Source organism: Streptomyces sp. NPDC085596 (assembly GCF_044541565.1).
Lineage (GTDB): Bacteria > Actinomycetota > Actinomycetes > Streptomycetales > Streptomycetaceae > Streptomyces.
The window spans coordinates 1-57671 of sequence record NZ_JBITTC010000014.1; the positions used below are offsets into that span (position 1 = coordinate 1).

At 74.3% G+C, this 57671-nt stretch carries 33 protein-coding genes (1 of these 33 running past the window's edge); 6 read left to right on the forward strand and 27 right to left on the reverse strand.

Annotated features, from left to right (window positions below):
- The coding region (locus ACIGA3_RS29835; RefSeq protein ID WP_399721524.1) for a hypothetical protein at positions 1 to 620 on the reverse strand (620 nt) is incomplete at its 3' end.
- Between the two features lie 396 nt (positions 621 to 1016).
- On the opposite strand from ACIGA3_RS29835, the gene ACIGA3_RS29840 reads away from it, so the two are divergent.
- A complete protein-coding gene (locus tag ACIGA3_RS29840; RefSeq protein WP_399721526.1) occupies positions 1017 to 1895 on the forward strand; it encodes a PP2C family protein-serine/threonine phosphatase in 879 nt (292 codons plus the stop codon).
- On the opposite strand, the gene ACIGA3_RS29845 is transcribed toward ACIGA3_RS29840, so the two are convergent.
- Genes ACIGA3_RS29845 through ACIGA3_RS29880 form a run of 8 tightly spaced genes read right to left on the reverse strand, consistent with a single transcriptional unit; the run spans position 1888 to position 11579 of the window.
- Positions 1888 to 3246, reverse strand: a complete 1359-nt coding sequence (locus ACIGA3_RS29845; RefSeq protein ID WP_399721528.1) for a hypothetical protein — start codon at positions 3244 to 3246, stop codon at positions 1888 to 1890. The two genes, ACIGA3_RS29840 and ACIGA3_RS29845, sit on opposite strands and share 8 nt — an antisense overlap.
- Entirely contained in the window at positions 3243 to 4463 is a 1221-nt protein-coding gene (locus tag ACIGA3_RS29850) for an ATP-grasp domain-containing protein (protein ID WP_399721529.1), read from the reverse strand. The genes ACIGA3_RS29845 and ACIGA3_RS29850 overlap by 4 nt, the downstream gene beginning before the upstream one ends.
- On the reverse strand, positions 4460 to 5767 hold the full coding sequence (locus ACIGA3_RS29855) for an MFS transporter (protein WP_399721530.1): 1308 nt from the start codon (positions 5765 to 5767) through the stop codon (positions 4460 to 4462). Before ACIGA3_RS29855 ends, ACIGA3_RS29850 begins: the two co-directional genes overlap by 4 nt.
- Positions 5760 to 6230 carry a redoxin domain-containing protein gene (locus ACIGA3_RS29860; RefSeq protein WP_399721532.1) on the reverse strand — a complete coding sequence of 157 codons (471 nt, stop codon included), beginning with the start codon at positions 6228 to 6230 and terminating at the stop codon, positions 5760 to 5762. Before ACIGA3_RS29860 ends, ACIGA3_RS29855 begins: the two co-directional genes overlap by 8 nt.
- Before the next feature lie 43 nt (positions 6231 to 6273).
- Entirely contained in the window at positions 6274 to 7602 is a 1329-nt protein-coding gene (locus tag ACIGA3_RS29865; protein ID WP_399721533.1) for a glutamine synthetase family protein, read from the reverse strand.
- Positions 7602 to 9005: a SidA/IucD/PvdA family monooxygenase gene (locus tag ACIGA3_RS29870; protein WP_399721534.1), complete on the reverse strand. Its 1404-nt coding sequence runs from the start codon at positions 9003 to 9005 to the stop codon at positions 7602 to 7604. The genes ACIGA3_RS29865 and ACIGA3_RS29870 overlap by 1 nt, the downstream gene beginning before the upstream one ends.
- An 8-nt stretch (positions 9006 to 9013) precedes the next feature.
- Positions 9014 to 10249: an NAD(P)/FAD-dependent oxidoreductase gene (locus tag ACIGA3_RS29875; protein WP_399721536.1), complete on the reverse strand. Its 1236-nt coding sequence runs from the start codon at positions 10247 to 10249 to the stop codon at positions 9014 to 9016.
- Between the two features lie 34 nt (positions 10250 to 10283).
- Positions 10284 to 11579: an ATP-grasp domain-containing protein gene (locus ACIGA3_RS29880; RefSeq protein WP_399721538.1), complete on the reverse strand. Its 1296-nt coding sequence runs from the start codon at positions 11577 to 11579 to the stop codon at positions 10284 to 10286.
- A 341-nt stretch (positions 11580 to 11920) separates the two neighbouring features.
- Between ACIGA3_RS29880 and ACIGA3_RS29885 the strand changes: the two genes are divergently transcribed.
- The 5 genes from ACIGA3_RS29885 (at position 11921) to ACIGA3_RS29905 (ending at position 17115) form a co-directional block, all read left to right on the forward strand.
- Complete coding sequence (locus ACIGA3_RS29885; protein WP_399721539.1) at positions 11921 to 12949, forward strand: LuxR C-terminal-related transcriptional regulator; 1029 nt, start codon at positions 11921 to 11923, stop codon at positions 12947 to 12949.
- Between the two features lie 222 nt (positions 12950 to 13171).
- Complete coding sequence (locus ACIGA3_RS29890) at positions 13172 to 15250, forward strand: amino acid adenylation domain-containing protein (RefSeq protein ID WP_399721541.1); 2079 nt, start codon at positions 13172 to 13174, stop codon at positions 15248 to 15250.
- 99 nt (positions 15251 to 15349) lie between these two features.
- Positions 15350 to 15988, forward strand: coding sequence for a hypothetical protein (locus ACIGA3_RS29895; RefSeq protein ID WP_399721543.1), 639 nt, complete (start codon positions 15350 to 15352; stop codon positions 15986 to 15988).
- A 45-nt stretch (positions 15989 to 16033) separates the two neighbouring features.
- A complete protein-coding gene (locus tag ACIGA3_RS29900; protein WP_399721544.1) occupies positions 16034 to 16243 on the forward strand; it encodes a hypothetical protein in 210 nt (69 codons plus the stop codon).
- Positions 16228 to 17115, forward strand: a complete 888-nt coding sequence (locus ACIGA3_RS29905) for an LLM class flavin-dependent oxidoreductase (RefSeq protein ID WP_399721545.1) — start codon at positions 16228 to 16230, stop codon at positions 17113 to 17115. Before ACIGA3_RS29900 ends, ACIGA3_RS29905 begins: the two co-directional genes overlap by 16 nt.
- Here the strand turns inward: ACIGA3_RS29905 and ACIGA3_RS29910 are convergent.
- The 18 genes from ACIGA3_RS29910 to ACIGA3_RS29995 all read right to left on the reverse strand — a co-directional run.
- Entirely contained in the window at positions 17064 to 18365 is a 1302-nt protein-coding gene (locus tag ACIGA3_RS29910) for a condensation domain-containing protein (RefSeq protein ID WP_399721546.1), read from the reverse strand. The two genes, ACIGA3_RS29905 and ACIGA3_RS29910, sit on opposite strands and share 52 nt — an antisense overlap.
- The gene (locus ACIGA3_RS29915) at positions 18362 to 19222 is read right to left on the reverse strand and encodes a metal-dependent hydrolase (protein ID WP_399721547.1); all 861 of its coding nucleotides are present in this window, start codon (positions 19220 to 19222) and stop codon (positions 18362 to 18364) included. The genes ACIGA3_RS29910 and ACIGA3_RS29915 overlap by 4 nt, the downstream gene beginning before the upstream one ends.
- Before the next feature lie 6 nt (positions 19223 to 19228).
- Positions 19229 to 20608, reverse strand: coding sequence for a diaminopimelate decarboxylase (lysA, locus tag ACIGA3_RS29920; protein WP_399721615.1), 1380 nt, complete (start codon positions 20606 to 20608; stop codon positions 19229 to 19231).
- A gap of 5 nt (positions 20609 to 20613) precedes the next feature.
- The gene (gene sbnB / locus ACIGA3_RS29925; RefSeq protein WP_399721549.1) at positions 20614 to 21606 is read right to left on the reverse strand and encodes a 2,3-diaminopropionate biosynthesis protein SbnB; all 993 of its coding nucleotides are present in this window, start codon (positions 21604 to 21606) and stop codon (positions 20614 to 20616) included.
- On the reverse strand, positions 21603 to 22628 hold the full coding sequence (locus tag ACIGA3_RS29930) for a pyridoxal-phosphate dependent enzyme (RefSeq protein ID WP_399721550.1): 1026 nt from the start codon (positions 22626 to 22628) through the stop codon (positions 21603 to 21605). The genes sbnB and ACIGA3_RS29930 overlap by 4 nt, the downstream gene beginning before the upstream one ends.
- Positions 22606 to 28890 (reverse strand): amino acid adenylation domain-containing protein, encoded by a 6285-nt coding sequence (locus ACIGA3_RS29935; RefSeq protein WP_399721552.1) that lies wholly within the window; start codon positions 28888 to 28890, stop codon positions 22606 to 22608. The genes ACIGA3_RS29930 and ACIGA3_RS29935 overlap by 23 nt, the downstream gene beginning before the upstream one ends.
- Positions 28887 to 31856 carry an amino acid adenylation domain-containing protein gene (locus ACIGA3_RS29940; RefSeq protein ID WP_399721554.1) on the reverse strand — a complete coding sequence of 990 codons (2970 nt, stop codon included), beginning with the start codon at positions 31854 to 31856 and terminating at the stop codon, positions 28887 to 28889. Before ACIGA3_RS29940 ends, ACIGA3_RS29935 begins: the two co-directional genes overlap by 4 nt.
- 40 nt (positions 31857 to 31896) lie before the next feature.
- Positions 31897 to 36852, reverse strand: coding sequence for an amino acid adenylation domain-containing protein (locus ACIGA3_RS29945; RefSeq protein ID WP_399721556.1), 4956 nt, complete (start codon positions 36850 to 36852; stop codon positions 31897 to 31899).
- A complete protein-coding gene (locus ACIGA3_RS29950; RefSeq protein ID WP_399721558.1) occupies positions 36849 to 41849 on the reverse strand; it encodes an amino acid adenylation domain-containing protein in 5001 nt (1666 codons plus the stop codon). Before ACIGA3_RS29950 ends, ACIGA3_RS29945 begins: the two co-directional genes overlap by 4 nt.
- Positions 41846 to 42853 (reverse strand): TauD/TfdA family dioxygenase, encoded by a 1008-nt coding sequence (locus ACIGA3_RS29955; protein ID WP_399721560.1) that lies wholly within the window; start codon positions 42851 to 42853, stop codon positions 41846 to 41848. Before ACIGA3_RS29955 ends, ACIGA3_RS29950 begins: the two co-directional genes overlap by 4 nt.
- Positions 42850 to 43854, reverse strand: a complete 1005-nt coding sequence (locus ACIGA3_RS29960) for a TauD/TfdA family dioxygenase (RefSeq protein WP_399721562.1) — start codon at positions 43852 to 43854, stop codon at positions 42850 to 42852. The genes ACIGA3_RS29955 and ACIGA3_RS29960 overlap by 4 nt, the downstream gene beginning before the upstream one ends.
- A gap of 69 nt (positions 43855 to 43923) precedes the next feature.
- The gene (locus ACIGA3_RS29965; protein ID WP_399721564.1) at positions 43924 to 48819 is read right to left on the reverse strand and encodes an amino acid adenylation domain-containing protein; all 4896 of its coding nucleotides are present in this window, start codon (positions 48817 to 48819) and stop codon (positions 43924 to 43926) included.
- Positions 48820 to 48868: 49 nt separating this feature from the next.
- A complete protein-coding gene (locus ACIGA3_RS29970) occupies positions 48869 to 50677 on the reverse strand; it encodes a non-ribosomal peptide synthetase (protein WP_399721566.1) in 1809 nt (602 codons plus the stop codon).
- Positions 50678 to 50722: 45 nt separating this feature from the next.
- Positions 50723 to 51478, reverse strand: coding sequence for a hypothetical protein (locus ACIGA3_RS29975; protein ID WP_399721568.1), 756 nt, complete (start codon positions 51476 to 51478; stop codon positions 50723 to 50725).
- Positions 51471 to 53819: a condensation domain-containing protein gene (locus ACIGA3_RS29980; RefSeq protein WP_399721569.1), complete on the reverse strand. Its 2349-nt coding sequence runs from the start codon at positions 53817 to 53819 to the stop codon at positions 51471 to 51473. Before ACIGA3_RS29980 ends, ACIGA3_RS29975 begins: the two co-directional genes overlap by 8 nt.
- An 8-nt stretch (positions 53820 to 53827) precedes the next feature.
- Positions 53828 to 55135 (reverse strand): hypothetical protein, encoded by a 1308-nt coding sequence (locus ACIGA3_RS29985; RefSeq protein ID WP_399721570.1) that lies wholly within the window; start codon positions 55133 to 55135, stop codon positions 53828 to 53830.
- A complete protein-coding gene (locus tag ACIGA3_RS29990; protein ID WP_399721572.1) occupies positions 55110 to 56852 on the reverse strand; it encodes an ABC transporter ATP-binding protein in 1743 nt (580 codons plus the stop codon). Before ACIGA3_RS29990 ends, ACIGA3_RS29985 begins: the two co-directional genes overlap by 26 nt.
- A protein-coding gene (locus tag ACIGA3_RS29995) for an ABC transporter ATP-binding protein (protein WP_399721574.1) crosses the window boundary here: on the reverse strand, positions 56849 to 57671 show its 3' end. Its footprint extends 899 nt past the window's final position; only the last 823 of its 1722 coding nucleotides appear in the window; the start codon falls outside the window, past its right edge — the gene reads right to left on this strand; the stop codon is at positions 56849 to 56851. The genes ACIGA3_RS29990 and ACIGA3_RS29995 overlap by 4 nt, the downstream gene beginning before the upstream one ends.

The following is a 57671-nucleotide window of genomic DNA, read 5'->3' on the forward strand; positions in this document are numbered from 1 at the left end:
CCCTCAAGAGCGAACCCGACGCTCTTCCCGTCCTTGCCGAACGACGCGAGATCCTCATCCGCAGCCCTCGGCGCGAAACCGACATCCACCGCGTTCGACTTCTCGACCCACCGGTGATCCGTACGTTGCGCTACCGACGTGTCGATCTGCCGCCATTCCCCCTTCGCATCCTTGAAGTTCAAGGGTGACTGGGACACCTTGCGGCTGAACGAGCCGTCCGCGTTGCGGTAATACGTCGAGTGCGCCGTCGACTTGCCATCGACCCGCTTGCTCGTACGGGCGTTGAACCCGTGCAGCGAAGTACTACGGCCCGCTGCACGCCTGCTCTTGTACGGGGTGTACGCCGGCAGTTCACCCTTGCCCCGGCCCTGAGGATGCCCCACACCGCGCCCCGCCCGCGTGGCCGCGGCGGGCACCTGATGACGGCGGCCGGCCGCCGTGCCCGCCCGTTGGCTCGGCACACCACCCCAGCGCGGATCGCCTGCCATCAACGACGTCACGAAGCCACGGAGCCCGGACAGCGACGGGCGCCCGAGGGTGGCGCCTTGCGCCATCGCGTCCTGCGTGGTCAGGGTCAGTGCGAGCGCGGCCAGCACCACGACAGCGGTGGCACGCCGCACGCGCCTTATCAAGGCCCGCCACTTCGGCGCAGGTCTGACGGCTCTCCACTGCATGACTACGAACCCCACAAAATCGACAAAGAAACGAAACGATCTTGACAGTCTCCTTCATGTCCACGCCAGGTCGGTTCGGCCATCATTGTGCAAAGGAGGATCTTGACCAGGGGGCCGTGAGGTCGGTCGATGGGGGCGTCCACGGATGGCTGTCCGCCTCTGGGCGCTACAACTTGCTTACGCAGAGCGGAACTTGACTTCCTCACCTGGGGCGAAGAGACTCGGGTGAGTCTGGTGTGGTGTGCCCGGACGCTCTCTCGCTCGTCCCTTCTCCCCCTCCTTTCCGTCCCGCCGCGGTGGAATACGCCGTCGCCGGATCGGCTCCGCCAGCCAGGAGAACACATGTCTCTGACCCTCCAGTTCACCGTCCGCAGCGACAAGGGTCTTGTCCGGGAAGTCAATGAGGACTCCGTGTACGCGGCGCCGCATCTGCTGGTGGTGGCGGACGGGATGGGCGGGCATGCCGGGGGCGAGGTGGCCAGTTCCGTCGTCATCTCGCACATGGCCGAGCTGGGGCCGGAGCGGACGCGCACGGAGCCCATGGAGGTGTTGCGCGAGGCGATACTGGCCGGGAATCTGGCCATCGCGCAGGCGGTGCGGGCCTCGCCGGAGCTGGACGGGATGGGGACCACCATCACGGCGGTCCTGATGGAGGCGGACAGCGATCAGTTCATCGTGGCCAACGTCGGGGACTCGCGGACGTATCTGATGCGCGCGGGCGAGCTGGTGCTGCTGACCCGCGACGACTCCCTGGTGCAGACCCTGCTGGACGACGGCCGGATCACCGCCGCCGAGGCGCTCGCGCATCCGCAGCGGTCCATGGTGACGAAGGCGCTGGTGGGCGGGGAGTCGCTGAGCCCCGCGCTGTTCCGCCTGGAGACGCTGCCCGGCGACCGTTTCCTGTTGTGCTCGGACGGACTGAGCGATCTGGTGGCCGAGTCCGAGCTGGCCGTGGCGCTCGGCATGCCCGGCCGGGACGAGGCCGCCGACCGCCTGGTCGAGCTGGCGCTCGGCGCGGGCGGCAACGACAACGTCTCCGTCGTGGTCGCGGACGTCGTCCACGGCGACACCTCCGCCCCGGACGCCGCCCCGGTCATCTCGCGCGCGCCCCTCCAGGAGGACACCGCGGCTCCCGAGCGCCGGGGGCGGGCGGGGCGCGGGGTGTTCGTGCTGGCCGCCGTCGTCCTGGCGGCGGCCGTCGCGGTGTACCTGCTCAGCTAGGGGCACCTCTCCGCTGCTGGAAGGCGCAGCCCGCGTGGGCGCCGGCCGCGTACGAGATGACGTCGGCGCGGTCGGCGGGCAGGCCGCGCAGGAATGCGCCCGCGTAGCCGCGGCCGATGAGGAAGGCTCCCCAGTTGAGCACCCAGGGGGCGGGCTCGTCGGCGCCGTCCTCGGGGAAGGGTTCGGGGAGCGGGGTGACCAGTTCCTGCACGATGTGCGGGGTGGCCAGGGCTCGTTCCAGGCTCACGGCCCACCGCGCGTCGTCCACACCGCGGCCCAGTACGGTGCCGGAGCCGCCAAGGCCGTGCGCGGGCTTGAGCACCAGGCGTTCGCGGTGGCGGCGGCAGTACGCGAGCAGGTCGGCCGGCTCGCCGTCGACGCGCGCCGTGCCGGGGCGCAGTTCGTGCGTCCACGGGAGCAGACGGCGTACGAGGTCCCGTTCCCCCGGGTCCAGGGTGTCCTGGCAGCGGTCCTCCCAGAGGAGGGCCAGCGCGCGCTTGTTTCCGTGCATCGACGTGCGCAGCGGGGAGAGTACGGGGACTGCGCAGCGGCTGAACAGGTCGAGCAGGGCCTCGGCTTCCGTCAGCGTGGCCAGGTCGGCGGTCAGCTCGCCCAGGGTGAAGTAGCGGTACACCAGGTCGGCCGGACGTCCGTCGACGAGGAGGCGGCCGGCCGACTCGCGGGCCTGGCCGGTGTGGCAGCCGAACGCCTCGATGCCGTGCGGGGCGAGCAGCCCGGCGAGCGCGGTGATCTCGGGCTCGGTGGCGCGGTAACCGGAGGGGCAGTCCATGAGGGCGACCCGGCAGGTCTCCCCCGTCCGGCCCGCCGCCTCTCGCAGCTGCTCCGCGAGCACGGCGACCGTGTCGGGGAAGCCCAGGTCTTCCGCCGCGACGAACGCGGCCAGCTCCGGGTCGGCCAGGGCGAGCCGGTTCAGTTCCGGGATCTGCAGGCCGCCCAGCGCGCTGCTGATGTTGAACTCCAGCATGCGGAAGCCGGTCCGGTCCCGGTAGAGGTCGGCGCGGCCGATGCGGGCGGGGGCCGGCACGGGGGGCCGCAGGGCGAGCCGGGCCTGTTCGGGGCGCAGCCCGACCGCTGCGGCGAAGGCGTGCGGGTCGCCGTCGAAGAGCCGCTCGGGCAGGGTGAACAGCAGGTCGGTCACGCCGTTGAGGTCGGCTTCGAGCCGTCCGGCCTCGTCCGCCGTGAGGAAGGCCGGACGGGTGAGGAAGCGGTCCTCCAGGGCCCGGCGAACGAGGTCCAGCCGGGCCGGGTCCGGGTCGCGGAGCGCGAGGGGACGGCGTCCGGGGCCTGCCAGATGGCGGGCGGTGAGCGTGGTGGGCGGGGCGGTGGTCATCGGGCCGTCGCCTCCTCGCCCGGTACGGGCCTGGTCGTGACGCGGACCTCGGTGATGGCGGCGCGGGCACGGGCGAGCGCCTCGTCCGGGGTCTCCCCTACCGCGATGACCGAGCCGCAGCGGTCCTCGGAACCTCCCAGTTCGGGCACCGTGTCGCCGGGGGCGGCGTCCGGGTCGGTGTGCACCACGCCGGGGCTCGCCGCGGCCGCCTCCCAGCCGGTCACCTCCGTGACCAGGCCGGGCGGTGCCGTCAGGAACCAGGTGGCGGCCGCGGCGGCGGTGCCGCTCCGCGCGGGCAGCCGTACTCCCGCGACGTGCGCGGCCAGCAGGTCCCGTACATCGGCTCCCGTGACCTCGCGGACGAGGTCGATGATGCCGTCGCCGCCGGGGCGGTTGTGGGACTCGACGACGCGGGGGCCGCGGGAGGTGACGATGATCTCCGTGTGCGCCGGGCCCTCGGTGAGGGCGACCGCGTCCAGGAAGGCGCGGGTGGCGGACACCAGCGCCTCGTGGCGGGCGGTGTCGATACGGGCGGGTACGACATGGCCGATCTCCACCGCGTTGTCACCGGTGAACTTCTCGGTGACGGCCAGCACTTGGTGCTCCCCGGCACGGGAGAAGGACTCCACGCTGTACTCGGGCCCGTCGAGGAACTCCTCGGCGAGGAGCGCGTCCGGCATCGCCGCGACCAGCCGGGCGGCCCGCTCCACGTCCTCGGCACCTCGCAGGATGTGGATGCCCTGGCTGCCGGAGCCGTCGCGCGGCTTGAGCACGACGGGCAGCCCGGCACGGTCGGCGAAGGCGGCCAGGTCACCCGGCGCGTGCATCAGCGCGGCCCGGACGGCGGGCGTGCCCGGCGCGTCCGCGAGGGCTTCGCGCATCAGCGCCTTGTCCTTCAGCAGCAGCACCGTCCGCAGCGGGTCGCCCTGAAGACCGAGGGCGTCGCGGATACGGGCGGCGGTGGTCAGGAAGCGTTCGCGGACGGTGACGACCCGGTCGAAGGGCACCGACTTGTGCAGGGCCAGAGCGCGGTCGAGCCAGGCGTCGCCGTCGTCGCCGGACAGCAGCAGCGCCTCGTCGCAGGCGTCCCGGTGGCCGGGGCCGAACTCGGCGAGCGTGCCGCCGTAGACGACATGACAGCCGTGGGCGCGCAGGGCCCTGGGCAGCCGGGTGCCGCCGCCCAGCACGAGGACGGAGCGGGTGGCGGTGTCGGTCATACGGAGTCCTGGGTGAGCGCCGGGTCCTTGATGACCCGTGGGACGACGGGGGCGGCGGGCACGGGCCGGGCCCGGCGCGCGGTGTACGGGGCGGCCGAGGCGACCAGGGCGACGACGGCGCCCAGCAGCAGCCAGCCGCCCACCGGGCGCCAGTCGGGGCCGGGGGCGAGGAGGAGCGTGGTCAGCGCCAGCGGGGCGACGACTCCGGTGACACCCCGGCCGAGGGAGAAGAAGCCCTGGTACTCGCCGTGCGAGCCGTCGGGGGCGAGTTCGTAGCTGAGGCCGTAGCCGCCGGCGGACTGCCACAGCTCGCCGGCCGTGTGCAGGATCATGCCGAGGAGCAGCAGGCCCAGCGCGGCGAGCGGCGCGGTGACGAAGACGGCGCAGGCGATGGCGGCCCAGCCCGCGAGGAGCACCCAGCCGGAGCGGCGGACCACGCGCGCGGCGGTGTCCACGTCCCCGGTGCCCCGGGAGAACGGCACCTGGAGCAGGACGACCAGCACCGTGTTGGCCAGCACCACGGCGGAGATGGTCCACTCGGGGGCGCTGGTGTGGTCGGCGATCCACAGCGGCAGGGCGAGGGCCAGCACGTCGTAGTGGATGCTGGTGAGCCCGCAGACCAGGGTGACCAGGGCGTAGGGGCGGTCGCGCAGGACGGTGCGGCGGGCGGGCGCCGAAGGACCCGCGGGCGCGGGGCGGATCGGGGGCACCTTGCGCAGGGGCAGCGCGGCCAGGACGTAGGCGCCGGCGTTGAGCAGGACGACGGTCAGATAGGCGGCGCGGGTGTCGGCCGCGAGCGCGAACGCGGCGAGCGCGGTGCCGATGCTGAGGCCCGCGTTGGTGACGGACTTCAGCAGCGCCCGCAGCCGTACCCGGGCCTCTCCGACGCCGACGCTGCTGATGACGGCACCGCGCGCGGCCGCGCCGCCGCGTTCGGCGACGGCGGCGACGCAGGTGACGGCGATGAACCCCCACAGGGAGTGCACCAGCGCGAACGAGGCGGTGGCGAGGGCCTGTCCGGCGAGGGCGGCGGCGTAGGTGCCGCGGGCGCCGAAGCGGTCGGCGATCCGGCCCGCCGGGACGGCCGCCGCCAGGCCGGTCAGCCCGGCCACGGCGAGGCCGACGCCGACCTGGGCGACGGACAGTCCGACCGAGCGGGTGAAGAACAGCGCGCTGACCGGGAGGAGGAGCCCGCTGCCGGTCTGGCCCACGAGGGTGGACAGGGTGAGCGCGCGCGGCGCTCCCCGCTCCGGCAGCAGGGCCCGTATCCGGCCGAGCCCGCGAGCCGGCGGTACGTCAGTCATGCCCGCCCTCACCGGTGAGCCGTGCCAGCTCTTCGAGGACCAGGTCCGCGTGGCGCTCGGGGTCGGGCACGGGGTGGATCAGGGAGCGGACGGCGCCGGTGCGGTCCAGGACGACGCCGGCGCGCTCGAACAGGGCGCGGCCCTCGGCGCGTACCTCGGGTACGCCCAGCGCGCGGCCGAGGGACAGGTCCTGGTCGCCGATCAGGGGGTAGCCGAGGGCGCGTTCGGCGGCGAACCCGGCGAGTTCGCCCGGCGCGTGGGCGCTGACGCCGAGTACGCGCGCGTCGGCGCGGGCGAAGCGGGCGGCCGCGTCGCGGGCGGAGCACAGGCCGGTGGTGCAGCCGCCCAGTTCGGGCACGCGCTCCCCGATGCCGGGCTCGGTGATGAAGAACAGGACGGTCCACTCGTGGTCGGGCGACGGCACGGCGAGGGGGCCTTCGGGCGTGGTGACGGTGCGCTGCATGGGGTTTCTCCGTGGTGGGGTGCGCGGGTGCGACGGGGGATGCTCACACGGAATCCGCGTACCGTTCCACCTCCCACGGGGTGACGACGCGGTGCCAGGCGTTGAAGTCGGCCCGGCAGTGCCGGTCGTGGGCGGTGGCGGCGAGGTCGCCGAGGGCGGCTTGGACGACGGTGTCCTCGGTGAGGGCGCGCAGCGCGGTGGGCAGGTCGGTGGGGAGCGGGGCGATGCCGCGGGCGGCGAGTTCGGCGGCGGCGAGGGTGTCGGCGGGCTCCTCGCAGGCGTCGGGCAGCTTCAGCCCGCGCTCGGCGCCGTCCGCGAACGCGGCGAGGACGGCGGCGAACAGCAGGTGCGGGTTGGCGGCCGGGTCGGGGCTGCGCAGCTCCAGCCGGGTGGAGTCGGGTACGGCGGGGTCGCCCACGGCCTTGAAGGCGGTGGAGCGGTTGTGCCGGGCCCAGCTGACGTGGACCGGGGTGCCGGAGGCGGGGACCATCCGCTTGTAGGAGTTGACGGTGGGGTTGCCGAGCGCGGTGAGCGCGGGGGCGTGGTCCAGGACTCCGGCGAGGCAGGCACGGAAGAGCGCGGACATGCCCTGCGGGTCGTCGGCGTCGTGGAAGAGGGGCCGGTCGTCGGCGGTGCCGCGCAGCGAGACATGGACGTGCAGGGCGTTGCCGTAGAGGTGGGCGAGCGGCTTGGGCATGAAGACGGCCTTCAGCCCCCGGCGGCGGGCCATGGCGCGTGCGGTGTGCTTGAGCAGGAGCAGCCGGTCGGCGGTGGTGAGGGCGTCGCCGTGCAGGAAGACGATCTCGCGCTGGCCGGGGCACACCTCGTGGTGGTGGCCGGTGACGGTCAGGCCCATCCGGTCCAGCGCCTCGCTGATGTCCCGGCAGACCTCGTCGGCCTCCTCGGTCTCGCCGAGGTCCCAGTAGCCGCCCCGGTCGGAGGGGTCGAGGCGGCCGGGGGTCGACTCGCGCAGCAGGTAGAACTCGGCCTCGACGCCGAACACCGGCCGTAGTCCCCGGCGTTCGGACTCCTCGACGGCGCGGCGCAGCACGGCCCTGGGGTCGGCGGCGAAGGGGCGGCCCTGGGCGTCCCGTACGTCGCACAGGACCATGCCGACGGTGCGGCCGGCGGGGGTGGGCCAGGGCCGGACGACGAAGGTGTCCGGGTCGGGGACGAGGCGCAGGTCGCTGTGGTCGGGGTCGCCGAAGCCGAGCAGGACGGAGCCGTCCACGGTCCAGCCGTCGGCGCGTACCGCGTCCCAGCGGGCGGCGGGGATCTCCAGCGACTTCAGCCGTCCGGCGATGTCGGTGAAGAGCAGCTGGACGAAGTCGGTGTCGGCGGGCTCGTGCCCGGCCGGGACGGCGGTGGCCATCACGCTTCTCCTCGGTAGTACGGGGCCGGCATGCTCGTCCGGCCGGTGCCGGCGCAGCTCACCGCGAGGTCCGCCGGGGACCTCGGCGGGACGTGGGCGCGCAGGACCCGGTCGGCGAGCAGGCCGAGGGAGCTGAGGTTGGGGAAGCCGGGGCCCTGGGCGAGGGCCGCCAGGTTGGGCAGGTGGAGCGGGGCGGGCAGGCCGGGCACCGCGAGGGAACGGTCGATGGTGTGTTCCACGGCGGCCCGGGTGAGGGTGCCGCCGACGGCCGCGGTGAGGGCGGCGCGGGCGCGCGGGCCGAGCAGGCCGGTGAACCACATGGGGTCGCCGCCGGTGGCGTCCACCACGAGGTCGGCCTCGATCTCGCCGGGCCGTCCGCCGTACTCGTAGGTGAGCGCGACCGGGGTGCCGGCGCGGGTGCCGGTGGCGCGGCCGGGGCGCCAGTTCACCCGTGCGGTGCGGGCCAGGTCGTGCTGGACGTCGAGGGAGAAGACGGCGCGGTCGGTACGCCGGATGAACTCCCTGCGGTCGCTCTCGGTGAGCGCGGTCCAGCCGGTGGGGTCGCTGTAGTAGCGGTTCTCGAAGGGGCTCTCGCCGCGGCTGTAGAGGGCGGCGCGCGGGGTGACGACGGTGACCTCGCGTTCCTGGGCGACGGCGAGTTCACGGACCACGGTCCCGGCGGTCTCGCCGGAGCCGACGACCACCACGTGCCGTATCCGGCGGGGCAGTCCGGCGACGGCCAGCCGCCAGAAACCGGCGGTGTCCAGCACCCGGTCGTCGTCGGCGGTGAGCGCGGTGCCGGACGGTCCGGGCCCGGACACCAGCAGGCCCCGGCCGCGTACGGTGCCGTGGCCGCCGGGCGCGGCGTAGCCGAGGGTCCAGCCGTCGTCGTCGGTCTCGGCGCCGCGCACCTCGCCGGTGACGACGCGCAGTCCGGCCTCGCGGGCGGCCCAGTCGAGGTAGTCGGCCCATTCGCGGTGGCTGGGCTGCGGGCGGCCCCGGTCCACCCAGCGGGCGTAGCCGCCCCGGCTCATCAGGTGTCCGGCCCAGCCGTAGCCGGTGGTGAGGCGGATGATCTCGGCGACGAGCGGGTCGTGCGGGTCGCCCCAGGCGGTGGCGTCGTAGGGGAAGCCGAGGTCCTTCTCGGGCAGGGTGCCCAGGCTCTGGCGGCCGTTGGTCCAGCCGTGGCCCTCCCGCCAGTGGGCGGCGGTGCGGTCGCGTTCGACGGCGACCACCTCGGGCGCGTCGAGCCCGGCCTCCCGGAGCACCTTGGCCTTGACGGCGAGGGCGATGGCCTTGGGGCCGGCGCCGATCACCAGCAGGGGCGCGTCCGGTCCGGACCCGCCGTGCGCGCGGGCCGGGCCGGCGGGCCGGGTGAGCGGTTGCGGTACGAGGTCCCTCATGGGCGCCCTCACCGGAACCGGGCCGGGTCGAAGGCGGCGGGTATGCCCGCTCCGGCGCCGCCCCCGATGCGCTCGGCGAGCTGGTGGGCGACGACCTGGGAGTAGGGCATGCCATGTCCGCTGAAGGCGGCCATGACCCACAGTCCGGGGCGGCCGGGCAGCGCGCCGACGAGGGGGCAGCGGTCGGGGGTGAAGGCCATGACGCCGCTCCAGGCGCGCACCACCGGCACGCCCGCGGTCTCGGGCAGCAGGGCGGGCAGCGCGGTGGCGAGCCGGTCGGCCAGCTCCGGGGAGAAGGCCGGGGTGTTGTCGTCGGCGGGCAGCTCGATGTTCTCGTCGCGGTTGGGCACGGTGGTGCGCAGGCCGCCGAGGAGCAGGGAGCCGTCCTGGTTCTGGCCGCCGTAGACCAGCCCCCGGTCCAGGCCCCACTGCGGGATGCGGAAGGGTACGGGCGCGGTCTGTACGAGCTGGCCGCGCACCGGGGTGATCAGGGCGTCGAGTTCGGGCAGGAGCCGGCCGGTCCAGGCGTTGAGGGCGACCACGACCTGCTCGGCGACGACCTCACCGGCGTCGGTGGTGACGTGCCAGGCGCCGTCGGGCGTCCGCTCGACGGAGGTCGCGGTGACGCCGAGGCTGAACAGGGCGCCGTGGCGGCGGGCGGCGTCGGCGATGCCGCGCACATAGCCGACCGAGTGGACGGCGTCCTGGTCGGGGCGGTGCAGTCCGCCGAGGACGGTGTCGGGCAGGTCGGTGCCGAACACCCGGCGCGCCTCGGGCAGATCGAGCCACTCGGCGGCGATGCCGTCGGCGCGCAGGGCGTCGGCGGTCCGCTTGAGTTCGAGCGCCTCGTCCTCGCTGTCGGTGAGGTCGAGCTTGGCGGTGGTGGCGCGGTGGGCGTCGATGCCCTCGCGGGCGGTGACCTCGCGCACCAGGTCGCGGTTGACGAGGGTGGCACGGTAGACGGCGAGGGCCTGCTCGTGGCCGAACCGGTCGATGGCGGGCGCGTGTTGGGCGTTGCCGCCCTGGATGACGCGTCCGGCGTTGCGGCCGGAGGAGCCCTCGGCGGGGCTGTCGTTGCGGTCGATCACGAGCGGGGCAAGACCCGCGCGGGCGAGCCAGTAGGCGAGCGTCGAGCCCATGACACCGGCGCCGAGCACGAGGACACCGGCGCGGCCCGGCAGGGGTGTGCTGCCGCCCGTCCAGCGCGGTCCGCTCGCCAGCCAGCAGGAGTCGGGGGATCGCATGGAGTTCCTTGGGTACGAGGGTGTGGCCACCGGCTCAGGTCCAGCACTCGGAGCTGGGCAGCCGCCGCGCGGGCGGCTCGCCGGGGGCGGGCGGGGACGTGACGATGCCGACCAGGGCTGCGGCGCGCTCGGCGCGGGCCACGGCGGTCTCGGTGTCCGGGCCCACCGCGAGGACGTAGCCCAGGCGGTGCAGATTGGTGGTGACGGGTTCGACCACGTCGCCGGGGCGGGTGAGCAGCACCAGCCGCTCCTGGGCCGGGTCCAGCAGCGCGGCGGCCTCGGGCACGCCGTCGACGCGGCGGACGACCCCGGCCGGGGCGGTGAGGAAGCGGATCGCGGCGCCGCCCGTGGTGCGGGCGGTGGTCGGCGCGTCGAGGTCGATGGGCTCGCCGAGGGCGAGGTCGGCGGCGAGGCCGTACACGTCGGTGCCGGTGGTGAGGTGGACGAGGTCGAGGATGCAGTCGCCCGCGGGGCGGGGGTTGACCTCGACGATGCGGGGGCCGTCGGCGGTGAGGATCATCTCGGTGTGCGCGATGCCGTGGTCGAAGCCGACGGCCTTGAGCGCGGCGGTGGCCACCTCGTCGATCCGCTCCGCGAGCCCGGCGGGCAGGCGCGCGGGCACGGCCTGGCCGAGTTCCACGAACGAGTCGTCGCGGGTGGCGAGTTTCTCGGTGCGGGCGAGGACGACGGTGCGGCCGTCGACGGTCAGCGTCTCCACGCTGATCTCGTCGCCGAACAGTTCCTCCTCGGCGAGCAGGGTGCCGCTCTTGGTGAAGGCGGCCGCGTGCGCCCAGGCGTCGTCGGTCTCCTCCGGGCCGGCGACGCGGATCACGCCCCGGCCCGCTGAGGAGTCGGCGGGCTTGAGGATGAGGGGGTGGCGCAGCCCGGCCAGGGCCCGCGTGCGCTCCCGCGCCCCGGTGAGGGAGGCGTCCAGGACGCGGAACTCGGGTCCTGGGACGGAGCATTCGGCGAGGCGGGCGCGGGCCCACGTCTTGTCCGTCAGGTTGCGCAGCGTCTCGGGCCGGCAGCCGGGCAGGCCGAACTCCTCGGCGAGGCGGGCCACCACGGGCAGGGTGGAGTCGAGGAAGCCGATGACGCCCTTGCGGCCGGGTGCGGCGGCCAGCTGGGCGCGGCAGGCTTCGTAGATCTCGTCGGCGGGCCGCTCCGGTGAGAGCGGGACCTGGCGGTCGGCCAGGCGCAGATAGGCGGCGGTGGCGCTCTCGGCGAGCGCCAGATCGAGGTCCGGACGGGCGGTCCAGGAACGCAGGGCCTGCTCGCGCAGGCATCCGACGCGGACGAGCAGCAGAAGGGCGCGTGTGTCCAGTGCCATGTCTTTCCTTGGTGGAGGGTCGGGCTGCTGCGGCGGTCGGTGCCGCAGCTCACCCCCAGCCGGTGTCGGCGGCCGTGACGGCCTGGCCGGCGCCGGATCGGCGTCCACCGTGTGCTGTTCCGGATGGCCGCGCCGCTCGCACCAATGCCGGTGCGGGCTCGGTCGGTTGCGTGACAGGGGTGATCAGCCACCCCGTGGGCGTACTCATGTGCCCGTTCTCTCCCCGTTGTCGGAATCTCGTTGTCCGAAATCCGGATTCGATCCTTGCCATCGAGGGGGTGTCGTCGCCACGTCCGCGACGGATCATGGATAGGCACTGCCGGATGCGGAAGGCTGAATGAATGACAACCAAACATGAGGTAAACGACGAAAGCGGACTCGACGCCGTCATCCACGCGATGCGGTTGCTGTACGCCGTGGCACTCCGGCAAGGTGCCTGCACCCGCGAGGAGTTGCTCCGCGACCTCGGCCTGCCCGAGCCGCTCGCCGAGCGCGCGATCGAACGGCTGCGGGAACTGGGCCTGTTGGTGGCCGAACCCGGCCGCCCCGGGGTGTACACCCGCCGCCTGCTGGAGGCGGCCGAGGCCCGCGCGGTACCCCCGCTGCGGCGTGCGGTACGGGACGCGCAGACCCAGATCGACTCCGTACGCGGGGAGTTCGCGGCGCTGCGCGAGGTGCGGGACGCGGAGCGCCGGTCCGGCGACCGCTCCGGAGAACTGCTCACCGTGGACGCCCGGGACATCGACGCGGTATTGGAGGAGCAGGCGCTCGAGTGCCGTACGGAGGTGCTGACGGCCCAGCCGGGCGGCCCGCGCCCGGTCGGCGTGCTGGGCCAGGCGCAGCACCGGGACATGGCGATGCTGGAGCGGGGGGTGCGGATGCGGACGATCTACCAGCACAGCGCCCGCTTCAACCCGGCCACGGAGGCGTACGTGGAGCGGCTGGCGGAGGCGGGCGCGGAGGTGCGCACGCTGCACACCCTGTTCCCCCGGCTCATCGTGTTCGACCGGCGCACGGCGTTCGCACCCGCGCACGACGGTCCGGGCGTGCTGCGCATCAGCCACCAGGGCGTGGTGTCGTTCCTGGTCAGTGCGTTCGAGACGGCCTGGCGGGCGGCGGCACCGTTCGCCTCCGCCTACGCGAGCCGCCGGGAGGGGTTCGTCATCTCCGACATGCAGCGGGCCATCGCCCGGCTGCTGCTGGAGGAGCCCAAGGACGCGGCCATCGCCCGGCACCTGGGCATCAGCGAGCGCTCCTGCCGCCAGCACATCGCCAAGCTCATGACTCAGCTCGGGGCGCACAACCGCACCCACCTGGGCTTTCTGCTCGCGTCCGCGCTCCAGCGGGGCGGGGCGGACGCCTCCGCGTAACCGGTTCAACCGAACGTGTCACAGCCCGAGTTGGCACGCGTGGGCTACTGTGGACGCGAGACGGACCTCGACGCGGGGCCAGCCCACCCCCCACCCACACCTCCCGCCCGGCACCCCCACCCCGGCCCGAGTCCACCGCCGCGCGAGGGCTCCGCCCGGGCCGGCCGACCGGCCCTCCGCCGACGCGAAAACCGCGAATACCGTTGCCTAATCCCTGCAAATGTGTCCGCCCCAACAGACCGCGCAAGGGCTCTTGCACTGGAATATTCACCCGCCCTAGGGTGTAGAAAATCCCCGGACTCCCATCCTCGGACCCCGGGAATTCACGTCACCGGCAAGGAGGCTGCCGCACGATGTGGGACACATCTCCTGACCACCGCTTTTCCGGCAGATAGTCAGTACGGGGCGGGCCTTTCGTCCCGACCTTCGGCCATCCTCTTCACAGAGATTAAAACGGGGGCAATATTGGACGGCAGCGCGCCGCTTCCCGAGGAAGAACACCGAGGAGGCGGGACCCTTGTCGACGCGTTACTGGATTCATTCCGCACCGGAGCCGACAGCGTCGCGGTGGAGTGCGGGGACGACGAACTGACCTATGCCGGGCTGGACCTGTGGTCCGACGCCGTCCGCGCCGAACTGCGTACGCGGGGCGTCCGGCCCGGCGACCGGGTGGCCGTACATCTGGCGCCCGGGCTCGGCGCGATCGCGGCGATCGCCGGCATCGTCCGCGCGGGCGCGGCCTACGTCCCGCTGGACGTGCGCAACCCGCCCTCGCGCAACGCGTTCATCCTCGCGGACTGTGCCGCGTCCGCGCTGATCGGCGCCGCCGACGGCACCGGTGCGAGCGGCCTGCCGGTCCTCACCGAGCGGGACCTGGACCTGCTGCGGACCGCCCCCGGCGAGACGGCCCCGCCGGGCGAGGCGCTCCCGGCGCCCGGGGACGACGCCTACGTCATCTACACCTCCGGCACCACCGGACGCCCCAAGGGCGTGCCCGTGACGCACGCGGCGGTGACCGCCCTGCTGACCGCCGCCTCGGGCCTGTTCACGTTCACACCCGAGGACCGCTGGCTGCTCTTCCACTCCCTCGCCTTCGACTTCGCCGTCTGGGAGATGTGGGGCGCGCTGACCACCGGCGCCCGCCTGGTCGTCCTCCCGCAGGACGCGGCCCGCTCCGCGGAGAGCACCCTGGCCGTGGTCGCCGACCGGGGGGTGACGGTGCTCAACCAGACGCCGACCGCGTTCGCCGCGCTCTCCGCGACGGCGCTCGCCTCTGACGCCGAGCTGCCCGCCCTGCGCTATGTGGTGTTCGGCGGCGAGAAGCTGACGCCCGCGCTGCTGCGGCCGTGGGCGGCCCGGTACGGCCTGGACCGGCCCAAACCGGTCAACATGTACGGGATCACCGAGGTCACCGTCCACGCGACGTACCACGAGGTCACGTCCGAGGACCTGGCCGGGGACGACTCCTGTGTGGGGCGGCCGCTGCCCGGCTTCACCGCGCGGGTCGTGGACGAGGACGGCCGGGACGCCGGGCGGGGCGAGTTGTGGCTCGCCGGGCCGCAGGTCACCGGCGGCTACCTCAACCGGCCGGGGCTGAACGCCGAGCGGTTCGTCACCGCCTTTGACGGGGAGCGGACCGCCCGCTACTACCGCTCCGGCGACCTGGTGAGCATCCGCCCGGACGGCAGCCTGCGCTACCACGGCCGGGCCGACCTCCAGGTGAAACTGCGCGGACACCGCATCGAGCTGAGCGAGATCGAGGCGGTAGTGCGCGACCACCCCCTGGTCAGCGACGCGGTGGTGTGGGTGCACACCTTCCGGCCCGGTGACGAGCGGCTGGTGTGCGCGTTCACCACCACCGGCGGCGAACCGGTGGAGCAGGGACCGCTGCATGAGCACGCCGGGCGCGATCTGCCGTCGTACATGCGGCCCGCGCGCTATCTGCGTCTGGCGGAGCTGCCGCGCACGGTCAACGGCAAGGTCGACCGGGCGGCGGTGGCGCTGATCGACCCCGCGCCCCGGCGGACGACGGTCACGGCCGTGGACTCCGCGAGCGGTACCGAGACTTATCTGCTCCGGTTGTGGGAGGAACTCCTCGGCACGGGGGAAATCACGCGAGATGCGGATTTCTTCCAGCTCGGCGGGCATTCCCTCATGGCGTTCCGGATGCAGCTGCGGATATCGCGCGATCTCGGTGTCCGGGTCCCGCAGAAGGAGTTGCTGGCGAATCCCCGGCTGGCGGATGTCGTCCGGCTGATCGACGCACATCGCGCCGAATCTCCCGCACTGCCCCGTACCTAGCACGGAACCCCTCTCTTCGGGGCTCCGCCCTTTTCTCCCCTTCCCGTTCGCGTGTCCGCGCGCGGACGGTCACCCGAGAACATCAGGGACTGATGTGTCATGCCTCCGATCCACACCTGTGTGGACTGCCACCGTTTGATCCGGTCGGACGTGGCGGCCGGAAACCGCCCGCACGGCACGCTGTGCGCCCCCTGTTTCGACGCGCTCGGCACCACCCTGTCCCGGCTGCCGCGGCTGTACGCGGAGGCGGAGCAGGCCCTCGCCCCGGACAGCGCCCGGTCCTTCGTCCGCGTGTCGGGGAACTCCCGCGCGGCGGCGCTGCCCGTGCGCAGCCAGGCCGTGGAGGCGCGGGCCGCCCTCATGGCGGTGCTGTCGTCCTGGTCGGCGCTGGTCGCGGACGAGCGCCGGGTCGCCGCGCCGGACCGGGAGGTGCGGGAGATGGTGGCGTTCCTGCGCCGCCATCTGGAGTGGCTGGCCCGGCATCCCGCGCTCGCCGAACTCCTCGGTGAGCTGGCCGAGTCGGTGGCGCTGGCCCGGCGCTGCGTCCAGCCGGGGCAGTCCCGGCAGGTGCAGGTCGGTGCGTGCCGGGAGCCGGAGTGCGCCGGGAACCTCATCGCCCATATGCGCTCCGCGGGGGCCGGGCCCGCGTCCGAGATCCGGTGCGACAGCGATCCCGCCCACCGCTGGGCCCCGCACGAGTGGCACGCCTTCATCCCGCGCGCCGCCTGCCCCGTCTGACCGTCCGAGCAGGGAAGAACCTCCGAGCAGGGAAGAACCACCGACATGGCAAGTCCACTGGGACTGAGCGTCACCGACGTCGTCGAGATCTGGCGGATTCCCGCCGGGACCGTGTACCGGCTGGCCAGCCAGCACGGCTGGCGGCGCTACCGGGAGTCCGGCCGCACCCTGTACCACCCGATCGATGTGAGCACCACGCTGAGCGAGCGGTCCGCGGAGAGAGGCGAGAGGGGCGAGCGGTGCGAGTCGGCGTAGTACTGCTGCCCGAGTACGACTGGCCGGAGGCGCGGGCCCGCTGGCGGGCGGTGGAGGAGCTGGGCTTCGACCATGCCTGGACCTACGACCATCTGGCGTGGCGGAGCCTGGCGGGCGCACCCTGGCTGGGCACCGTGGCCACGCTGGCGGCGGCCGCCGCGGTCACCTCCCGGATCGGGCTCGGCACCTTCGTCACCTCGCCCAACTTCCGTCATCCGGTGCCCTGGGCGCGGGAGGTGATGGCGCTGGACGAGATCTCGGGCGGGCGTTTTTGGTGCGGGGTGGGCGCGGGCGCCACGGATGTGGACGCGGTGATGCTGGGGCACCCCCCGTTGTCGCCGAAGGCACGGGTGGACCGGATGACGGAGTTCACCGAGCTGCTGGACCGGCTGCTCTCCGAGGACCATGTCGACTTCGCGGGCGAGTACTTCACGGCCGTGGACGCGCGTACGGTCTCCGGCCGCGCACGGCGCCCCCGGGTGCCGTTGATCCTCGCGGGCAGCGGTCCGCGCACCCTGCGGCTGGCCCGCCGGCTGGGCGACGGCTGGGTGACCATCGGCCCGGAGGGCGCGGCGGACGAGGAGCGGTGGTGGGCCGGGGTGGAGCGGCTCGCCGGGTACCTGGACGAGCTGGAGCCCGAGCCCGGCTTCCAGCGCCATCTGTCGCTGGACGCGTGCCCCGGTTACTCGCTGAGCAGCGCGGCCCGGTTCGCGGAGATGCGGGAGCGGGCGGCCGGGCTGGGCTTCACGGACGTGATCGTGCACCATCCGCGCGCCGAGGGCGTGTACGCGGGCCGGGTCGCGGTGCTGGAGGAGGTGGCTCAGCTGCGGGCGGGGGCGGCCGGGGGCGCGGAGGGGTCCAGGCAGCCCTGACGCAGGGTGCGGAAGAACCACTGGTTGAGCCGGGCCACGGTGGTCCGCTCGAACAGGTCCTTGCGGTACGTCCAGACCGCCTTCAGCCCCTCGGGGCGTTCCTCCAGCCACAGGGTGAGGTCGAGCCGGGCCTCGGCGTCGTCGTCCGGGGCGGGCTCACCGGTGAGCCGTATCCCGCCGTCGTAGGTGGCCGGCTCGGTGTTCTGCACGCCGAACGCGACCTGGACCAGCGGGTTGTGGGTGAGTGAGCGGGGCGGACTGAGTGCCTCCACCAGCCGGTCGAACGGCACGTCCTGGTACTCGGCACCGCGCAGCACCCGCTCCCGCACCCGGTCGAGGTGGGTGTCGAAGGGGGCCCCGGTGTCGACGGCGAGCCGGAGCGGGACGACGTTGATGAAGCAGCCCACGCACGCCTCGGCGGCGAGGCTGGTGCGTCCGGCGAAGGCGCTGCCCACGACGATGTCGTCCGTGCCGGACCAGTGCGCGAGCACGGCGGAGAACGCGGCGAGCCCGACCATGTTCAGTGTGGTGCGCCGCTCGCGGGCGAACTCGGTGATGTCCTCGGCGAGTTCCCAGGGCAGGGTGAAGTGCAGCCCGGCGCCCGCGTGTCCGCCGTCCGGCTCCAGGGCGCCGCGCGGCCGGTCGGTGGGTACGGCGAGCAGTTCGGGGGCGCCGCGGAGCAGTCCGGCGAGGGCGTCGACCCGTTCCTTGCCCTCGGGCCCGGCGAGCCAGTCGGCCTCCGCCTCGGCGAACCCGGCCATGCCCGGCCGCCCGGACAGATCGGCGAGCTCCCCGGCCGCGCGGGCGTCGTAGGCGAGCCCGAGATCCCGTACGAAGATCCCCAGGGACCAGCCGTCGAACACGATGTGATGAGCGGTCAGCTCCAGCGCGGTGGCGGTGCCGTCCCGGCACACCATGCGGAAGCGGACGAGCGGGGCGCGTTCCAGGTCGAAGGGTCCGGCCGGGGTGCCGGGACCGGGCACGCGCTGTACGGGGAGTTCGACGCGGTCGCGGACGAACTGGGCCGGGTCGCCGTCGTCGTCCCAGCCGAACTCGGTGCGGAAGGCGTCGTGGGCGGCGGCCACGTCGGTGAGCGCGGCCTCCAGCAGGCCGGGGTCGGCTCCGGGTTCGATCCGGACGACGGCGTCGATGAGATAGGCGTCGCTGCCCGGATTGAACTGTTCGGTGACCCACAGCCGCCGCTGGGCGGCCGTCAGCGCGGCCGGTCCTCCCGCGCCGGTGCCGTTCACGAGCACTCCGCCTCCATCCGCAGTTCCGTTCCGTCGCCGGAGAGTTCCAGCGTGACCTTCACCTGGCCGAGTTCGCCGGTACGAGTGACATGGGTGCCGCCGCACGGGGTGGACACCCCGCCCTCGGCGAGCCCGCACCGGAAGTGGCGTGGCGCGTCGATGCCGGGCCCCTCGGTGGCCACACCGACCGGGGCGTCCTCGGCGACCCAGGCGGCCATCAGGGCGTTGACCCCGGCCTCGATCTCGGGCAGCGCGGCGGCGAGGCCCCCGGCAGAGAACCCCTTGCGGCGCAGCGACTTGCCGAGCCGGTAGTGGTCGACGCTGCCGTAGGGGGAGATCCGGGAGCCGGTGATGGCCAGCTTGTCGAAGTCGGGGGCGCCGAGCGCGTCCGGCTTGGCCTCCTTGGACCAGCGCGGGGCCAGCATCCGGTTGAGCGCCAGTCCGGCCAGCTCGCACAGGGTGTGCCCGGCGGACAGCCCGTGCCGCCGCTCGGCGTCGACCTCCAGACGGACCCGCTGTCCGGTGAGCGGGCCGGGGTCCGCCCGGAGGATGTGGACGACGTACCAGTCCCAGCCGTCCTCGCCCCGGCGGACCGGGATGCCGGGGCCGGTGGCGAGGGGCACGGAGCCGTCGCGGGGCGCCGCGCCGATCAGACAGTCCTCGACGGTGTACGCCTCTCCCCCGGCGGTGAGCACGCCCCGGTCGGCCGGCTGGTCGGGCCAGGTGTGGTCGACCGGATGGAAGGGAGTGCTGTCGCAGACGACGCCGAACGAGCCGTCCAGGGGCAGTACGTGACGGACGTCTGCTTCGCCGGTGAGCGCGCCGGAGGGGAAGGAGACCAGGGTGTTGCCGTGCATCGGGTCCTATCCGAGGTCGAGGCCGAGCAGGTCGTCGTACGTCTCCCGGCGGACCCACACCGAGGCGGTTCCGCCGCCGACGGCGACGACCGGCGGGCGCGGCGTGTGATTGAAATTGTTGGACAGGCTACGGCAGTAGGCGCCGGTGCAGGGCACGGCGAGCAGATCGCCGGAGTGGATGTCCGAGGCGAGGTAGTCGTCGCGCACCACCACGTCGCCGGCGTCGCAGTGCACGCCGACCACGCGGGAGAGCCGGGGCTCGGCGGTGGTGAGGCGGTCGGCGAGCACGGCCGAGTAGATGCCGTCGTACAGGGCCGGGCGGATGTTGTCGCTCATGCCGCCGTCGACGGAGACGAAGGCGCGCAGGCCCTCGACGTTCTTGACGGTGCCGACCCGGTAGACGGTGCAGGCGGAGCGGCCGACGACCGCGCGGCCCGGCTCGATGGCCAGCCGAGGTGCGCTCACGCCGAGTCCGCGGCAGCTCTGCTCGCTGAAGCGGCGCAGGGCGTCGGCGATCCCGGCCGGGGCGAGGGGCTGGTGGTGGTCGCGGTAGGCGATGGCGAAGCCGCCGCCGACGCTGACCTCGGGAAGTTCGGCGCCGCAGGTGCGGATGAAGTCGGCGCGGACCTTCATCATGCGTTCGACGCCGACCTCGAAGGAGTCCATGCCGAAGATCTGCGAGCCCAGGTGCATGTGCAGCCCGGCGAGTTCGATGCCGTCGGCGTCGTGCGCGTAGGCCACCGCGGCGGCGGCGTCGCCGGTGCGCAGCGAGAAACCGAACTTCTGGTCGTCGTGGGCGGTGGCGATGTTGGCGTGGGTGTCGGCGCGGACGCCGACGTTGACGCGGACCAGCACGGTGGGGCGTACCCCGGTGTCGGCGGCGAGTTCCTTGAGCAGGGCGAGTTCGTCGAAGGAGTCGACCACGATGCGGGCGACGCCGTGGCGCAGCGCGGTGGTCAGTTCCTCGGCGGACTTGTTGTTGCCGTGCAGCACCATGCGTTCGCCGGGGAATCCGGCGGCGATGGCCGTCTTCAGCTCGCCCAGGGTGCACACGTCCAGGCCGAGTCCGGCCTCGGCGCAGATCCGGGCGACGGCCTTGCACAGGAACGCCTTGCCCGCGTAGTACACGTCGAAGTCGTGGAAGGCGGTGCGGAACTCGGCGCAGCGGGCCCGGAAGTCGTCCTCGTCGAACAGGTACATGGGGGTGCCGAACTCGGCGGCCAGGTCGGTGACGCGCAGCCCGCCGACGGTGAGGACGCCGGAGCTGTCGCGGGCGGCGGTGGCCGGCCACAGGTACGGGGAGAGGGTGTTGAGGTCGGCGGGCTCGGTCAGCCAGCCGGGCTTGAGGGTGTCGTTCACGTCGTTCATGTCGTTCACGTCGTTCATGTCGTTCATTCGCCTTCCGCCGGGAAGAACCCCGGGATCTCGGTGGCCGTGCCCGCCTCGACGGCCCGGTCCAGTACGTAGGAGCCCACGGCCAGGTCGAGCACGCCCATGCCGAAGGGGGAGAAGACCACGGGCCGGCCGGGGTCCGGGGTGGCCCGGCCGCGCAGCACGTCGGCGAGGGTGCCGGTCATGAAGTCCCGTCCGCCGGTGAGCTGTTCGGCCAGATGGGGGGAGGTGTCGGCCTTCAGACAGTGGTCGATGTCGTCGCAGAGGTTGGCGGCCTCCAGCAGGGTCTCGGGCGCCAGGTCGCGCAGCGAGACGTGCAGCACGACCTGGCCGGGCTTGAAGCGGTGGCCGGCCGGGACGTAGGGGGCGAGCGCGGTGGTGGCGAAGACGACGAGGTCGGCGTCGAGGGCCGCGTCCAGGCCGGTGGCGGTGCCGCCGGGGAACCGGGCGGCGAAGGCGGCGGCCGCTTCCGGGTCGAGGTCGTGGCAGTGCACACGCTCGGCGCCCAGACCGCTCGCGGTGAGGTAGCGGCAGATCTCCCGGGCGATCACCCCGGTGCCGACCACGCCCCAGCTCACGGGCTTCCCCGGCACCAGGGTGCGGGCGGCGAGCGCGGCGGAGGCGGCGGTGCGGGCGGCGCTGATCGCGGCGGACTCCAGCAGCGCGACGGGGTAGCCGGTCTCGTAGTCGTTGAGGACCAGGACGGCCGAGGCGCGGGGCAGGCCGCGTCCGGTGTTCTTCGGGAAGCTGGAGATCCACTTGATCCCGGCCACGTCCTGGTCACCGCCGAGGTAGGCGGGCAGGGCGATGATGCGGCTGTCGGGCTTGGCGGGGAAGCGCAGGAAGTAGCTGTCGGGGTTGATGGTGTCCCCGGCGTCGTGCAGCAGGTACGCGTCCCGCACCCGGTCGACGACCTCGCTCTCGTGGCCGGCCAGCGCCTCGCGCACGGCGTGGCCGCCGACCACCGTGAAGGGGCGTTTCGTCGCTGTCACTTGCTGCTCTCGCTCTCTGCCGTCACCGGCGTCCGGGCGGGCGGCAGCGGCCGCCCCCCGATGTCCGTCAGGAAGTCCTGGCCGTAGTGCGCGGCCACCCAGGTGTCGTCGTAGATGGTGTCCAGGTAGGCGTGGCCGTGGTCCGGTGAGACGGCCAGTACCCGGCTGCCGGGCGGTATCCGGTGCGCGCTCGCGCGTACGGCGGCGAGCACGGTGCCGGTGGAGCCGCCGACGAGCAGTCCGTGGTCGGCGGCGGTGCGGCGGCAGGCGACTATGGCGTCCGGTTCGGGCACCAGCATCCGCCGGTAGCGGCCGTGTCCGCCGCGCCGGAAGATCTCCGGGACCCGGCTGGAGCCGAGGCCGGGGATGAGACGCCGGGCGGCCGGGCCGCCGAAGGTGACCGAGCCGACCGCGTCGACGCCGGTGATCACCGTGGGCGCGTCGATACGGGCGAAGTGCTCCAGGCAGCCCATCAGGGTGCCGGAGGTGCCGACGCCGACGAACAGCCGGTCGGGCACCCCGAACCCCTCGGTGATCTCGACGGCGGTGCCCTCGCGGTGGGCGGCGACATTGGCCGGGTTGGCGTACTGGTTGAGCCAGACCAGGGCCGGGTCGGCGGCGAGCTTGAGGCTGATGTGGGCGATCCGCGAGCCGAGGAAGCCGTCGTTGGCGTCGCGCTGGTCGACGATGACCACGTCGGCGCCGAGCGCCCGCATCTGCTGCACGCTGCGGTAGTTGGCGTTCGGGTCGGTGACCAGGGTGAGGGGGTAGCCGCGGGCGGCGCAGATCGAGGCGAGCGCGATGCCGAGGTTGCCGGAGGTGGATTCGATCAGCCGGGTGCCGGGACCGATCCGGCCGGCCTCCTCGGCGGCGGCGACCATCGCGCGGGCGGCCTTGATCTTGATGGAGCCGGCCGGGTTCTGCGCCTCCAGCTTCAGCCACGTCTCGGCGTGCGGCAGGAACCCGGCGAGCCGCACGAAGCAGTGCGGGTCCCCGGCGTCATGGGCGCTGTCGTACAGCATGCGGGCCCTCCGGTGCTCCGCCGGCGGCGGCCCGTCGCAGGACGGAGGCCAGCAGATGGGGTCGGGACTGGTTGAGGTAGTGGCCGCCGTCCTCGGTCCGGACGACGTGCGGGGCGCGGGCCAGCAGGCCCCAGCGGGCGACGGTGTCCTCGTGGCCGCGGGTCACCGGGTCGTCGGCGGCGAGGACCACGGTGAGCGGGTGGCCGGCGGGCGCGGGGTCGGTGAGCAGCTCGCGCAGGAAGGCGTTGCCGAGCGCGGTGTCCCGGCGCAGCGCCCGCAGCGTGGCGGGCCCGGTGTCGGGCGCGGGTGCGCCGCGCCCGCCCGGTACGACCCACCCGGCGACGGTCTCCTCGGACGCGGCGGTCACCTCGGCCACCGGGTGGTCCTCGGGGTCGGCGGACTTCAGCGTCTTGCCGACGAGGACGACGGCGGGCCGGGCGGGCAGCGCGCGGGCGAGGGCGAGCGCGGGTCCGGCGCCGGCGCAGTGGCCGAGCAGGACCAGCGGCCCGGTGACGTCCGCGAGTTCGGCGGCGAGGTCGCGCAGCAGGGCGCCGGTGCCGGGTACGCCGTCCTCGCGCAGGTCCAGGGTGCGGAACCGGACCGGGCCGGTGTCCTCCAGCGCCTTGGCGAGCGGCAGATAGCTCACCGGGGAGCCGCCCGCGTACGGGAAGCAGACGATGGTCAGCTCCGGGTCCTCGGCGGCGGCCAGCTCCACCAGCAGCCCGCCGGTGCCGGCCGCCCCGCGGGCCAGGGCACGGGCGGTTCGGCCCTGGAGCAGCCCGCGCACGGTGACCAGTCCGCCGGAGCCGGCGGCCACGGCCATCGCGGCCAGCGAGTGGCCGCCGAGGTCGAAGAAGTCGTCGTCGGCGCCGATGCTCTCCTCGGGAACGCCCAGCGCCTGTGCGAACAGCCGGACGATCGCGCGCTCGGTGTCGTCGGCGGGCGGTTCGGGGGTGCGGGCGGTGAGGGCGGGCAGCGGGCGGGCGGCCAGGGCGTTGCGGTCGGCCTTGCCGTTGCGGTTGAGCGGCACCTCGTCCAGCCGGGCGACCACGTCGGGCAGCATGTAGGCGGGCAGCAGCCGGGCGGCCTCCTCCCGCAGCCGCGCGAGGCCGGGCTCGGCGGCGCCGGTGTACCAGACGGCGAGCACCGTACGGCCGCCGTGCCGGCGCACCTCCGCGAACGCCTGGTCGATGCCCGCGATCCGGGTCAGCGTCTGCTCGATCTCGGGGAGTTCGACGCGGTGGCCGCGCAGCTTGACCTGCTGGTCGCGGCGTCCGACACAGTCCAGGGTGCCGTCGGGCAGCCAGCGGCCGAGGTCGCCGGTGCGGTAGGCGCGGGCGGAGGTGGTGTCGAGGGTGTTGGCGGGGAAGGCGGCGGCGGTGCGTTCGGGGTCGTTGACGTATCCGGCGCCGACGCAAGGGCCCGTCACATGGATCTCGCCGAGGGTGCCGGGCGGGACGGGGGTGCCGTTCTCGGCGAGGACGTGGAGCGTGGTGTTGATGACGGGGGTACCGACGGGGACGCGTTCGGTGTGCACCGGGCCGCGCAGGATGTGGTGGGTGATGTCGTCGGACGCCTCGGTGGGCCCGTAGGCGTTGACGACCGGGATCGCCGGGTACGCGGCGAACCAGCGGCGGGCGAGGGCGGGGGCGAACGCCTCGCCGGTGACCATCAGCCGGCGCAGCCGGGGTAGTTCGCGCGGGTCCGTGCGGAGGGTGTCGAGGAGCGCGTCGAGCAGGGAGGGGACGACCTCCAGCACGCTCACGCCCTCGCCGGTGACGGTGTCCAGGAAGTCGGCGGGGTCGGTGACCCGGTCGTGGATGACGCTGCGGCCGCCGGTGAGCCAGGGCGCGACGAGCTGCCACACGGAGATGTCGAAGCACTGGGAGGCGACCTGGGACACCACGTCGTCGCCGGTCAGCGCGAGGTCGTCCACCTTGGCCTGGAGGTGGTTGAGCATCCCCCGGTGCTCGACGACGGCGCCCTTGGGTTCGCCGGTGGAGCCGGAGGTGAAGATGACGTAGGCGGGGTCGTCGGGGCCGGGCCGGTGGCCGAGCGGGGTGTCGTCGGCCTCGGGCGACGCGAGCAGGGCGGTGTACTCGGCCTGGTCGAGGATGTGGCGGCAGCCGCTGCGGGTCACGGCGTGCCGGAGCCGTTCCGCGGGGTCGCCGGGTTCCTGCGGCAGATAGACGGCGCCCGCCTTCATGACGCCGAGCAGGCTCACCGCCCAGGGCAGTCCGCGCGGCATACGCACGGCGACCACGTCACCGGCTCCGGCGCCGCGCGCGATGAGGGCGCGGGCCAACCGGTCGGAGGCGCGGTCGAGTTCGGCGTAGGTGAGGGTGTCGGGGCCGTGGCCGATGGCGGTGCGGTCCGGGTGGCGGGCGGTGGTGCCGGTGAACCGGTCGAGGAGGGTGGTGCCGGGTACCTCCCGGACCGGGCCGGTCCGGTGGCGGCTGAGCCAGGCGCGTTCCTCCTCGCTCATGAAGGTGCGGGCGAAGGGCGGCGCGTCGGGGTCGGCGGCCAGGGCGCGCAATGCGCGCAGGTAGTAGCCGCCGAACCGTGCCACCCCGGCCCGGTCGAGGACGGAGCCGTCGTAGTGGAGCTGGAGGGCCACGGTGTCGTCGAGGGCGTCGCGGGAGAACTCGGCGCGCAGCGGGAACTCGGTCTGGCTGTGCACGGAGACCCGGTGCAGCCGGGCGCCGTGGCGGCGGGCGAGGGCGCCGAGGACGTGGAAGTGGGTGAAGTTGAAGACGGCCTCGAACAGCGGGCGGCGCAGGTGCCGGGTCATCTCGCCCATGGGGTAGCGGCGGTGCGGCAACAGCGCGCTCTCCTCGTCGTAGACGCGCCGGACCAGGGCGGTCCAGCTGGGGACGTCGGTGCGGACGCGGAAGGGGAGAGTGTTGAGGAAGAGGCCGAGGGTGCGTTCGGCGTCCTGCCGTTCGGGGCGTCCGCTGTGCTCGTAGCCGGTGGTGATGTCGTCGCGTCCGGCGGCGAAGGAGAGCACGGCGGTGTGCGCGGCGAGCAGGACGGACTTGACGGGGACGCCGAGCCGGGCGGCGGTGGCCAGCAGCGCGGGGCCGAGGCCGGCATCGAGGGGTACGTCGAGGGTGCGGACCGTCTCGGCGGGGTCGAGGGCGGCGCCGGGGGTGCGGGGCAGCGCGGTGGCGTCGGCGCCGTCGAGCCGGGTGAGCCAGAAGTCCCGGGCCTCCCCGGAGGCGACGGCCTCCTGCTCCAGGGCGACGAACTCCGCGTATCCGGTGCCGGGTTGATCAGGGGCGGCCGCGGTGGTGTCGAAGCAGAGGTCGAACAGGTCGTAGAGCAGCCGGTTGACGCTCCAGCCGTCCAGGGCGGCCGCGTGGTAGCTGAGCAGCAGGTGGTGGCGGTCGCCGCCGAGCAGGCAGAGCCGCATCCGCACCGGGCCGACGGTGCCTTCGGGGAAGCCGGTGGCCAGTTCCTCGGCGGTGGCCCGCTCCAGGTAGGCGCGCTGGGCGTCGGGGTCCTGGCCGGTGAGGTCGACGGTGACGCACCAGTCGGGGGTGTCGCGGTGGACGACCTGGGTGGGCCGGGAGAAGCCGGTGGTGTGGAAGGAGGTGCGCAGCATCGGGTGGCGGCGGGCCGCCTCGGTGGCCGCCCGCTGGAAGAGGGCGGGGTCCAGCGGGGCGTCGTAGTGGTAGCCGGAGACGTCGTGGTAGACGGCGGCGTCGCGGGTGGCGATCTCGTAGAGCAGCCCGGCCTGGAGGCTGGAGAGGGGGTGGGCGGCCTCGGCGTCGGCGGGCAGCGCGGCCCGGTCGGCGGGCGTCAGGGCGGCGAAGGGAGCCGGTGCCTCCGGCGCGTCGGGTGCGGCTCGGCGCACCAGGGGGGCGAGCAGGGCGACGGTGGGGTGGGCGAACAGTTCCTGGAAGGTGAAGTCGAGTCCGGCGCGGCGGGCGGCGGCCAGTACGCCGATGAACTTGATGGAGTCGCCGCCGAGTTCGAAGAAGTTGTCCGTGACCCCGAGGCCGTCCCGCCCGAGCGCGGCGGCGAAGATCCCCGCCAGCTCCTCCTCCAGCGCGGTACGGGGTGCCACCCGGCCGGTGCCGGGGTCGGCCGGGAGCGCGGCGAGGGCCTTCAGGTCCCGTTTGCCGTTGGGGGTGCGCGGGATCGCCGCGACGGGCACGAACCGCGCCGGGACCATGTAGGCGGGCAGCTGCCGGGCCAGCCCGGCGCGCAGTGCCTCCGGGTCGGGCCGCGCCGATACGACGTATGCGCACAGGGCGCCCTCGTGCAGGGCCACCGCGCACTCCGTGACGTCGGGCAGCGCGCCGAGGACGTGCTCGATCTCGCCGGGCTCGATGCGGTGGCCGCGTACCTTCACCTGGTCGTCGAGCCGGCCCAGGTACTCGACCGTGCCGTCCTCCCGCAGGCGGGCCGCGTCCCCGGTGCGGTAGGAGCGTTCGCCGGGCGCGGTCGGGTCGGGCAGGAAGCGTTCGGCGGTGAGGCCGGGGGCGCCCAGGTAGCCGCGCGCGAGCCCGATGCCGCTCAGGTACAGCTCGCCCGGCACACCGACCGGGGCGGGGCGGCCGTCGCGGGTGAGGACGCGCAGCCGGATGTTGTCGATGGGGGTGCCGAGCGGAACCGGGCGGCGCGGGTCGTGGCCGGTGCAGTCGTAGTGGGTGACGTCGACGGCGGCCTCGGTCGGCCCGTACAGGTTGATCAGCGCCGGGGCGTCCGGGCCGGGGAAGGCGCGGGCCAGGGCGGGTATCGCGTCGGCGGGCAGCGCCTCGCCGCTGGCGAAGATCCGGCGCAGCCGGGTGGGCGCTGCGGTCTCGGCCTGGTGGGCGAGGAACGCCTGGAGCATGGACGGCACGAAGTGCGTGGTGGTCACGCCGTGTTCGGTCATGCGGGCGACGATGGCGGCCGGGTCGCGTTCGTCGCCGGAGGGCAGGGTGCTGACCGCGCAGCCGGCGAGCGCCCACCAGAAGATCTCCCACAGGGAGACGTCGAACGCGGTGGGCGTCTTGTGCAGGATGACGTCGCCCGGGGTGAGCGGGTACTGCCGCTGCATCCAGCGCAGCCGGTTCACGATCGCCCGGTGTTCCACCATCACGCCCTTGGGGCGGCCGGTGGAGCCGGAGGTGTAGATGACGTAGGCGAGGTCGCGTTCGGTGGCGAGCGGTGGCAGATCGGTGCCGTCGAGCGCGGTGAGCGCCGGGTCGGCGGGGTCCACGAGGTGGGTGGCGCCGGGGCAGTCGGTGCCGACGGCGATCCGGGCGCCGCTGTGGGTGACCATGTGGCGGCGGCGCGCCTCGGGGAGGGCCGGGTCGACGGGCAGATAGGCGGCGCCCGCCTTGAGCACGGCGTGGAAGGCGATCAGCCCCTCGGGGCTCCGGGGCAGGGCGACGGCGACGATCTCGCCGGGTACGGCACCCAGTTCCCGCAGCCGACGGGCCAGTTGGTTGGCGCGGGTGTTGAACTCGGCGTAGCTCAGGCCGTCTCCGTCGAGCACGGCTGGCCGGTCCGGGTGCCGGGCGGCGGTGTGCTGGACGAACTCGTGCAGGAGAGTGCCGGGTTCGTAGGCCCGCTCGGTGCGGTTGGTCCGCTCGGTCAGCTCCGTCTCCGCCGCGTCCGGTGCCGCGCGCACCGGGCCGAGGGCGGCGATCCGGGCGTGGGCCCGCGCGAACCGCCCGGCCAGGCGCCGCGCGGTGCCGGGCAGCAGCAGGTCGGCGCGGTAGGTGAGCCGCAGCCTGCCGCCGCGCACCGCGAACCCCACCGTGATCCCTTCGGGCAGCGCGGGTGCCTCGCCGTCCTGGTACGGCAGTACGGCGAGGTCGGTGGGGACGACGCCCTCGGCGGCCAGTACCTGGGCGGGCGGTACGTCGAGGTGGGCGGCGCCCTCGCGGTAGGCGCGGCGGACCTCGGTGAGCAGGGCGCGGGCATCGGTGCCGACGTCGATGAGCACGGGGAAGCCCCGGTCCCCGGCGCGGGTGCGGACGCAGACCCGCGCGCTGTCGGTCTCGGTGGCGGCGACAGCCACCGCCACGGCGGTGACGAACACCTGGACCAGTGTGGGTTCGTCGCCGGTCAGCGCGCTCGCGCGGGCCACGGCCCCGGTGTCGAGGTCCTGCTCCCACACCCCGGTGGCCGGCTCGTGCCCGGCGCCGCCCGCGAGCAGGTCGTGGTGGAGCAGGGTGGCCGCGTCGAGCGCGGCGGCCCAGCGCTGCCAGTACCGGGTCTGCTCCGGGTACTCGTTGAGGGCCTGGCTGCCGCGCAAGGTGGTCATCGTGCTGCTCCAAAGTCGAAGTCGGCGTCACTGGCCCAGGTGCGCGCCGCGCGGCGTCGCAGCACCGGCGCCTCGGGGGCGGTGGCGATCTCGTCCAGTGCCAGCAGGACGGAGTCCAGCAGGTGGTCGGCGGAGGCCCGTTCGTACAGCTCGGTGGAGTGCTCCAGGTCGCACACCAGGCGGTCGGGGCGGACATGGACCTGGAGGTTCAGGTCGAACCGGGTGGTGCCGGGGTGGAGGAAGTCCAGCGAGGCGGTGAGCCCGGCCTCGGCGAACTCGTAGGAGTCGAGGTTCTGGAGGCCGAGGAAGGCGTCGATCAGCGGGTCGCGCAGTCCGGGCCGCCCGGCGCCCAGCTCGCGCACCAGCCGGTCGTAGGGGACGGCGCCCCGGTCCAGGGCGTCCTGGTGGCTCTCGCGCAGGCCGGCCACCAGCGCGCCGAGCGTGGTGTCCTCGTCCAGCCGGACGCGCATGGGCACGGTCTGGACGAACATGCCGACCACGTCGGCCAGTTCGTGGTGGGCGCGGCCGTGTACGGGGGTGCCGATCACCAGGTCGGTGAGGCCGCCGATGCGGGCCAGAGCGGTGGCGTAGGCGGCGAGCAGCACCACGAACGGGGTGGTGCCGTGCACGCGGGCGGTCTTCTCCACCGCGTCGGCGGCGACCGGGTCGCGCCGCACCCGGCCGCCCGCGTCGGTGGGCCGCGGCGGGCGCGGCCGGTCCGTGGGCAGGGTGCCGCCGCCGGGCGCCCCGGCGAGCGCGGTCAGCCAGTGGCCGAGGTCGTCGTCCCGTCCGGCGCACCAGCGGGCGGCGTCCAGCCAGCGCAGCGGCACGGGCGCGGGCGTCCGCCCGGCGAGCAGGCCGAGCAGTTCCCGGACGAGGACGCGGACCGAGACGCCGTCCGCCACGATGTGGTGCAGATCGAGCAGGAGCCGCCGGTCACCGGTGAGGCGGGCGCGGAGCAGCGGGGGCGCGGCGAGATCGAAGGGGCGCACGAACTCCCCTTCAGAGGAGTCCAGTTCGAGGCGGAAGCCGACGCCGTCGACGACCTCCTGCCGGATGCCGTCCCCATCGGCGGTCAGCCGGGTGCGCAGCGCCTCGTGCCGGTCGACCAGGGTGTCCAGTGCCGCCTGGAGCCGCGCGGGGTCGACGGGCGCGCCGAGGTCCAGCCGTACGGGGATGTTGTACGCGACCGAGTCCGGGCCGGCCTGCCAGAGCGCGTACAGCCCGCGCTGGGCGGGGTGCGCCGGGCCGGTGCGGCCGGTGCCGCGCGGTACGGGCGCGGTGGCCTCCCCGGCGTGCTCCAGCAGGGCGCGCATCCCGGCCGGGGTGGGGGCCTCGTGGACCTGGCGGAAGCCGAGCCTGCGGCCGAGGCGGGCCTCGATCCGGTCGAGCAGGACGCCGAGGCGTACGGAGTCGCCGCCGAGGGCGAAGAAGTCGCTGTCGGGTCCGATGGCGGCCGGGTCCTGGCCGAGCACCTGGGACCACAGCGCAGTCAGCTCGTCCGGCGCGGGCGTCCCGTCGTGCGTCCGGGGTGCGGGCAGCCGGGCGGTGTCGACCTTGCCGCTGGCCTTCAGCGGCAGGCGGTCCAGGACGGTGAGGTGGGCCGGGAGCAGATAGCGGGGCAGCGTCCCGGCGAGCGCGGCCCGCAGGGCGCCGGAGCCGGTGCCGTCGGTGACGGCGTACGCGCACAGCCGGGCCTCTCCGGCCTCGTCGCGTACGGCGACGGTGTGGGCCTGGCGTACGGCGGGCAGGGCGAGCAGGGCGGTGGTCACCTCGGCGGGCTCCACCAGGTTGCCCAGGATCTTGACCTGCTGGTCGGCGCGCCCGTGGAAGCGGACCAGGCCGTCCGGGTCGCGGGTGACGAGGTCGCCGGTGCGGTAGCGGCCGCCGGGGAAGCGGGCGGCCGTCAGCTCCGGGTCGCCGAGGTAGCCGCGCGCGACCCCGGCCCCGCCCACCCACAGTTCGCCCTCGGTGCCGTCCGGCACCGGCTGCCCGGCCTGGTCGCACACGTACAGCTCGGTGCCCGCGACGGCCCGGCCGACGGGCACCGGGTCCGGGACGGGTGCGGTGATCCGGTGCACGGTGGTGAAGACGGTGTTCTCGGTGGGCCCGTAGCCGTTGTACAGGGCCAGTCCGGGGCAGTGCGCGAGCACCCGTGCCGCGTGCCCGGCAAAGACGACGTCGCCGCCGGTCATCAGGGTGCGCAGGCCCGTGAACATGGCCGGGTCGTGGTCCGCCATGCGGTGGAACAGGGGCGCCGTCAGCCAGGCGAAGCCGATCCGCTCGCGGCGCAGGAACTCCGCGTACGCGGCCGGGCGGGCCATCGTCTCCGCGTCCGCGATGTGCAGCGAGCCCCCGTTCAGCAGCGTGCCCCACACCTCCAGCGTGGCGGCGTCGAACTCCGGGGCGGCGCCGTGCGCGGCGCGCGTCCCGGCGGGCAGCCAGGGGTGCTCCGGCGCGCACACCAGCCGCAGTACGCCCCGCTGTCCGACGACGACGCCCTTGGGGGCGCCGGTACTGCCGGAGGTGAACATGACGTAGGCCGGGGGTGTTTCCCCGGTGTCCCCGGTCTCCTCGGCTTTCTGGGGCGCGGCGGCGGTGCGGCCCGCCGCCCTCACCTCGGCCGCCGGCACCGCCCCCGCCCCGGCGTCCGGCAGGCCGACGACGAGGCGCGGGCGGGCGTGGTCCGTGATCTGCCGCAGCCGGGCGGCGGGCCAGCCGGGGTTGAGGGGCAGGTAGGCGGCCCCGGCGAGCACCGTGCCGACCAGTGCGGTCACCCCGGCCACCGAGCGTCCGCCGAGCAGACCGACCAGGTCTCCCCGGCGCACCCCCAGTTGAGCCAGGCCGCGCGCGAACTCCGCCGCCGATGTGGCCAGTTCGGCGTACGTCAGCGTCGTCGTGCCGTCGCTCACGGCCAGGGCGCCGGGTGTCCTGGCCGCCCGGTCCCGAAATCGTTCCGCGATCACCGTGTGCTCCTCCCCCGTGGTACGCCGCGCGGTGCGGCCGTCAGATCTGCTCGGCCAGGGCGCGCAGCCGCGCCGCGAACTCCCCGGCCCCCTCGGTCCCGTCCTCCTCGGCGGCGCGGCGGCCCACCTCGGCGGTGAACGCGGCCAGCGTCGGGTTCTCGAAGAGCGCCCGCACCGGTACGGCGAGGCCGAGCAGGTCCTCGATGCCGTAGGTGACCTGGGTGACGAGCAGCGAGTGGCCGCCGAGGACGAAGAAGTCGTCCTCCGGGGCCGGCGGGGCGTCGGTGAGCAGCACCTCGGCCCACAGCGCGCCCAGCACCCGGCCCAGCAGTCCCCCGTCCGCCCCCGGCAGGCCCGGGACCGGTGCGGGCGCCTGCGCCACCGGGGCCTCGGCTGCCGTGCCGAGCGCGTCCAGCTCGGGCAGTTCGTACGCCGAGATCCGGCGCCCGGTGTCCGCCGCGAGCTGCCCGAGCAGCCGCAGCCAGGCCACGCACAGGGTCTCGACGGTGGCCTGGTCGAACAGGTCGGTGCGGTAGGTGAAGGTGCCGCCCAGTGTGCCGTCGCGCTGCTCCAGCATCAGTTCCAGGTCGAACTTGGCGGTGCTGTAGGCGGGCCGGACCTCCTCGGCGGTGACGCCGGGCAGGTCGAGGGCGTCGGCGCCCGCGTCGTCCAGTGAGAACACCACCTGGAACAGCGGGTTGTGGCCGAGGTCGCGGCGCGGGCGCAGTTCCTCCACCACCCGCTCGAAGGGCACGTCCTGGTGGGCGTAGCCGTCGAGGGCGGTGTCCCGGACGCGGGTGAGCAGGTCGGCGAAGACGGGGTCGTCGTCGACGCGGACACGCAGCGCGAGCACGTTGGTGAAGAAGCCGAGCACCGGCTCGAGTTCGACACGGGTGCGGCCGGAGGCGGGGGTGCCGACGACGAGTTCCGGGTCGCCGCCCGAGCGGGCGAGGAGCACGTCGAAGGCGGCGAGCAGGGTCATGAACAGGGTGGCGCCGCGTTCCCGGCCGTAGGCGCGCAGCGCGGCGTACACCTCGTCGGGGACGGTGAAGGCGACGGAGGCGCCCGCGCGGGTGACGGCGGGGGTGCGGGGCCGGTCCAGCGGCAGGGTGGTGGTCCCGGGGGCGCCGGCCAGCCGGTCCCGCCAGTGCGCGAGGCCCGCGCGGCCCTCCTCGCTGTCCAGCCAACTGCGCTGCCAGGCCGCGAAGTCGGCGTACTGAAGGGTCGGCGGGGCGAGTCCGGCCGGGCGGTCCTCGGTGTGCGCGGTGTACAGCTCGGACAGTTCGCGCAGCAGCAGTCCGGAGGACCAGCCGTCGGTGGCGATGTGGTGCTGGTCGAGCAGCAGCAGGTGCTCGTCCGCGCCGGTGGTGACCAGGGTGGCCCGGATCAGCGGCCCGTGCTCCAGGTCGAAGGGGCGCAGTTCGCCGGCGCGGATCAGCCCGCGTACGGCGGTGTCGCGGGTGGTGTCGTCCAGGCCGGACAGGTCGGCGCGGTTCAGCGGCACGCTCACCGTGTCCCGCACGATCTGCACCGGGCGCCCGCCGGTGCCGCGTACGTACACGGTCCGCAGTGCCTCGTGCCGGTCGGCCAGGGCCTGGAGGGCGGCGGCGAGGGCGTCCGGGTCGAGCGGGCCGGACAGCCGGAGTGTCTCGGGGACGTTGTAGCTGACGTCGCCCTCGCCGAGCCGGTCGAGGAACCACAGCTGTTCCTGGGCGTAGGACAGCGGGTGCCCGCCCGGGTCGCGCGGTACGGGGGTGACGGGGTGTTCCTCGCGGCCGCCGCCCGCGCGGGCCAGCTCGGCGGCGAGGGCGGCCACGGTCGGGTGCTGGTAGAGGGTGCGCAGCGGTACGTCGCGGCCGAGGACCCGGCGCATCCGGGAGACGACCTGGGTCATCAGCAGCGAACTGCCGCCCAGCGCGAAGAAGTTGTCTCCGCGGCCGGCCTCGGTGAGCCCCAGTACCTCGGCCCAGATCCCGGCGAGGATCTCCTCGACGGGTGTGCGGGGCGCACCGCCCCGGGCGGGGCCGCGTCCGGCGGCGGAGGCGGGTTCGGGCAGGGCACGCCGGTTGATCTTGCCGTTGGCGTTGAGCGGCATCTCGTCCAGGGTGACGAGCACCGAGGGCAGCATGTAGGCGGGCAGCCGGTCGACCAGGTACGGGGTGAGGTCGGGCCGGGCGGCGGAGACGAAGGTGACGTAGCCGACGAGGCGGGTCTCCCCGGTGCCGCTCGCGGTGTGCACGACCACGACGGCGTTGTCCACGTCCGGGTGGGCGCGCAGTACGGACTCGATCTCGCCCAGCTCGATGCGGAAGCCGTTGACCTTCACCTGGTTGTCGATCCGGCCGAGGATCTCCAGCACCCCGTCGGGCCGGTACCGGGCGAGGTCGCCGGAGCGGTAGAGCCGGGCGCCGGGCTCGGCGGAGAACGGGTCGGGCAGATAACGCTGGGCGGTGCGGGCCGGGTCGCGGTGGTAGCCGCGGCCGACACCGACTCCGCCGACGTACAGCTCACCGGGGACGCCGACGGGCTGGGGCTGGAGGCGGTCGTTGAGGACGTACACCTGGTTGTTGCCGGTGGGGCGGCCGATGGGGACGATGCCCTCGATGACCTCGGGGACCTCCGCGCGGGCCAGGGTGGTGTTGTCGATGGCGGTCTCGCTGAGCCCGTAGGCGGCGACGATCTGGGTGTCGGGGCGGCACAGCGCGCGTACCCGCATGTAGTCCCGCGCGTACCAGATGTCGCTGCCGGCGACGAGGAGGTCCAGGAAGGCGAGGTCGGCGCCGGTCTCCTCCAGGTGGTCGACGAGCGCGGCCAGGATGGGGGTGATGAACTCGGCGCTGTTGACGTCCTCCGCCACCATCAGCCGGTACAGGTCCGGCGGGGACATCACGGTCTCGTGCGGGACGACGACCAGCTTGGCGCCGCTGAACAGGGCGCGGGTGGCGTCGGCGATGAAGATGTCGAACGCGAAGCTCGTCATCTGCAGGTGCGAGCGCATCGGGTGGCCGCCCAGGTAGGCGGACTCCCAGAAGCGGTAGTAGTTCACGTAGTTGGCGTGCGTGACCATGGCGCACTTCGGGGTCCCGGTGGAGCCCGAGGTGTAGAACATGCAGGACAGGTTGTCCGGGTCCACCTCGGCGTCCGGCGCGGTGTCCGGCAGGCCGGCGAGCAGGGCCGCCTCCTCGTCGAGCAGCAGCGCGCCCTGGACCGGGGGCAGGTCACGCAGGGTCTCGGTGGTGGTCACGACCAGGGGTACGGCCGCGTGCGCCAGCATGTACTCCAGCCGCTCGCGCGGGTACTCGGGGTCGAGCGGTACGTACACCCCGCCCGACTTGAGCACGCCGAGGAAGGCGACGACGGTGTCCACGCCGCGTTCCATGCAGACGCCGACCGGGGTCTCGGCGCGCACCCCGCGCTGCCGGAGGAGATGGGCGAGCCGGTTGGCGCGGCGGTCGAGTTCGGCGTAGGTCAGCCGGTCCTCGCCCTTGACCACGGCGGGCGCGTCCGGGGTGCGGGCCACCTGGGCCTCGAACAGGGCGTGCATGGTGGGCTCTTCGCCGACCGGGAACGCGGTGTCGTTCCAGGCGCGCAGCTGGCGGTGCTCCTCCTCGGGGGTGAGCAGGGGCACGGTGGCCACGGGGGCGTCGGGCGCGGCGACCAGCTCGGTCAGGAGACGCAGCCAGTGTCCGGCGGCGCGGCGCATGGTGGCGGCGTCGAACAGGTCGGTCGCGTACTCCAGTTCGCCCTGGAAGCCGTCGCCCCGCTGGATGAGGTCGAGGCTCAGGTCGAACTTGGAGGTGAGCCGCTCGTCCTCCAGCAGCTCCGCGGTGAGCCCCGGCAGGGTCAGTTCGCCGGTCTGCCCGGCGGCGAGCATGCCGAAGCTGGCCTGCACCAGCGGCGAGTAGCTGGGGTCGCGCTCGGGCTCGACCACCCGGACCACGTCGTCGAACTGGACGTCCATGTTCTCGAAGGCCGCGTACACCGACTCGGCGACCTGCGCGAGCAGCGGGCGGAACCCGGCGGCGGGGTCGACGTCGGCGCGGATCGCCAGGGTGTTGACGAAGCAGCCGATCAGCGGGTCGAGGTCGGGTTCGGGGCGGCGGACCACAGGCACGCCGACCGCCAGGTCGTGCTGGCCGGTGTAGCGGGCGAGCAGCACGAAGAAGGCGGAGAGCATGACGGCGAACGGGGTGACGCCCTCCTCCTCCGCCAACCGCTCGACAGCGGAGGTGAGTTCAGGGCTCACCTCGAAGGGTGCGGCGGCGCCCTGGTAGCTCTGCACGGCGGGCCGGGGCCGGTCGGCGGGGAGCTGGAGGGTGGGCGGCGCGGTGACGAACCGCTCCTGCCAGTACCGCAGTTGCCCGCTGACGTCGGCGGTGCGGCTGCGCTCGGCGTAGTCGGCGTACTGGAGTGCCAGCGTGGGCAGTCGGGGTTCGCGGCCCTCGGTGTGCGCGGTGTACAGCTCGCCCAGCTCGGCGAGGAGGACCCCGCAGGAGGAGCCGTCGAAGACGATGTGGTGGAAGGTGAGCACCAGTACGTGGTCGGTGGCTCCGGCGCGCACCAGGGCGGCCCGCAGGACGGGACCCCCGGCGAGGTCGAAGGGGGCGTGGGTCTCCTCGCTGACGAGCTTGCGGAGCAGGTCCTCGCGCTCGTCGGCGGGGGCGGCGGACAGGTCGTGCACGGGCAGCGGCACATGGGCGCCGGCCACGGTGACCTGCACGGGTACGCCGTCGCGGTCGGGGAAGCGGGTGCGGAGCACCTCGTGCCGGGTGACGATGTCGCGCAGGCAGCGCTGGAGCACCCCGAGGTCGAGGGCGCCGCGCAGCCGCAGCACGACGGGCAGGTTGTAGAGCGAGCCGCCGGGCTGCACCCGGTCCATGAACCAGAGCTGCTGCTGTGGCAGGGACAACGGCCGGTCCGGACCGTGGGCGCCCTCGGCCGCGCCGGGCGCGGTGGCGGGGGTACGGCGGCGGGTGTGGCGCGGAACGATGGTCATCGGGCGTCCTCCGTGCTGTCGTCCCGGTGTGCCGCCAGTGCCTCGACCTCGGCGCACAGCCGCTCGGCGTAGGCGTCGATCCGCCCGGCGGGCAGGGCGGCCGCGTCGTACTGCACGACGAGGCGGGCGGCCTCGGGGCCGAGGTCGGCGTTGGAGGCGAGGGCGAATCCGACGTCGACGGTGTCGTCGTGCTCGGAGACCACGCGCGAGCCGTTCGTGGCGGGGGCGATGCCGGTGAAGCGGGTGAAGTTGAAGAAGGAGTCGAACAGGGGTCCCGCTGCCGCGAGTTGTTGGATATCGGCGAGCGGCAGCAGATGGTGGCCCATCAGGGACTGCTCGTACTCCCAGAGCCGGGCGGCCAGTTCGGGCGCGCCGGGGTCGGTGCGGACCGGGAGGGTGTTGAGGAAGAGGCCGAGGGTGCGGTCGCCGCCCTCCTCGGCGGGGCGGGCGCTGACCACCAGGCCGGTGACGACCTCGCCGGAGTCGTCGGTGCCGAAGGCGGCGGCCAGGGCGCGGACGTGCGCGGCGAGCAGCAGCGACTTCACCGGCACCCCGGCCCGGCGGGCGGCCTGGTCCAGCGCGTCGGCGGTGGCTCCGGCGGGTTCCAGTACGCGGGAGGTGCCGATGGCGGGGATGTGTTCCCCGGCGAGCCGCAGGGGGTGTACGCCGTCCAGGGTGTCGCGCCAGAAGGCGCGGGTGCCGGTGTCCTCTCGGGCGGCGAGTTCGGCCTCGACGTGGTGCCGGTAGGGCAGCACGGGCCCGGCCCCGGGGGCGGGGGTGCCGGTGTGGTGGTGGTCGAGGCGGGCCAGCAGTTCGCTGGTCATCAGGTGCAGGCTGAGGCCGTCGAGCACGCCGTGGAAATGGGTCTGCACCAGGTCGTAGGTGTCCTCGCCGGTGCGCAGGGCGTGCAGGCGCAGCATGGGGGCGCGCCAGTCGAACGGGGTGGCCTTCTCGGCCTCCACGACCTCGCGCACCCGGCGCTCCCGCTCCTCCTCGGGGAGCCCGGTGAGGTCCTCGGTGCGTACGGGCACGGTGGCCCGCTCGTGCACGAGCTGCGTCGGGCGGCTGAACCCGGCCAGGTCGAAGGAGGTGCGCAGGATGTCGTGCGCGGCGGTCAGGTCCTCGGCGGCCCGCGCGAGCGCCTCGGGTGCCCACGGGCCTTCGACGGTGTCGACGGTGACGACGTGGTAGGCGTGGCCGTCGCCCTCGGAGAGTTCACCGAGGTAGACCATGCCGAGCTGGAGGGCGGTGAGCGGGTAGGCGTCCCTCACCCCTGCGGGAACCAGCGCCCGGTCGGCCGCGTCGAGCAGGGCGAAGGGCGCTCCGGCGGCCGGTTCCGCGGCCTGGGTGCCCTCGATGCCCGCGGCGAGGGCACGGACGGTCTGGTTGCGGAACACGTCCCGCAGCGGGAAGGACAGCCCGGCCTTGACGGCGGCGGCGCGCATCCGGATGGCGCGGATGGAGTCGCCGCCGATGGCGAAGAAGTTGTCGTCGACGCCGATGTTCTCCCGGCCGAGCACCTCCTCCCAGATGGCGATGAGGGCGCGTTCGGTGGCGGTGGCGGGCTGGGCGGTGGTGCGGGGCCGCTCGGGCGCGGGGAGCGCGGCCCGGTCGATCTTGCCGTTGACGGTGAGCGGGAGGGCGTCCAGGAGGACCACGGTGGCCGGGACGAGGGGTTCGGGCAGCCGCTGGGCGAGCCACTGCCGCAGCAGGGCGGCGTCCGGCACGGCGACGGGCGGTTCGGCGGCCGGGCGGGGGTCGTCCCGGTACTCGGGGCGGACCGCGCACAGCGTGAACCGGTCGGTGCTCGTCAGGAGTTCGTCCTGTTCCCAGAACACGTCGAAGCCGTGTCCGCGCAGGTGTCCGGCGATCTCGGCGAGCCGTCCGTGCGGGGCGGCGCCGGTGTCGTCGTGGACCTCCATGGCGATCTGCTGGACGCCGGCGAGGTGCGCGTCGTCCAGGCCGCGCAGCACGTCCCACTCGGCGCGCTGGACGTCGATCTTCAGCAGGTCGATCCGGTCGGTGCCGGTCTCGGTGAGCACGTCGGACAGCCGGCGCAGCCGGGCCCGCTCCTCGTGCGGGGTGAAGCGGTCGGCGAGGATCTCGGAGACCTCGCCGAGGAGTTCGTCGTCGCGCCGGTTCTCCAGGAAGGTCTGGACGAGCGCGATCTCGGCCTCGGGGTCGGCGTACTCGGCCTGCCCGGACATCATGGAGTAGCCGGGGTAGACGGTGAACGTGGCCGTCTGCTCGCGGTCGGAGAGGCCGAAGCCGAAGACCTCGGTGGGTCCGGTGCGGTGACGGAGGTTCTCGGTGAGGCGGGCGTGGGCCTCGGGCAGCGGCTCGAAGGCGAGGATGCGGGCGCCGGGGCAGGCCCGGTCCACGAAGAGCGAGAACATGCCGATGTTGGCGCCGACGTCGACGACGACCGCGTCCTCGCGCAGGGTGATCCCGCCGCGCAAATAAGTCTGCTGGACGAAGATCTCGTCGAACAGGTAGCGCGTCTCGTGCGGGGTGATCCCGGCGATGTCCTCGACGTTCAGCGGGCGGCCGGTGGCGCGGCGGGGCACGGCGTACCCGACGAGGGTGCCCGTGCCGGTCGCCCCGTCCACCCGCCAGTCGGCCACGGCGTGGGCGACGGCGGGGTGCTGGGCGAGCACGGCGGCGATCTCGGCGGGCTCCGCGCGATAGCCGTTGATCTTGAGCTGTTCGTCGGCGCGGCCGAGGTGGGCGAGGCGCCCGTCGGGCAGGAAGCGCACCCGGTCGCCGGTGCGGTAGCCGCGTACGCCGTCGACGACGGTGAAGCGGGCGGCGGTGGCCTCCGGGTCGGCCCAGTAGCCGCGCGCCACCTGCGGGCCGGTGACGAAGAGTTCGCCGGGACGGCCGGGCGGCACGGGCCGCCCCCCGGCGTCCAGCACCCGGACCCGGAAGCCGGGCAGGGGGCGGCCGATGGAGGGCTCGCTGTCCGGGGTGACGGGGGCGGCGGTGACGTCGACGGTGCACTCGGTGGGCCCGTAGACGTTGAAGGCGCGTACGCCCTCCAGCGCGGCCACCCGCCGCCACAGCTCGGCGTCGAGCGGCTCGCCGCCGATCAGCAGCAGGCCGGGCAGCCGCTGGCCGCTCTCCCGGTGGTCCAGGACGAGCCGCAGATGGGCGGGGGTGCAGTCGAGTACGTCGGCGCCCCGGTCGGCGAGTTCGCGCAGCAGTGCGGGTACGTCGCGGCGGGTCTCCTCGGAGACCAGGCACAGGGAGCGTCCGGCGGCCAGCTGGATCAGCTGCTTGATGGAGGCGTCGAAGCCGAAGGAGGCGTTGACGGCGACGGTCAGGGCCTCGGGGGCGTCGGCGTGGACGGTGGCTTCGAGGGCGTCGAAGAGGTGGGCGGCGCTGCCGTGTTCGACGACGACCGGGCGGGGGGTTCCGGTGGAGCCGGAGGTGAAGATGACGTACGCCGGGTCGCCGGGGGCGACGGGGTGCGGCTCGGCCGGGGCGCCGGTCGCGGGGAGCGCGTCGAGTTCGAGGGTGGGCAGGGTGCCGCCGAGTCCGCGCAGGGCGGCGGAGCCCTTGGGGGCGACGGCGAGGGCCGCGTCCACGGTGGTGGCGAGGCGGCGCAGCCAGGGCGCCGGGTGGGCCGGGTCGAGCGGGACGTACACGGCTCCGGCGCGCAGCACGCCGAGGAAGGCGGCGACGGTGACGGCGGAGCGCTCGCCGAGGACGACGACGCGGTCACCGGGACGGACGCCGTGTTCCCGCAGCCGTGCGGTCACCGAGGCCGCGGCGGCGTCGAGTTCGCCGAAGGTGAGGGTGGCGTCGGGGGCGGCGACGGCGGTCCGCGCGGGGTCGGCGCCGGTGACGGCCGTGTCCAGCAGACCGAGCAGGGTGCGCTCGCCGAGGGGAACGGCGGTGCCCTCCCACTCGGCCAGCAGCGCGGCCTCGGCGTCCTCGGGGCGGCCGCCGGTGAGCTGGGCGGTGACGGCGCCGAGCAGCAGCCGGGCGGCGGCCGGGTCGGCCACGGCGGGGTCGGCGTGCAGGGCGAGGTGCAGGGTGGTGCCGTCCCGTGTGCAGGTCAGATGCAGCGGGGCCTCGGGGCGGGGCGCGTCGAGCGCGGCCCCGGTGGCGCCGAGCGCGGCGAGCGGACCGGGGTCGACGGCCGTGACGTGGGCGAAGCCCGCCGCCACGGCGTGGTCGAGCGGGGTGACCCGCAGGGAGCGGGCGCGGACCCCGGCGAGCAGTTCTGCGGCGGCCTCGGCGGTGAGGGCGAGCGGGACCTCGCAGCGGACGGGGGCGGCGAGCGGGCCGACGACGCCCTGGGTGCCGTCGACGGACCGGCCGTCGTCGTGCACGGCGAGGGCGACGGTTCCGCTGACGGGGTCGGCGTACCGGCCGAGCGCGGTGGCCCAGGCGGCGAGCGCGCGGGCCACGTCGTCCCCGTCGGGGGCGGGGCATTCGGCGCGGTACTCCCCCACCGGTTCGGGCCCGGCGGCGCCGGGGGCCTGGGCGGGCAGGGTGAGGGCGGTCAGGGCGGCGGGGTCGGCGGGCAGGTCGGCGCGGTTCTGCTCGCTCTGCCACTCCACGACGTCGAGGAACTGGGTGCGGTCCTCGTCCTCCACCGGGGCGGCACCGCCGTAGCAGGCGGCGAGTTCGGTGAGGAGGACGCGCAGGCTCTCGGGGTCGGCGATCAGCACCGAGGCGTCCAGGACCAGTTCGGCCGGACCATGCGTGACCCGCAGCGGGGCGTCGCCGGCGGGGGCGCCGTCGGCCGGGTGGACGTCGGCGGTGGCGTCGTCGCGGACGACCTGTACGGGCAGCCCGGTGCCGGTGAGGTCGCCGATGTCGAGGCGCAGCGTCTCGTGCCGGGCGACGAGCGCGGCGACGGCGGCGCGCAGCCGCCCGGCGTCCAGGGGCCGGGCGAGCCGGACCCGCGCGGTGACCCGCTCCTTCGGGGCGTCGGCCCACAGCCGCCGCTGCTGGGCGGAGAGCCGGTAACTGTCGACCGTGGTCACAGGACGTCTCGATTCACATAGAGGTCGGACATGGCGACGAGGGTGCGGCGTTCGCCGGTGAAGGGGGCCCGGCCGTGGGTGGCGAGGAAGTTGTCCACCATGAGCACGTCGCCGCGCCGCCAGGGGAAGGAGACGGCCGCGTCCTCGTACAGCCCGCGGATCAGGGCCGCGACCTCGTCCTCGATGGGGGTGCCGTCGCCGTAGTACACATTGCGTGGCAGGCCCTCGGGGCCGTATTCGCGCAGCAGTGCCTCGCGGACCTCGGGCGGCAGGTTGGAGGAGTGGAAGAGGTGCATGTGGTTGAACCACACCTCCTCGCCGGTGCGCGGGTGGCGGGCGGTGACCTGGCGGACCGCGCGGGTGCGCAAGCCCCCGTCGCCGGTCCACTCGAAGCCGGTGGCCGACTGACGGCAGTACGCCTCCACGTCGGCCCGGTCGGTGCTCTGGAACACCTCGTGCCAGGGCAGGTCGAGGGAGTCGCCGTAGTTGCGGACGTAGAGCACACCGTGCCGCTGGAACCGCTCGCGGACCTCGGCGGGAATCCGCGGGGTGACCTCGCGCTCGCTCGCGAGCGGGGTGGCGCCGCCGGTCTCGGCGGGCAGGTCGCAGTAGAAGTACAGCCTGCTGGGCCAGTTGTGGGAGTACGACATCTCGTGGTGCAGCGGGATGGTCTGGTCGGAGGCGAACTCCGTGGAGGTGAACACCTTGTCGGCGACCTCGTTGCGCGGCGCGGCCCGCTCCAGGTAGCCGAGCAGCTCGGGGCCGACGACGCGCGCGGCCCGGCCGAAGTGGTCCGGGTCCGGCACGGAGAAGCCCCGGAAGAGGACCGCGCCGTGCCGGTCGAGGTGCTCGGTGACCCGCTCGCGGCTGGCGGCGAGGTGGCTGACGAGGTCCAGTTCGGGGAACCGGGACTCGACGACCATCCCGAAGTCACCGTCCAGGAAGGAGGTCGTGACGGGTTCGACGGTGGTGCGGCGGGCGCGCCGCACGGGTCCCACGCTCATCGCTCACCGCCCGCGGCGGAGCGGCGGTCGGCCATGGCCGCGAGAATCCGGCGCGGTCCCTCGAACGGCTCGCGGGCGTGCGCGGAGAGCATGTTCTCCACCACCAGTACGTCTCCCTGCCGCCAGTCGAAGCCGACGGTCTCCTCGGTGTGGGCGGCGCGGATCTCCTCGACCACCTCGTCCTCGATGCGCTGCCCGTCGCCGTAGTAGGTGTGGTACGGCAGGTTCTCCTCGCCCAGCGCCGACAGCAGGCCGTCGCCGACCTCCTTGGGGAGGGTGGAGTTGTGGAAGAAGAGGGCGTGGTTGAACCAGGTCTCGTCGCCGGTGAGCGGGTGGCGGTGGATCGCGGGGCGGCTCTGCCAGGTGCGCAGCTGGTCGCCGTCGACCCAGGTCCAGGAGATGCCGTTGCGCTCGCAGTACGCCTCGGCCTCCGCACGCTCCTCGGTCTGGAACGCCTCCTGCCAGGTGAGGCTGATGCCGGGCACGTAGTTGCGCACATAGCGCACCCCGCGCTCACGGAACCGCTCGACGGTGGCGTCCGAGAGGCGGGCGAGTATCCGCCTGCTGTCGGCGAGCGGGGTGCGCCCGCCCCGGGTGGCCTCGCGCTGGCAGGAGAAGACGATCCTGAGCGGCCAGTCCAGGGTGTACGACTGCTCGTTGTGCAGGGCGATGTGCTGGTCGGCGGGGTGGTCGGTGGAGGTGTAGACGCCCTCGGTGACCTGGTGCCGGGGTGAGGAGCGTTCGCCGTAGCCGAGCACGTCGTCGGAGAGGGCCTCCATGAACGCCCGGAACTTCTCCGGGGTGTCGATGCCGAAGCCCCGGAAGAGGACGGCTCCGGCCCGGTGGGCGAGGCCGTCGACGACTGCCCGGTTGCCGGCCAGCCAGGCGGTGAGGTCGGTGGTGGAGTCGCCCCGCACCAGGGCGGGAAGGGCGCGGCCCTGCCAGGCGTCGTCCACCTCGACGGAGCCACCGCGGGCGCGACGGCGGGAAATGGTTGACACAGTTCCTCCGAATCACGGCATTTCAGACGGGAGCGGGCGTGGGTGAGCCCGGTGCGGCTGCGGGTGGGGTCAGCTCAGGCGCGCGGCGAGGGCGGCGGGCGTGGGTGCCTCGAAGACGGCGGCGATCGGGACCTCCCGGCCGAGCCCGGCCCGGACCCGGTTGACCAGCCGGGTCGCCAGCAGGGAGTGCCCGCCGAGCGCGAAGAAGTCGTCGTCCGGACCGACCCGGTCGGCACCCAGTACCTCGGCGAAGAGGCGGCAGAGCACCGACTCCTCCTCCGACAGCACCCGGTCCACGCCCGCGCCCACGACCCGCGGCCGGGGCAGCGCGGCCCGGTCGACCTTGCCGTTCACCGTCAGCGGCAGCGCGTCCAGCGCGATCACGGCGGACGGCACCATGAAGGACGGCAGCCGGGCGGCGACCGCGTCCCGGACCGCCTTGACGTCGACGCCGGCGGGAACCACGTATCCCACCAGCCGGCGGTCCCCCGGCTCGTCCTCCCGGACCACCGCGACCGCCTGGCCCACTGCCGGCGCGGCGCTCAGCGCGGCCTCCACCTCGCCCAGTTCCACCCGGAAGCCGCGCAGCTTCACCTGGAAGTCCCGTCTCCCGACGAACTCCAGCAGCCCGTCCGGGCGGTACCGCACCACGTCCCCGGTGCGGTACATCCGCGCCCCGGGCTCCCCGAACGGATCGGGCACGAACCGCTCCGCCGTCAGCCCCGGCCGGCCCACGTACCCCCGGGCCACCCCGGCGCCGCCCACGAACAACTCGCCCTCGCTGCCGAGCGGTACGGGGCTGAGGCGGGCGTCGAGGACATGGCAGGTGAGGTGGTCGAGCGGGACCCCGATGGGCGAGGTGGCGGGCCAGTTCGCGGCGTCCCCTTCGAGGAGGTGGGCGGTGGCGGCGTGGGTCTCGGTGGGGCCGTACAGGTTGTGCAGCCGGCGGCCGGTGCCGAAGAAGCGGCGCATGGCGGGGCTGACGGTGAGCGGTTCGCCGCCCTGGGCGACATCGGTGAGGGCGGGCAGGTCCAGCCCCTGCTCCAGGGCTTCCTCGCAGAGGCCGTGGATGACGGCGGTGGGCGCGAAGAGTTCCGAGACGCTCTCCCGCGCCATCCAGCGGACCAGGTCGGCCGGGCTGCGCCGCACCTCTTCGCGGGGTACGGCGAGGGTCTTGCCGGAGCCGAGCGCCGACAGGATCTCCTGTGGGGCCGGGTCGAAGCCGAGCGAGGCGAACTGGGCCGTCACCCGGCCGGGTCGGTCACCGATGACGCGGGCGTGCCAGGCGAGCAGGTTCTCGAACGCGTCCACCGGGAAGGCGACCGCCTTGGGGCGGCCGGTGGAGCCGGAGGTGTAGATGACGTACAGCAGCCGGCCGGGGGCGAGGCCGCCCGGGTGGGTGACGGGGGCGTCGCTGTACCCGGCGAGGTCCGGGTCCATGGGGACCGTGTCCGTGCCCGGCGGCAGCAGTTCCGCCACCTCGGCCGAGGCGACCACGCACACCGGGGCGGCGTCCTCGACCATGAAGCGGATGCGGTCGGCCGGATGCCCGGGGTCGACCGGCAGATACGCGGCGCCCGCCTTGACCACGGCGAGCAGGGTGACCACGAACTCCAGCGAGCGCGGCATGGCCAGCGCCACCACCGCGTCCTGCCCGGCACCGCGCTCCCGGAGCAGCCGGGCCAGCCGGTTGCTCCGGGCGTCGAGCTCGGCGTACGTGAGCGTGGTGCCCTCGTGGCGTACGGCGACGGCGTCCGGGCGGCGGCGCACCTGCGCGGCGAACGCGTCCAGGACCGGGGTGGCGCGGGCGTCGGTGGCACCGGTGGACAGGGTCCGCAGCAGGTCGCGCTCGGCGTCGGGCAGCAGCGGGAGGCGGCTGAGCGGGCGGCCGGGGTCGGTGACGGCGCCCCGCAGCAGGGCGCACAGCCGCCCCGTGAGCCGGTCGGCGGTGACCGGGTCGAACAGGTCGGCGCTGTACTCCAGCGTGCCGCGCAGCCCGGCCGGTCCGCCGTCCGGCGCGAACTCCTCGGTGAAGCCGAAGACGAGGTCGAACCGGGAGACGGGCAGCCGTAGTTCGCTCGTGGCGACGGTGAGCCGGTCCAGTTCGAAGTCGGACCGGCGGCTGTCCTCGAAGACGAGCATGGTCTGGAAGAGCGGGTGGCGGCCGAGGGACCTGGGCGGCCGCAGCGCCTCCACCAGCAGCTCGAACGGGAGCGCCTGGTGGGCGTAGGCGGCCAGGTCGGTGTCGCGGGCCCGGCGCACCAGCTCCGTGAAGGACGGGTCGCCCCCGGTGCCGGTGCGCAGCACCAGGGTGTTGACGAAGAAGCCCACGGCGTCGTCGAGCCGGTGCTCGGCGCGGCCGGCGACCGGGGTGCCGAGCACGGTGTCGGTGCCCGCGCCGATCCGGGTGAGCAGTGCGGCGAGCGCGGCGTGGACGACCATGAACGGGGTGGCGCGAAGTTGCCGGGCGAGGTCCGCGATCAGCCGGTGGGTGTCGGCGTCCAGCGCGAACGGCACGACCCCGCCGGTGTGGCTGGCGCGGGCGGGGCGGGGCCGGTCGGTGGGCAGCTCCAAGTGGTCCGGCAGTCCGGCCAGTCGCTCCCGCCAGTGGGCGACGGAACGGCCGGCGACGCTGCCGGGGTCGGCCGGGTCGCCGAGCGCGTCGCGCTGCCAGAGGGCGTAGTCGGCGTACTGGACCGGCAGCGGGGTCCAGGCCGGGGCCTCGCCCTTGGCGCGGGCGCGGTACGCCTCCGCGAGGTCGGCGGCGAGAGGGCGTACGGAGAGCCCGTCGACGGCGATGTGGTGCAGGACGAGGAGCAGGTGGTGCTCCTCGGGGCCGACCCGCAACAGCCGCGCCCGCAGCGGGGGTTCGACCGACACGTCGAAGGCTCGTGCGGCGAACGCGTCCCGCTCCGCGGCCACCTGTCCGGCGTCGACGTCCTCGACGGCCAGCTCCGGCAGCACCTCCTCGGGGGCGAGCACCTGCTGATAGGGCTCGCCCAGGTCGCCGGGGAGGACGGTGCGCAGGCTCTCGTGGCGGGCCAGTACGTCCAGCAGGGCCCGGTGCAGCGCGGGCGCGTCCAGCGGGCCGGTGAGGCCGAGCGCGTAGGGCACGTTGTAGACGGGCTTGGGCCCTTCGAGGCTGTTGAGGAACCACAGCCGCCGCTGGGCGTACGACAGCGGGGGCTCGGCGGGCCGCTCGCGCGGGCCCGGCTCGGGCCCGGCCGGGGGCGCGTCGGCCAGCCGTACGGCGAGACCGGTGGGGGTGGGCGCCTCGAAGACGGCGGCGATCGGGACCTCCCGGCCCAGCGTCACCCGGAGCCGGTTGACCAGCCGGGTCGCCAGCAGGGAGTGCCCGCCGAGCGCGAAGAAGTCGTCGTCCGGACCGACCTCGTCCGCGCCCAGTACCTCCGCGAACAGCCGGCACAGCACCGACTCGTCCTCGGACAGCGCCCGGTCCACGCCCGCGCCCACCACGCGCGGCCGGGGCAGCGCGGCCCGGTCCACCTTGCCGTTCACCGTCAGCGGCAGCGCGTCCAGCGCCACGACGGCGGACGGCACCATGAAGGAGGGCAGCCGGTCGGCCAACGCCTGCCGCACCACGGCCGCTTCGACCCCGGCGGCCACCACGTACCCCACCAGCCGGCGGTCCCCCGGCTCGTCCTCCCGGACCACCGCGACGGCCTGCCCGACTCCGGGTACAGCCCCGAGCGCGGCCTCCACCTCGCCCAGTTCCACCCGGAAGCCGCGCAGCTTGACCTGGAAGTCCCGCCGCCCCGCGAACTCCAGCAGCCCGTCGCCCCGCTCGCGCACCAGGTCGCCGGTGCGGTACATCCGCGCCCCCGGCTCCCCGGACGGATCGGGCACGAACCGCTCGGCGGTCAGCCCCGGCCGGCCCACGTATCCGCGGGCCACGCCCCCGCCGCCCACGTACAGCTCGCCGTCCACGACCCGGGTCCGGACGCCGGGGAGGGCGTGGCCGATGGGGACGGTGGTGGCGCAGTCCCGCTCCCAGCCGGGGCCGGTGCGGTAGACGGTGGTGGTGACGGTGGCCTCGGTCGGGCCGTAGACGTTGCAGAACTCGACGCGTTCGCCGACGGTCCGCTTCCACGCGGCGAGCCGCTCGCGGGCGGCCTGTTCCCCGGCGGCCAGCACGAACCGCAGGGGCGCGGCGGCGAGCCGGGCGAGGAGGGTGGCGTCCTCGGTCAGGGCGTGCCAGTAGGCGGTGGGCAGGGAGGCGACGGTGATGCCCTCGGCCTCGATCCAGTCGACGAGTTCACGCGGGGTGCGGCGCAGTCCGTCCGCGCGGACGACGAGGGTGGCGCCGTGGGCCAGCGCCGGGAAGATCTCCTCCACGGAGGCGTCGAAGCTCAGCGACCGGCACTGCATGACCCGGTCCTCGGGGGTGAGCCGGAAGGTGTCCGCGGTGGCCCGGAGGTGGTGGGCGAGGGCGCGGTGCGGGACCAGGACGCCCTTGGGGCGGCCGGTGGAGCCGGAGGTGTGGATGACGTAGGCCGCGTTGTCGGGCAGGACGACGGCGTCCGGGACCTCCTCGGCCGGGTCCTCGGCGGCGAGGACGTCCTCCAGGAACACGATGTGCTCGGGGGCGACGTCGACGGCGGCGAGCAGGTTCCGGGTGGTGACCAGGCAGCGGGCGCCGGTGTCGGCGAGGACGAAGCGGAGGCGGTCCGCCGGGTAGGCCGGGTCGAGGGGGACGTAGGCGCCGCCCGCGCGGAGCACGCCGAGCACGGTGACCACCGCGTCGGCCCCGCCGGGCAGGCACAGCGCGACCGGGTCCTCCGGACGCACCCCGAGGGCGGTCAGGCGCCGGGCGAGGCGGCCCGAGAGACGGTCCAGCTCGCCGTAGGACACCTCCCGCGCGCCGTCGCGTACGGCAATGCGCCCGGGCGCGCGGCGGGCCTGCCGCAGGATGCGTTCGCGCACCGGGACCGGCGGCTCCGTCATGTGCTCTTCCCCCGTCATTCGCTCCCCCAAGGTTGCTGGCACCGCCGGTTCAGGTCCGTCCTTCACCGCTGCGGGCGGGTGCGTGGGCGGTGTCGACCGCCTGGGCCAGTTCGGCCAGCACCGGGTGGTCGAGCACGGTGCGGTGGCTGATGCCGGCGCCGAGGTCGCGGGCGATGCGCATCTTCATACGGAAGGCGAGCAGCGAGTTGCCGCCGCGTTCGAAGAAGTGGTCGGTGCGGCCGATCTCCGGCTCGGCGAGCAGTTCCGCCCACAGCCCCGTGAGATACCGCTCGGTGGGTGACAGCGCGGCGGCCGGTGCCTCGTCGGCGCGGGCACGGCGGCGCTCGGCGAGCAGGCCCAGCAGGGCGGGTACGTCGCGTTTGCCGTGGTGGTTGGCCGGTATCTCCGGGAGGATCACCAGGGAGCCGGGGACCATGAAGAACGGCAGCTCCTTCTCCGCCGCCTCGCGCACCCCGGTCTCCTCCAGCGGGCCGTCGCCCGCGACGAACGCCACCAGCATCCGGTCCGTGCCCTCGCCCTCGGGCACCACGACCGCGTCCCGCACCCCGGGCAGGGTGCGCATCAGCCGCTCCACCTCGCCGAGTTCGACGCGGAAGCCCCGTATCTTGCACTGGTTGTCCGCCCGGCCGACGTAGTCGAGCACGCCGTCCTCGCGGAGCCGGACCAGGTCGCCGGTGCGGTAGGCCCGCCCGATGCCGGTGCCGTACGGGTCGTCCACGAAGCGCTCCGCCGTCAGCTCGGGGGCGTTCAGGTAGCCGCGCGCCAACTGGGCGCCGCCGATGAGGAGTTCACCGGTCTCGCCGGGGGCGGCCGGGCGGCCGTCGGTGAAGACGTGCGCGGTGATCCCGTCGAGGGGACGGCCGATCGGGATGGCGTCGCCCTCGGCGTCTCGGGCGGTGATGTGGTGGGCGGTGCAGGCGGTGGTGCTCTCGGCCGGGCCGTACAGGTTGTGCAGGCCGCCGGTGAAGCCGCCGCCCAGGATGTTCCGGCAGGCGGCCGGGAGGAGCACGTCACCGGCCACCTGGAGGATGCGCAACGGGGCGAAGGCGTCGGGGTGTTCGGTGGCGACATGGTTGACGACCATGGTGGGCACCAGCATCGCGGTGACCCCGAGCCGGGTCAGTTCCGCGCGGAACCCGGCCTCCAGCAGCTCGGGCACCGCAGGCAGGACGACGACCTCGGCGCCCGCCGCGAAGGTGTTCCAGATCTCGTAGTGGAACAGGTCGAAGGAGAGCGAGGAGATCTGGCCGACCCGGTCCTCGGCGGTGAGCGGGGCCAGGGCGCTGTTCCGTGCGAAGGCGACGAGGTTGCGGTGCTCCAGCACGATCGCCTTGGGCGTGCCGGTGGAGCCGGAGGTGAACAGCACACTGGCGGCGGCGTCCGGGCCGGGCCGCGCGGCGGCCGGTGCGGGGGCGGCGCCGTACCCGTCGGGCAGCGGGATGACGGCGGCGCCTAGCCCGGCGAGCCGGGGCGCCCAGTCCGGGCGGGTGAGGACGGCCGCCGCGCCGCTCACGGTCAGCATCAGATCGCGGCGGCTGTCGGGGTAGCGGTCGTCCACGGCGACGTAGGCCGCGCCCGTCTTCAGCACGCCGAGGATGGCGGTGAACACGTCCACGGAGCGACTGGTGTAGAGCCCGACCCGGTCCTCGGGGCCGATCCCCCGCCCGGTCAGCAGGGCGGCGACCGCGTCCGCGCGCAGGTCCAGTTCCCGGTAGGTGAGCACGGTGTCCCGGTCGCTCACCGCACGGCGGTCCGGGTACCGGGACACGGTGCGGGCGAAGAGGTCCAGCAGGGAGCGCGGGGCGTCTGCCGGGTCGTGGTCACGCGGAGGGGACACGTCGGACTTCCTGTTCTGCCGGGCGAGTTCGGGTGCCGGGGCCGTTCACGCGGTGGGCGGGCCGAGCAGGGTGAGGGCCAGCTCCCTGGTGCGGGGGTCGCGCAGCAGCTCGTTGCGCCCGCTGTCGACGAGGTGGTTCTCGGTGGCGCCCGCGCCCGGCCACGTCTGCGGGCCGTGGTGGCCGGGGGTGCGGATGTGCTGGACACGGCCGCCCCAGGCGGGCCGGCCGGTGTGCAGGGAGGCGGTGAGGTGGGCGATCCAGTCCAGGTAGAAGCCGGACACCTGGGTGGCGGCGGCCCGGGCTTCCGTCTCGTCGAAGCCGTCGCCCCGGAACACCTCGGCGGCCAGCCGGTTCATCCGGTCCTCCACGGCCGCCATCACCTCCTCGGGCCGGCCGGTCAGGGCCGCGTCGGAGAGCAGGTCCGGGTCGTCGTCCAGCGCCTGCGCGGCCCCGTCGGTCAGCTGCCCGGCGACCGTGCGCGCCGCGTCCCGCACCGCCTCCGGCCGGCCGGGCTCCCCGTCGAACAGCAGCAGCGGTACGGGCGCCCCGGGCGTGCTGAGCAGTGCGGCCAGCTCGTGCGCGAGCGGGGCGGCCATGCAGTAGGCGAGCACCGCGCGCGGGGCCCCGCCGGTGCGCCGGGCGGCGAGCGCGGCGGCCTGCGCCCCGGCGTCCGGCACCCGGCTGTACGGCGCGGTCAGCGCGTACTCGACCTTCCAGCCCGCCTCCTCCAGCCGCAGGTCCGCGATCCGGGCCTCGTCCCGGCGGCCGGGGAAGTCCAGGGCCAGCAGCACGTCAGTCATGGCACACCGCGCTCTCCAGGAAGCCGCCGACCTCGCCGGGCAGCGCGGGGTCGGCCATGATCCCGTAGTGGTCGCCGGGTACGGGGGTGACGGTCAGCCCGCCCGAGGTGACGGCGCCCCAGCCCCGGTCCCCGGCCGCCCAGCTCTCTCCGGCGGCGGCCAGCAGCCGTACCGGGCCCCGGTGTCCGGACGGCACCCGGAACCGGCCGACCGCGCCGATGTTGGACTCGAACCGCTCCAGCAGCCGCCGGGCGGCGTCGCCGTCCCGGCCGGGGTCCAGCAGCCCGCGCTCCGCCGCGCGCCGCCACAGCTCCGCCCGGCCGGTGATCCCCTCGCCGAGGTCACGGCCCGCCGAGGCGCCCCAGTCCCGCGCGAACCACTGGACGAGGTCGGCCTCGCCAGGCGTCCCGGCATCAGGGTCGGGCACATGGCTGTCGATCAGCACCACCGGGACCGTCCGCCCCGACCCGGCCTCCACACGGCGGGCCATCTCGAAGGCGACGACCCCGCCCATCGACCAGCCGCCGAAGGCGACCGGCCCCTCCTCGATCAGCGGGGCGGCGGCCTTCAGATAGGCGTCGGCCATCGCCTCCACGCTGTCCAGCCCGACCGCCTCGATCCCGTACACCGGCATCGGCAGCTGCCGGGCCAGCGGGACGTAGCAGGTGATGCCGCCGCCGACGGGGTGGACGAGGAGCAGCGGCGGTCCCTCGCCGGGGGCGAGCCGGACCAGTTCGGCGGGTTCGGCGCCGCGCAGCCCGCGGTCCACGGCCGCCGCGAGACCCTCGATGGTGCGGGCCTCGAACAGCACCCCGGCGGGCAGGTCGACGCCGTACTCCAGCCGCACCCGGTTGAGCATCCGGATGCCCATGAAGGAGTGCCCGCCGAGGTCGAAGAAGTCCGCCCGCCGGCCGATGTCGGTACGGCCCAGCAGCCTGCCCCAGACGTCCCGCAGGAACTCCTCGGTCGGGGTCCACGGGGTGTCGTCCGGCTCGGGCGCGGAGGGCGCGGGCGTCACCTCGGCCGCCGGTGTCCGCCAGGGGCCGGTGCCGAGGGCGCCGAGCCGGGTGCCGGGGGCGGTGACCGCCCTGGTCAGCAGGTCGAGCAGTTCGCGCAGGAACCGGTCGGCGCTCTTCTCGTCGTACAGCTCGGTGGCGTACTCCAGGCTCAGCACCAGGCCGCCGTCCTCCTCCCAGGTGGTGACCAGGAGGTCGAACTTGGCGGTGGACGTGCGCTCGTCCACCGGCTCCGCGGTCAGCCCGGCCGGGGGCGGCACGACCTCGCCGGAGCTGCCCTGGTGGGCGTAGAGCACCTGGAACAGGGGTGAAGTCCCGGGCAGCCGGAGCGGGTTGGCGCTCTCCACCACCCGGTCGAAGGGGACCTCCTGGTGGTCGAAGGCGTCCAGGACGTGCAGCCGGGTGCGGCGCAGGTGGTCCAGGAAGGCGGGGTCGTCCGCCAGGTCGGCCCGCATCACGAGGGTGTTGACGAAGCAGCCGATCAGCGGCCGGAGTTCGGGCCGCACCCGGCCGGAGACCGGCGAGCCCACCAGTACGTCGGTCCGGCCCGAGGACAGCCCGATCAGCGCCTGGAGCGCGGCCAGCACCACCATGTACACGGTGGCCGTCTCCGCGCGGGCCAGCTCCACCAGCGCCCCGTGCACCTCGGCGGGCACCCGCGCCCGCAGTTCCCGTCCCTCGCCGGTGCGCTGCACGGGCCGGGGCCGGTCGGGCGGGACGGTGCTCAGGACCGGGGCGCCGTCCAGCCGCTCGGTCCACCACCGGGTCTGCCGGGCCAGCGCCCCGCCGTCCAGCCGCTCCTGCTGCCAGGCCGCGTAGTCGGCGTACTGGATGTCCGGCTCGGGGAGTTCGGCACCCCTGTACGCCTGCCACAGCTCGTCCCAGAACAGGGCGGCGGAACCGCCGTCGTAGACGACGTGGTGGAAGCAGAGCAGCAGCAGGTGTTCGGTGGCGGAGGCGGAGGTCAGCCGGGCGCGGAAGAGCGGGCCGCCGTCCAGCTGGAAGGGTGCCTCGGCGCTGCCGTCCCAGTCGGCCGGGAACAGCAGCTCCGCGAACTCCTCGACCGGCAGCACCCGGACGCGGACCTCGCCGCCCTCGGCGACGAACACCGAGCGCAGGGTCTCGTGGCGGCGGGCGACGGCCAGCAGGGCCCGGCGCAGCGCCTCCGGGTCCAGCGGGCCGCCGATACGCACGGACATCCCGATGTTGTAGGCACCGGCGCGGCCCGCCTGCTCCAGGAACCACATCGAGCGCTGGGCCTCGGAGACCGGGGCGAGGTCTGCCTCCCCCCGGCGCGGGATTCTCGTCCTGGCGAACGCCTTCACGGCACTCCTCACTTCACCAGCGGCAGCAGGCGGCTGAGATTCGCGGCGACGCTGAGCCGGTCGCGCGCGTAGCGGTCGGCGTCGGCGTGCAGGCGTACGCACTGGCGCCAGGTCTGCACCCGGCACAGGATCGCGCCGGGCCGCGCCAGTTCGCGCAGCCGGCGCAGTTCCTCGGGCGAGGCCCGGTCCCGCCAGGCGTCGAGGTAGGTGTCCGCGAGGGCGTCCCGGAAGAACTCCGGCATCGCGCCGACCTCGGTGACCCGGTCGATGGTGGTGAGCGAGTACAGGGGGTGTCCGACGACGCTCTCCGCCCAGTCGAACATCACGTCGCCCCGGTCGCGGAAGGACAGGTTGCCGTGCCACCAGTCGACGTTGAGCAGGGTGTCGGGCAGTGCGGCGGCAGCCAGTTCCTCGCAGGTCGCGCGGAACTCGGGTGCGTAGGCGCGCAGTCGGCGCCGGTCGGACTCGCCGATGCCGCCCTCCAGGTCCCCGGCCAGCCAGTAGGTGTCGTCGAGGATCTCGTCGTACAGGTCGGGCAGGGTGGCCGGGCGGCGGTCGGGGACGCCGAGGGCCAGCAGGGCGTCGGTGTCCCCGGCGAGCTGCTGCTGCATCCGCGCGTAACTGGTCAGCGCACGCCGGTAGATGGGGAGGTGCTCTTCGGTGAGGTCCTCCTCGACCACCCGTGCCTCGCCGATGTCGAGCGAGAGCATCCAGTGCTCGTCGGGGTGGCGGGCGATCAGCGGGACGGTGTGTCCGGGGAAGCGCTCGCGCAGCAGCCAGGTGAGGTCGGGCTCGTAGGGGAAGGGGTGCGGGGCGGCTTTGAGGAAGGCGTGGGTGTCCCCGGCCGGGATGCGCAGGGTGCACGCCCAGGGGGAGACGATGAGCTGCTCGGGCTCGGCGGTGGCGGGGGTGCCGTGCCGGGCGAGTTCCGCCTCGGCCCAGGCGGCGGCGCGGGCGAGCCAGCCCGGCTCGGTCCACGGCACCTCGGGCAGCGGCGCGCCCCCGGAGACCCGGTCGGCGACGAGCCCGGCGGGCTGTCCGGGGGCGAAGGCCACCTTGGCCAGCCGTGCCGCGTCGTACCAGTCGCCCCTGGTGTCGTCGGCGCCGCGCGCCTCCAGGGCGTGCACCCGCAGCCCGTCGCTCTGGTGGGCGAGCGGGCCGAGGTAGACGGTGTCGAGGCCGTGCCGCTCGGCGAGGTGGGCGCGGATCTCGGTGGGCATGGACGCCTCATGGGCGGGCAGCCCGTGCGTCCCGTCTCCCAGGTCGGCGAGGAAGACCTCCGTGCCTTTCCTACGCGTTGTCAGGCTGAGGTTCATCAGCTCTTCCCTCCCACAGCTCACGCATGCGGTCACTGGTGCCGAGCAGTTCGTCGAGCGTGCCCTGGGCGACGACCCGGCCCTCGTCGAGGACGACGATGTGGTCGGCCTCGCGGAAGGTCTCCCGGCGGTGGGAGACGGCCAGGCAGGTCAGCGGCGAGGCGGCGCGGCGCTCGCGCAGGCCCTGCCAGAGGCGGCGCTCGGTGGGGCCGTCGAGCGCGCTGGAGATGTCGTCGAAGACGAGCAGTTCGGTGTCGCGGGCGAACATGCGGGCGGCGGCGACGCGTTGGATCTGGCCGCCGGAGAGCTTGGTGCCCTTGTGTCCGACGACCGTGTCCACGCCTTCGTCCAGGCTCCGTACGTCCTCCTCCAGGACGGCGGTGCGCAGGACGGTGCGCAGCGCGTCCTCGTCCTCCGCCGCGCCGAGTTCGATGTTCTCGCGCACGGGCGCGGAGAACAGGCGCGGCACCTGCGGGGTGTACGCGGCGCGCGGCGGGGCGAGCCGGCTGCTGTCCTCGCCGTTCCACAGCACCTCGCCGCCCTGTCGCTCCATGAGGCCGAGCACCCCGCGCAGCACGGTGGTCTTGCCGGAGCCGGTCTTGCCGGTGAGGACGACCAGCTGCCCCTGTTCCAGGCGGAAGCTGATGTCGGCGACGCCGTTCGGGGAGCCGGGGTAGCGGCAGGTGAGCCCGCTGACCTCCAGGGAGCGCAGCTCCTCGCGGGGCGCGGGCAGCCGCACCGGGTCGGGCTGGAGCACCTCGGTGACCGCGCCCGGCGCGACCTCCTCCAGCCGCTCCAGGGAGGCCCCGGACGCCTTGTACAGGGCGAGGTTCTGGCTGAACAGCGCGGTGAAGTCGGTGACCCAGCCGACGTAGATGACGAAGAGGGCGAGGTCTCCGACGGTGAAGCTGCCGTCGGTGATGCTCTTCGCGGTGAGCGCGAGGACGACCCCGGTGCCGAGCGCGGAGGTGTTGGTCCACACCGAGGCCAGGAAGACATCGGTGAACAGCCGGCTCTGGAGGGTCTTCTTGCGCCGGTCCTCGTTGAGGGTGCCGAGCCGGGACATGATCTGCCCCTTGGCCCCGGCGAGCCGGATGGCCTGGACCGAGCCGAGCATCTCGCCGAGGAAGGCGTTCACCTCGCCCGCGGCCGCGCGGCTGCCGCTGTGGTACTTGCGGATGCGCTTGCTGGCGGTGTTGATGACGATCCCGGCGAGCACCAGCGGCACACAGACCACGGCGGTGACGACGGGGTCGATGACCAGCATGATGGCGAGCGCGCCCAGCGCCTGCGCGGCCGCGCCGGACACCATGAAGGTGTAGCCGACCATGGAGGCGGCGTTGGCGGTGTCGGCGACCAGCCGGTTCACCGCGTCACCGGCGGGCAGCCGCAGCGCGGTGGCGCCGGGCCGGGCGAGCAGGGCGCGGACGGCACCGCGGGTGAGCAGGGCCTGCCCGTGGGCCTCGCAGATCCCGTCGTAGGCGACGCAGGCGAGCAGGCCGCCGACGCGGACCAGGGCGACCGCGACCAGCAGGGCGATCAGCACCCACAGCCCGCTGGTGACGGGCGCGTCGCCGGAGAGCCGGTTGAAGATCTCCCGCACGATCAGGCCGGGCACCACGAGGATGCCGCTGCGCACCAGCTGGAGCAGGAAGTTGGCGGTGAACGGTCCGGGCGCGGAGCGCACCACCCGGCCGAAGGTCCGGTACGCCTTCACGCGGCACTCCCGGCGAGCAGGGAGGACAGGTGGGAGGCGGGGTCGGCGGCGAGCGCGGCCCGCTCCCCGGCCTCGCGGACCCGGCCGTCCTGAAGGATCACCACGTGGTCCAGGTCTCTGATGGTGGACAGATGGTGGGCGATCACCAGCGTGGTCCGGCCTTCCATGAGTTCGGCCGTCGCGCGGCCGGTGAGCTGTTCCGTGGCGGGGTCGAGCCGGGACGACGCCTCGTCCAGGATCACCACGGCCGGGTCGCGCAGGAACACCCGTGCCAGCGCGATGAGCTGGGCCTGTCCGGCGGACAGGGCGCCGGTGCCGCCCTCCAGGACGGTGTCCAGGCCGTCGGGCTGCTGCCTGATCCAGTCGGCGACGGCGAGTCCGTCGAGCGCCTTCCAGATCCGCTCGTCGGTGATGTCCGGGTCGAACATGGTGAGGTTCTCGCGGACGGCGGCCCGGAAGATGTGCACGTCCTGGGTGACCACGCCGATGTGCCGGTGCAGTTCGTCCAGCGGGATGTCGCGGATGTCGACGCCGGAGAAGCGGATGGTGCCCCGGTCGGCGTCCATGGCCCGGTGCAGCAGCCGGGCCACGGTGGTCTTGCCGCTGCCGGTGCGGCCGAGCAGCGCCAGCGACTGCCCGGCGGGGATGGTGAGGCTGACGTCGTCGAGGGTGGTGCGCCCGGCGGCGTACGAGAAGTGGACGTGGTCGAGTTCGACGGTGACCGGTGCGGCGGGGAACGCCGTGGTGCCGGTGTCCTTGATGCGGCTCTCGGTGCCGAGGATCTCGGCGGTGCGGTCCATGCCGACGAGGGCGACCTGG

Coding starts and splice junctions, on each gene's coding strand:
- ACIGA3_RS29840 (WP_399721526.1), top strand. CDS start 1,017: ATGTCTCTGACCCTCCAGTTCACCGTCCGCAGCGACAAGGGTCTTGTC.
- ACIGA3_RS29845 (WP_399721528.1), bottom strand. CDS start 3,246: ATGACCACCGCCCCGCCCACCACGCTCACCGCCCGCCATCTGGCAGGC.
- ACIGA3_RS29850 (WP_399721529.1), bottom strand. CDS start 4,463: ATGACCGACACCGCCACCCGCTCCGTCCTCGTGCTGGGCGGCGGCACC.
- ACIGA3_RS29855 (WP_399721530.1), bottom strand. CDS start 5,767: ATGACTGACGTACCGCCGGCTCGCGGGCTCGGCCGGATACGGGCCCTG.
- ACIGA3_RS29860 (WP_399721532.1), bottom strand. CDS start 6,230: ATGCAGCGCACCGTCACCACGCCCGAAGGCCCCCTCGCCGTGCCGTCG.
- ACIGA3_RS29865 (WP_399721533.1), bottom strand. CDS start 7,602: ATGGCCACCGCCGTCCCGGCCGGGCACGAGCCCGCCGACACCGACTTC.
- ACIGA3_RS29870 (WP_399721534.1), bottom strand. CDS start 9,005: ATGAGGGACCTCGTACCGCAACCGCTCACCCGGCCCGCCGGCCCGGCC.
- ACIGA3_RS29875 (WP_399721536.1), bottom strand. CDS start 10,249: ATGCGATCCCCCGACTCCTGCTGGCTGGCGAGCGGACCGCGCTGGACG.
- ACIGA3_RS29880 (WP_399721538.1), bottom strand. CDS start 11,579: ATGGCACTGGACACACGCGCCCTTCTGCTGCTCGTCCGCGTCGGATGC.
- ACIGA3_RS29885 (WP_399721539.1), top strand. CDS start 11,921: ATGACAACCAAACATGAGGTAAACGACGAAAGCGGACTCGACGCCGTC.
- ACIGA3_RS29895 (WP_399721543.1), top strand. CDS start 15,350: ATGCCTCCGATCCACACCTGTGTGGACTGCCACCGTTTGATCCGGTCG.
- ACIGA3_RS29900 (WP_399721544.1), top strand. CDS start 16,034: ATGGCAAGTCCACTGGGACTGAGCGTCACCGACGTCGTCGAGATCTGG.
- ACIGA3_RS29915 (WP_399721547.1), bottom strand. CDS start 19,222: ATGCACGGCAACACCCTGGTCTCCTTCCCCTCCGGCGCGCTCACCGGC.
- lysA (WP_399721615.1), bottom strand. CDS start 20,608: ATGAACGACGTGAACGACATGAACGACGTGAACGACACCCTCAAGCCC.
- ACIGA3_RS29930 (WP_399721550.1), bottom strand. CDS start 22,628: ATGCTGTACGACAGCGCCCATGACGCCGGGGACCCGCACTGCTTCGTG.
- ACIGA3_RS29935 (WP_399721552.1), bottom strand. CDS start 28,890: ATGACCACCTTGCGCGGCAGCCAGGCCCTCAACGAGTACCCGGAGCAG.
- ACIGA3_RS29945 (WP_399721556.1), bottom strand. CDS start 36,852: ATGACCATCGTTCCGCGCCACACCCGCCGCCGTACCCCCGCCACCGCG.
- ACIGA3_RS29955 (WP_399721560.1), bottom strand. CDS start 42,853: ATGAGCGTGGGACCCGTGCGGCGCGCCCGCCGCACCACCGTCGAACCC.
- ACIGA3_RS29965 (WP_399721564.1), bottom strand. CDS start 48,819: ATGACGGAGCCGCCGGTCCCGGTGCGCGAACGCATCCTGCGGCAGGCC.
- ACIGA3_RS29975 (WP_399721568.1), bottom strand. CDS start 51,478: ATGACTGACGTGCTGCTGGCCCTGGACTTCCCCGGCCGCCGGGACGAG.
- ACIGA3_RS29985 (WP_399721570.1), bottom strand. CDS start 55,135: ATGAACCTCAGCCTGACAACGCGTAGGAAAGGCACGGAGGTCTTCCTC.